This is a genomic window from Pseudoponticoccus marisrubri (assembly GCF_001482405.1).
Lineage (GTDB): Bacteria > Pseudomonadota > Alphaproteobacteria > Rhodobacterales > Rhodobacteraceae > Pseudoponticoccus > Pseudoponticoccus marisrubri.
In genome coordinates, this window is sequence record NZ_LPXO01000001.1 from 108683 (window position 1) to 163314 (window position 54632).

The 54632-nt window shown below is 62.2% G+C and carries 60 protein-coding genes, 2 tRNA genes and 1 pseudogene (2 of these 63 running past the window's edge); 17 read left to right on the forward strand and 46 right to left on the reverse strand.

The window, feature by feature from the left end:
- A protein-coding gene (gene cobT / locus AVJ23_RS00545) for a cobaltochelatase subunit CobT (RefSeq protein WP_058860209.1) crosses the window boundary here: on the forward strand, positions 1–1478 show its 3' portion. 400 nt of this gene lie to the left of the window's left edge; only the last 1478 of its 1878 coding nucleotides appear in the window; the start codon falls outside the window, past its left edge; it ends in the stop codon at positions 1476–1478.
- A gap of 185 nt (positions 1479–1663) precedes the next feature.
- Here cobT and AVJ23_RS00550 read toward each other — a convergent pair.
- Positions 1664–1740 (reverse strand) — tRNA-His (locus AVJ23_RS00550).
- 55 nt (positions 1741–1795) lie between these two features.
- Positions 1796–2275: a GNAT family N-acetyltransferase gene (locus tag AVJ23_RS00555; protein ID WP_058860210.1), complete on the reverse strand. Its 480-nt coding sequence runs from the start codon at positions 2273–2275 to the stop codon at positions 1796–1798.
- 91 nt (positions 2276–2366) lie between these two features.
- Between AVJ23_RS00555 and AVJ23_RS00560 the strand changes: the two genes are divergently transcribed.
- Positions 2367–2561 carry a DUF6324 family protein gene (locus AVJ23_RS00560; protein WP_058860211.1) on the forward strand — a complete coding sequence of 65 codons (195 nt, stop codon included), beginning with the start codon at positions 2367–2369 and terminating at the stop codon, positions 2559–2561.
- A gap of 108 nt (positions 2562–2669) precedes the next feature.
- Here AVJ23_RS00560 and AVJ23_RS00565 read toward each other — a convergent pair whose 3' ends face one another.
- Complete coding sequence (locus AVJ23_RS00565; RefSeq protein WP_058860212.1) at positions 2670–3131, reverse strand: MmcB family DNA repair protein; 462 nt, start codon at positions 3129–3131, stop codon at positions 2670–2672.
- Between the two features lie 112 nt (positions 3132–3243).
- Between AVJ23_RS00565 and AVJ23_RS00570 the strand changes: the two genes are divergently transcribed.
- Both AVJ23_RS00570 and AVJ23_RS00575 read left to right on the forward strand, forming a co-directional pair.
- Positions 3244–4581: a hypothetical protein gene (locus AVJ23_RS00570; protein ID WP_058860213.1), complete on the forward strand. Its 1338-nt coding sequence runs from the start codon at positions 3244–3246 to the stop codon at positions 4579–4581.
- Positions 4578–5318, forward strand: a complete 741-nt coding sequence (locus tag AVJ23_RS00575) for a COG3904 family protein (protein WP_058860214.1) — start codon at positions 4578–4580, stop codon at positions 5316–5318. Before AVJ23_RS00570 ends, AVJ23_RS00575 begins: the two co-directional genes overlap by 4 nt.
- A gap of 328 nt (positions 5319–5646) precedes the next feature.
- On the opposite strand, the gene AVJ23_RS00580 is transcribed toward AVJ23_RS00575, so the two are convergent.
- From AVJ23_RS00580 to ribB, 6 genes are all read right to left on the reverse strand, one after another.
- Positions 5647–5952 carry a hypothetical protein gene (locus AVJ23_RS00580; RefSeq protein ID WP_058860215.1) on the reverse strand — a complete coding sequence of 102 codons (306 nt, stop codon included), beginning with the start codon at positions 5950–5952 and terminating at the stop codon, positions 5647–5649.
- Between the two features lie 88 nt (positions 5953–6040).
- Positions 6041–6373: a hypothetical protein gene (locus AVJ23_RS00585; protein WP_058860216.1), complete on the reverse strand. Its 333-nt coding sequence runs from the start codon at positions 6371–6373 to the stop codon at positions 6041–6043.
- Positions 6374–6446: 73 nt separating this feature from the next.
- Complete coding sequence (locus tag AVJ23_RS00590) at positions 6447–7343, reverse strand: mechanosensitive ion channel family protein (protein ID WP_058860217.1); 897 nt, start codon at positions 7341–7343, stop codon at positions 6447–6449.
- Positions 7344–7403: 60 nt separating this feature from the next.
- Positions 7404–7877 carry a transcription antitermination factor NusB gene (gene nusB, locus AVJ23_RS00595; RefSeq protein ID WP_058860218.1) on the reverse strand — a complete coding sequence of 158 codons (474 nt, stop codon included), beginning with the start codon at positions 7875–7877 and terminating at the stop codon, positions 7404–7406.
- On the reverse strand, positions 7874–8425 hold the full coding sequence (locus tag AVJ23_RS00600) for a 6,7-dimethyl-8-ribityllumazine synthase (protein ID WP_058860219.1): 552 nt from the start codon (positions 8423–8425) through the stop codon (positions 7874–7876). The genes nusB and AVJ23_RS00600 overlap by 4 nt, the downstream gene beginning before the upstream one ends.
- The gene (gene ribB / locus AVJ23_RS00605; RefSeq protein WP_058860220.1) at positions 8425–9552 is read right to left on the reverse strand and encodes a 3,4-dihydroxy-2-butanone-4-phosphate synthase; all 1128 of its coding nucleotides are present in this window, start codon (positions 9550–9552) and stop codon (positions 8425–8427) included. The genes AVJ23_RS00600 and ribB overlap by 1 nt, the downstream gene beginning before the upstream one ends.
- 281 nt (positions 9553–9833) lie before the next feature.
- Between ribB and AVJ23_RS00610 the strand changes: the two genes are divergently transcribed.
- A complete protein-coding gene (locus tag AVJ23_RS00610) occupies positions 9834–10058 on the forward strand; it encodes a hypothetical protein (RefSeq protein WP_058860221.1) in 225 nt (74 codons plus the stop codon).
- A gap of 42 nt (positions 10059–10100) precedes the next feature.
- Here the strand turns inward: AVJ23_RS00610 and AVJ23_RS00615 are convergent, their stop codons facing one another.
- From AVJ23_RS00615 to rlmB, 3 genes are all read right to left on the reverse strand, one after another.
- Entirely contained in the window at positions 10101–10418 is a 318-nt protein-coding gene (locus AVJ23_RS00615; RefSeq protein WP_058860222.1) for a hypothetical protein, read from the reverse strand.
- A gap of 127 nt (positions 10419–10545) precedes the next feature.
- Positions 10546–10800, reverse strand: a complete 255-nt coding sequence (locus tag AVJ23_RS00620; RefSeq protein WP_058860223.1) for a hypothetical protein — start codon at positions 10798–10800, stop codon at positions 10546–10548.
- An 89-nt stretch (positions 10801–10889) separates the two neighbouring features.
- On the reverse strand, positions 10890–11669 hold the full coding sequence (gene rlmB, locus AVJ23_RS00625) for a 23S rRNA (guanosine(2251)-2'-O)-methyltransferase RlmB (RefSeq protein WP_058860224.1): 780 nt from the start codon (positions 11667–11669) through the stop codon (positions 10890–10892).
- A 129-nt stretch (positions 11670–11798) separates the two neighbouring features.
- Here rlmB and AVJ23_RS22695 point away from each other — a divergent pair.
- Positions 11799–11882: transfer RNA gene (locus tag AVJ23_RS22695), tRNA-Tyr, on the forward strand.
- A 511-nt stretch (positions 11883–12393) separates the two neighbouring features.
- Here the strand turns inward: AVJ23_RS22695 and AVJ23_RS23545 are convergent.
- The 4 genes and pseudogenes from AVJ23_RS23545 to AVJ23_RS22705 form a co-directional block, all read right to left on the reverse strand.
- Positions 12394–12957, reverse strand: a pseudogene (locus tag AVJ23_RS23545) (recombinase zinc beta ribbon domain-containing protein); the annotation flags it as partial.
- Positions 12958–13053: 96 nt separating this feature from the next.
- Positions 13054–13419 (reverse strand): recombinase family protein, encoded by a 366-nt coding sequence (locus tag AVJ23_RS23275; protein ID WP_240484470.1) that lies wholly within the window; start codon positions 13417–13419, stop codon positions 13054–13056.
- Positions 13420–13444: 25 nt separating this feature from the next.
- Complete coding sequence (locus tag AVJ23_RS22700) at positions 13445–14038, reverse strand: hypothetical protein (protein ID WP_157772586.1); 594 nt, start codon at positions 14036–14038, stop codon at positions 13445–13447.
- A gap of 118 nt (positions 14039–14156) precedes the next feature.
- Positions 14157–14813 (reverse strand): sigma factor-like helix-turn-helix DNA-binding protein, encoded by a 657-nt coding sequence (locus AVJ23_RS22705; RefSeq protein ID WP_157772587.1) that lies wholly within the window; start codon positions 14811–14813, stop codon positions 14157–14159.
- 242 nt (positions 14814–15055) lie between these two features.
- Between AVJ23_RS22705 and AVJ23_RS00635 the strand changes: the two genes are divergently transcribed.
- On the forward strand, positions 15056–15445 hold the full coding sequence (locus tag AVJ23_RS00635; protein ID WP_058860226.1) for a hypothetical protein: 390 nt from the start codon (positions 15056–15058) through the stop codon (positions 15443–15445).
- A 70-nt stretch (positions 15446–15515) separates the two neighbouring features.
- Here AVJ23_RS00635 and AVJ23_RS00640 read toward each other — a convergent pair whose 3' ends face one another.
- From AVJ23_RS00640 to AVJ23_RS23550, 12 genes are all read right to left on the reverse strand, one after another.
- Positions 15516–15941: a hypothetical protein gene (locus AVJ23_RS00640; protein ID WP_058860227.1), complete on the reverse strand. Its 426-nt coding sequence runs from the start codon at positions 15939–15941 to the stop codon at positions 15516–15518.
- A gap of 3 nt (positions 15942–15944) precedes the next feature.
- Positions 15945–17492 (reverse strand): type IV secretory system conjugative DNA transfer family protein, encoded by a 1548-nt coding sequence (locus tag AVJ23_RS00645; protein WP_058860228.1) that lies wholly within the window; start codon positions 17490–17492, stop codon positions 15945–15947.
- Positions 17489–17803, reverse strand: coding sequence for a hypothetical protein (locus AVJ23_RS00650; protein ID WP_058860229.1), 315 nt, complete (start codon positions 17801–17803; stop codon positions 17489–17491). Before AVJ23_RS00650 ends, AVJ23_RS00645 begins: the two co-directional genes overlap by 4 nt.
- Positions 17804–18673: a hypothetical protein gene (locus tag AVJ23_RS00655; protein WP_058860230.1), complete on the reverse strand. Its 870-nt coding sequence runs from the start codon at positions 18671–18673 to the stop codon at positions 17804–17806. It lies immediately after the preceding gene.
- A gap of 3 nt (positions 18674–18676) precedes the next feature.
- Entirely contained in the window at positions 18677–19354 is a 678-nt protein-coding gene (locus AVJ23_RS00660) for a hypothetical protein (RefSeq protein WP_157772588.1), read from the reverse strand.
- An 18-nt stretch (positions 19355–19372) separates the two neighbouring features.
- Positions 19373–20200, reverse strand: coding sequence for a hypothetical protein (locus AVJ23_RS00665; protein ID WP_157772589.1), 828 nt, complete (start codon positions 20198–20200; stop codon positions 19373–19375).
- A 146-nt stretch (positions 20201–20346) separates the two neighbouring features.
- Complete coding sequence (locus tag AVJ23_RS22710; protein WP_157772590.1) at positions 20347–21159, reverse strand: hypothetical protein; 813 nt, start codon at positions 21157–21159, stop codon at positions 20347–20349.
- 38 nt (positions 21160–21197) lie between these two features.
- Positions 21198–21536, reverse strand: coding sequence for a hypothetical protein (locus tag AVJ23_RS22715; RefSeq protein WP_169795920.1), 339 nt, complete (start codon positions 21534–21536; stop codon positions 21198–21200).
- A gap of 856 nt (positions 21537–22392) precedes the next feature.
- On the reverse strand, positions 22393–25026 hold the full coding sequence (locus AVJ23_RS00670) for an AAA family ATPase (protein WP_058860233.1): 2634 nt from the start codon (positions 25024–25026) through the stop codon (positions 22393–22395).
- 34 nt (positions 25027–25060) lie between these two features.
- Positions 25061–28171 carry an Eco57I restriction-modification methylase domain-containing protein gene (locus AVJ23_RS00675; protein WP_058860234.1) on the reverse strand — a complete coding sequence of 1037 codons (3111 nt, stop codon included), beginning with the start codon at positions 28169–28171 and terminating at the stop codon, positions 25061–25063.
- 12 nt (positions 28172–28183) lie between these two features.
- Complete coding sequence (locus tag AVJ23_RS00680) at positions 28184–29929, reverse strand: Eco57I restriction-modification methylase domain-containing protein (protein ID WP_058860235.1); 1746 nt, start codon at positions 29927–29929, stop codon at positions 28184–28186.
- The gene (locus tag AVJ23_RS23550) at positions 29926–30123 is read right to left on the reverse strand and encodes a ribbon-helix-helix domain-containing protein (protein ID WP_084794173.1); all 198 of its coding nucleotides are present in this window, start codon (positions 30121–30123) and stop codon (positions 29926–29928) included. The genes AVJ23_RS00680 and AVJ23_RS23550 overlap by 4 nt, the downstream gene beginning before the upstream one ends.
- 518 nt (positions 30124–30641) lie before the next feature.
- Between AVJ23_RS23550 and AVJ23_RS00685 the strand changes: the two genes are divergently transcribed.
- From AVJ23_RS00685 to AVJ23_RS22720, 3 genes are all read left to right on the forward strand, one after another.
- Entirely contained in the window at positions 30642–31553 is a 912-nt protein-coding gene (locus tag AVJ23_RS00685; RefSeq protein WP_058860236.1) for an ArdC family protein, read from the forward strand.
- A 139-nt stretch (positions 31554–31692) separates the two neighbouring features.
- Positions 31693–31884 (forward strand): YjzC family protein, encoded by a 192-nt coding sequence (locus AVJ23_RS22120; RefSeq protein WP_084794175.1) that lies wholly within the window; start codon positions 31693–31695, stop codon positions 31882–31884.
- A gap of 10 nt (positions 31885–31894) precedes the next feature.
- On the forward strand, positions 31895–33001 hold the full coding sequence (locus AVJ23_RS22720; protein ID WP_157772592.1) for a hypothetical protein: 1107 nt from the start codon (positions 31895–31897) through the stop codon (positions 32999–33001).
- 11 nt (positions 33002–33012) lie between these two features.
- On the opposite strand, the gene AVJ23_RS00695 is transcribed toward AVJ23_RS22720, so the two are convergent.
- Positions 33013–33192 (reverse strand): hypothetical protein, encoded by a 180-nt coding sequence (locus AVJ23_RS00695; RefSeq protein ID WP_043846432.1) that lies wholly within the window; start codon positions 33190–33192, stop codon positions 33013–33015.
- Positions 33193–33739: 547 nt separating this feature from the next.
- On the opposite strand from AVJ23_RS00695, the gene AVJ23_RS00700 reads away from it, so the two are divergent.
- The 4 genes from AVJ23_RS00700 (at position 33740) to AVJ23_RS00715 (ending at position 35981) form a co-directional block, all read left to right on the forward strand.
- On the forward strand, positions 33740–33976 hold the full coding sequence (locus tag AVJ23_RS00700; protein WP_058860237.1) for a hypothetical protein: 237 nt from the start codon (positions 33740–33742) through the stop codon (positions 33974–33976).
- A complete protein-coding gene (locus AVJ23_RS00705) occupies positions 33973–34392 on the forward strand; it encodes a hypothetical protein (RefSeq protein WP_058860238.1) in 420 nt (139 codons plus the stop codon). Before AVJ23_RS00700 ends, AVJ23_RS00705 begins: the two co-directional genes overlap by 4 nt.
- Positions 34393–34490: 98 nt before the next feature.
- Positions 34491–35369, forward strand: coding sequence for a GIY-YIG nuclease family protein (locus AVJ23_RS00710; RefSeq protein WP_157772593.1), 879 nt, complete (start codon positions 34491–34493; stop codon positions 35367–35369).
- Between the two features lie 243 nt (positions 35370–35612).
- Positions 35613–35981 carry a hypothetical protein gene (locus AVJ23_RS00715; RefSeq protein WP_058860240.1) on the forward strand — a complete coding sequence of 123 codons (369 nt, stop codon included), beginning with the start codon at positions 35613–35615 and terminating at the stop codon, positions 35979–35981.
- Between the two features lie 32 nt (positions 35982–36013).
- Here the strand turns inward: AVJ23_RS00715 and AVJ23_RS00720 are convergent, their stop codons facing one another.
- The 12 genes from AVJ23_RS00720 to AVJ23_RS00780 form a co-directional block, all read right to left on the reverse strand.
- Complete coding sequence (locus tag AVJ23_RS00720) at positions 36014–36217, reverse strand: hypothetical protein (RefSeq protein ID WP_043846442.1); 204 nt, start codon at positions 36215–36217, stop codon at positions 36014–36016.
- Between the two features lie 33 nt (positions 36218–36250).
- Complete coding sequence (locus AVJ23_RS00725) at positions 36251–37585, reverse strand: relaxase/mobilization nuclease domain-containing protein (protein WP_084794178.1); 1335 nt, start codon at positions 37583–37585, stop codon at positions 36251–36253.
- A complete protein-coding gene (locus tag AVJ23_RS00735; RefSeq protein WP_058860243.1) occupies positions 37582–38001 on the reverse strand; it encodes a hypothetical protein in 420 nt (139 codons plus the stop codon). The genes AVJ23_RS00725 and AVJ23_RS00735 overlap by 4 nt, the downstream gene beginning before the upstream one ends.
- Before the next feature lie 18 nt (positions 38002–38019).
- Positions 38020–38517: a carbohydrate kinase family protein gene (locus AVJ23_RS00740; RefSeq protein ID WP_058860244.1), complete on the reverse strand. Its 498-nt coding sequence runs from the start codon at positions 38515–38517 to the stop codon at positions 38020–38022.
- Between the two features lie 227 nt (positions 38518–38744).
- Positions 38745–39491: an SDR family NAD(P)-dependent oxidoreductase gene (locus AVJ23_RS00745; protein ID WP_058860245.1), complete on the reverse strand. Its 747-nt coding sequence runs from the start codon at positions 39489–39491 to the stop codon at positions 38745–38747.
- A 69-nt stretch (positions 39492–39560) separates the two neighbouring features.
- Positions 39561–40442: an NAD(P)-dependent oxidoreductase gene (locus tag AVJ23_RS00750; protein WP_058860246.1), complete on the reverse strand. Its 882-nt coding sequence runs from the start codon at positions 40440–40442 to the stop codon at positions 39561–39563.
- Positions 40443–40481: 39 nt separating this feature from the next.
- Positions 40482–40814 carry a cupin domain-containing protein gene (locus AVJ23_RS00755; RefSeq protein ID WP_058860247.1) on the reverse strand — a complete coding sequence of 111 codons (333 nt, stop codon included), beginning with the start codon at positions 40812–40814 and terminating at the stop codon, positions 40482–40484.
- 12 nt (positions 40815–40826) lie between these two features.
- The gene (locus AVJ23_RS00760) at positions 40827–43148 is read right to left on the reverse strand and encodes a heparinase II/III domain-containing protein (RefSeq protein ID WP_058860248.1); all 2322 of its coding nucleotides are present in this window, start codon (positions 43146–43148) and stop codon (positions 40827–40829) included.
- Positions 43149–43236: 88 nt separating this feature from the next.
- On the reverse strand, positions 43237–44808 hold the full coding sequence (locus AVJ23_RS00765; protein ID WP_058860249.1) for an extracellular solute-binding protein: 1572 nt from the start codon (positions 44806–44808) through the stop codon (positions 43237–43239).
- Between the two features lie 113 nt (positions 44809–44921).
- Positions 44922–45803, reverse strand: a complete 882-nt coding sequence (locus AVJ23_RS00770; protein ID WP_058860250.1) for a carbohydrate ABC transporter permease — start codon at positions 45801–45803, stop codon at positions 44922–44924.
- 13 nt (positions 45804–45816) lie between these two features.
- Positions 45817–46821 carry an ABC transporter permease gene (locus tag AVJ23_RS00775; RefSeq protein ID WP_084794180.1) on the reverse strand — a complete coding sequence of 335 codons (1005 nt, stop codon included), beginning with the start codon at positions 46819–46821 and terminating at the stop codon, positions 45817–45819.
- Positions 46818–47921, reverse strand: coding sequence for an ABC transporter ATP-binding protein (locus AVJ23_RS00780; protein ID WP_058860251.1), 1104 nt, complete (start codon positions 47919–47921; stop codon positions 46818–46820). The genes AVJ23_RS00775 and AVJ23_RS00780 overlap by 4 nt, the downstream gene beginning before the upstream one ends.
- 372 nt (positions 47922–48293) lie before the next feature.
- Between AVJ23_RS00780 and AVJ23_RS00785 the strand changes: the two genes are divergently transcribed.
- A complete protein-coding gene (locus tag AVJ23_RS00785; RefSeq protein WP_058860252.1) occupies positions 48294–48983 on the forward strand; it encodes a GntR family transcriptional regulator in 690 nt (229 codons plus the stop codon).
- A 132-nt stretch (positions 48984–49115) separates the two neighbouring features.
- Positions 49116–50486, forward strand: a complete 1371-nt coding sequence (locus tag AVJ23_RS00790; RefSeq protein ID WP_058860253.1) for an MATE family efflux transporter — start codon at positions 49116–49118, stop codon at positions 50484–50486.
- Between the two features lie 55 nt (positions 50487–50541).
- Here the strand turns inward: AVJ23_RS00790 and AVJ23_RS23145 are convergent, their stop codons facing one another.
- The 5 genes from AVJ23_RS23145 to AVJ23_RS00810 all read right to left on the reverse strand — a co-directional run bounded on the left by AVJ23_RS23145 (position 50542) and on the right by AVJ23_RS00810 (position 53924).
- Positions 50542–50766, reverse strand: a complete 225-nt coding sequence (locus AVJ23_RS23145; RefSeq protein WP_302467031.1) for a GNAT family N-acetyltransferase — start codon at positions 50764–50766, stop codon at positions 50542–50544.
- Positions 50767–50826: 60 nt separating this feature from the next.
- On the reverse strand, positions 50827–51006 hold the full coding sequence (locus AVJ23_RS23150; RefSeq protein WP_205626825.1) for a hypothetical protein: 180 nt from the start codon (positions 51004–51006) through the stop codon (positions 50827–50829).
- A 49-nt stretch (positions 51007–51055) separates the two neighbouring features.
- A complete protein-coding gene (locus tag AVJ23_RS00800) occupies positions 51056–52339 on the reverse strand; it encodes a TRAP transporter large permease (protein ID WP_058860254.1) in 1284 nt (427 codons plus the stop codon).
- A gap of 9 nt (positions 52340–52348) precedes the next feature.
- On the reverse strand, positions 52349–52876 hold the full coding sequence (locus AVJ23_RS00805; RefSeq protein ID WP_058860255.1) for a TRAP transporter small permease: 528 nt from the start codon (positions 52874–52876) through the stop codon (positions 52349–52351).
- 64 nt (positions 52877–52940) lie between these two features.
- Positions 52941–53924 (reverse strand): TRAP transporter substrate-binding protein, encoded by a 984-nt coding sequence (locus AVJ23_RS00810; RefSeq protein ID WP_058860256.1) that lies wholly within the window; start codon positions 53922–53924, stop codon positions 52941–52943.
- Positions 53925–54303: 379 nt separating this feature from the next.
- Here AVJ23_RS00810 and AVJ23_RS00815 point away from each other — a divergent pair, with 379 nt between their 5' ends.
- Positions 54304–54632 carry the beginning of a GntR family transcriptional regulator gene (locus AVJ23_RS00815; RefSeq protein ID WP_058860257.1) on the forward strand. The gene runs 352 nt beyond the window's last position, so 329 of the gene's 681 nt are visible here — the first part of the coding sequence; the start codon lies at positions 54304–54306; its stop codon lies off the right edge, out of view.

Consider the following 54632-nt stretch of genomic DNA (forward strand, 5'->3'; position numbering starts at 1 on the left):
TCCGCGAGGCCTCGGAAGCGCCCCTGCCCGTCGCCGCCAGCTACCTGATCCGGCACCTGGCAACCGGGCGCGACCTGCCGCCCGAGGCCGCCAATGTCATGGAGCTGTGGCGCGGCTTCATGGAGGAACAGGCCGGCGGCACGTTCGAAGGGCTCGAGGACACGCTGGCCGACCAGGCCGCCTTTGCCCGTTTCGCGCGGCAGGTGATCTCGGATTTCGGCTATGGCGACCAGCTGGGCGAGGATCCCGACAGCCAGGACGAGGACTCCGAGGAAGAGGGCCAGGACGACGGCCAGGACGAGCAGGAACAGCCCGATTCCACCGGTCAGGACGATGACGGCGAAGAGGCCGACGCCACGCCCGAGAGCAGCCAGGAAGAGACGCAGGATCCCAGCCAGGCGCAGGTCTCGATGGACGAGATGGCCGACCAGGAGATGGGCGAGGAGGCCGAGCTGCCCGAGGGCGAGGCCCCGCAGGAGCCCCCCCTGCCCCAGCCGGTCTCGGATGCCGATCCCGACTACCGCGTCTATGACGGCACCTTCGACGAGGAGATCGCCGCCGAGGAGCTGGCCGAGCCGGTCGAGCTGGAACGCCTGCGCGCCTATCTCGACCAGCAGCTCGAACCGCTCAAGGGCGCGGTCTCGCGGCTGGCCAACAAGCTGCAGCGCCGGCTGCAGGCGCAGCAGAACCGCAGCTGGGAATTCGACAAGGAAGAGGGCGTGCTGGATGCCGGCCGCCTCGCCCGGGTCGTGGCCAACCCCACCACGCCGCTGTCCTTCAAGGTCGAGAAGGACATGGAGTTCCGCGACACGGTGGTGACGCTGCTGCTGGACAATTCCGGCTCGATGCGCGGCCGGCCGATCTCGATCGCGGCGATCTGCGCCGACGTGCTGGCCCGCACGCTGGAGCGCTGCTCGGTCAAGGTCGAGATCCTGGGCTTCACCACGCGGGCGTGGAAGGGCGGACAGGCGCGCGAGAAATGGCTGAACGAGGGGCGCGAACAGCAGCCCGGGCGGCTGAACGACCTGCGCCACATCGTCTACAAGCATGCCGACGCCCCCTGGCGCCGTACCCGCGCCAACCTGGGCCTGATGATGAAAGAGGGGCTGCTGAAGGAAAACATCGACGGCGAGGCGCTGGAATGGGCGCATCGGCGCATGGCCGCCCGCCCCGAGGCGCGCAAGATCCTGATGGTGATCTCGGACGGCGCGCCGGTCGATGACAGCACGCTCTCGGTCAACCCGGCCAACTACCTCGAAAAGCACCTGCGCGACGTGATCGCCTTTGTCGAGCGCAAGCGGCAGGTCGAGCTGCTGGCCATCGGCATCGGCCATGACGTGACCCGCTACTACGACCGCGCGGTGACGATCACCGATGTCGACCAGCTGGCCGGCGCGATGACCGAACAGCTGGCCTCGCTCTTCGACACCGACCCCCGCGCCCGCGCCCGCATCATGGGCATCCGAAAGGCGGGCTGAGCGGCTCTTTCACCCACGCGCCAAGTCACAGCAGACACGCCGCGACTTGGCAGTGGAGTTGTTGTGTCTTTCAATACGTTGCTGCGTCCGGCAAGCGACCAGTCGGGCGGTCGCGACACAGCTGCATCGAACCGCAACACTGCGTCTACCACGCAGTTACAACAGAATTTTGGATGTCTTGGAGATGGTACCGCCTCCCCGGCTCGAACGGGGGACCTCTAGATCCACAATCTAGCGCTCTAACCAACTGAGCTAAGGCGGCACTGGCAGGCGGGATACAAAGGGATGGCGGTGATTGCAAGACCGAATTTGCACGCTCAGAGCGCTGTTTCCCAGGCCTGCTCGACCACGTCGACCCCGAAGCTGTGCCTGGGCTCGGAGCGTGTCATGCGCCATCCCGCGTGCCTGTAGAGGGCGCAGGCGGCGGCGTGACTCTCATGGGTCCAGAGCACCATTCGGCGGTAGCCGCAGGCGCGGGCGAAGCCCATGCATTCGGACAGCATCCGCTTGCCAAGGCCCCGTCCGCGCGCTTCCGGCACGAGGAAGAAGAGCCGCAGCTTGGCGGTCTGGGCGTCCTGTGCGACGCAGAAGATGCTGCCCAGGCGCTCCGTCCCGTCCCAGGCGATAAAGGCCCGCTCGCGCGCCGGGTCATGATCCCGCGCGAAGGCCTCGAGGATCTGGCGCACGAGCCGTCCGAAGGAGGCATCGAACCCCTCGTCACGGGCGTAGAGGCGGCTGTGTTCGGCGACAAGCCAGTCGATATCGCCGGGACCGAGATCCTTGAGGATGATGCTCATGCGGTCATCAGACCCTGTGCATGGTTGCAAATCAAGAGGCGGGCGGCTACGTCCCTAGGCTTTCAATCGGGACACCAGGGGGTCGGACGGCATGGGAATCAATGACGAGCGGGATATCGAGGCCAACCTGCAGATCGGGCCGACCGAGCTGGGGATGGTGCGGCTGTTCATCGCGGGGGGCGGAATCGAGATCCCGATGGATTTCGAGCCCGACGAGGCCGAGGAGATCGCCGACGAGATCCGGGCTGCCGCACAGACCGCCCGCCGGATGAAGACCCGCCGCTGATCCCGGGCGGCAAGCCGCTTCGAAGCGGCTTGGATCAAGCGGTTTCGAAACCGCTTGGAACGCGTTTGCAAACGCGTTCCACCAAGGCCCTTCGAAGGGCCTTGCCCCCTAGCCCCAGCCGGACAGCCCCGCCTCGGGGTCGCGCAGGGCCTGCAGGCGGCGCGCCGCATGGGCAGCGAACTTGCGCGTCAGCTTGGCCCGGCGCGGCGCGGCCAGCTTGTCCTCGGGGGCCATGCGCAGGATCTCGGCATCATAGCCATCGGCCAGGATCAGCCCGGTCCCGTCGGGCAGAAGCTCGGTCGGGAACGCCGCATCCACCGCCCAGAAATAGCGGTCGCACCAGTCCAGATAGCCCTGCCACTTGGCATCCGAGGTGAAATCGGCGCGGCTGGACTTGCATTCCACCACCCAGAGCTCGCCCTTGGGGCCCAGCGCCATCACGTCGACGCGCAGGCCGCGATCCGGCACGAATTCCTCGATCACCGCAAAGCCGTGGCTGGCCAGGTGACGGCACACGCCGCGCGCCAGCACCTGCCCCGGCATCATCTTCGTCTCGCTCAGCAATTCCATGCGCAATGATATGAACATTCCGTGAACATATGCAAGGCCTGCGCGGCATCGACTTACAATTCCGGCCCCGATCACTACTCTCCGGAACGACCCCGTCGTTCAGGAGCCCCACATGTCCCCACCGGAACTCAGCCGCGCCGAGGCGCGCGGCGTGCGCCATGCGCGCGAACTCGAAGGCCACCTGTCCTGGCTCGAGACGTTCTCCGGCACGGCCCTTGGCGTCCTGGCGGTGGCCTCGGGGATCTACACCTATCTCGGCGTCTCCTCGCTGCTGGACGAAAACGGCGCCATGTCGGTCTTTGCCGCCATCGCCTACTCGGTCGCGGTCTCGGTGGGGATCTTCGTCTTTTGGTCCTACCTGATGCGGCTCTTCCCGGCGGTGCGCACCACCCGCGCCCGGGCGGGGCTGATGGCAGCCATGGGGCTGGGCAGCCTGGCCATCGTGGCCATGTCGTCCTGGCTGAATGCCGCGGCGCTGGCGGGCTCGGCCGCGGTCGAGCAGCACCTGGCGGAGACGGTGCAGGACTACCAGGGCGCGCTGGAGCGCGCGCACGAGATCGCCCTGTCGGCGCAGGCGCTGGAGCGCGACGTGGCGCGCGTGCGGCAGAGCTTCGAGGATCTCTCCGAGCAGGAGGCGCAGGGCACCCTGTCGGGCCTCGCGGGCCGGGGCGCGGTGTTCCGCGTGCTGCGCCAGAAATCGGCCGAACTGGCCGCGCTCGAGACGCAGATCGCCGCGCAGACCCCGCTGGTCGACACCGCCTTCACAGAGGGCAACACGATCCTGTCGCGGATGCGCGCCCTGACGGTCGAGCCGGGCGCGGTCGAGGCGCGCAGCGTCGAGTTCTCGGAGGCCGCGGTGCGGCTGCAGGGCATCATCACGCGGCTGCGGCAGCTCTCCGTCGCGCCGCTGGTGGAGCGCGCGGCGCGCGACCTCTCGGCCTCGGTGGTGCTGCCCGAACTGGACGGGCGCACCGCCGAGACCCGCGCCGACCAGTCCGCGACGATCACCTCGGTGCTGGAGGTGCTGGGCGCCCGTGCCGACACGCTCGAGAAGGCCGCGCAGGCGGTGGTGGCGCTGCAGGCGCCCACGGATGTCACCTATACGCCGCTCTCGGCCGCCGACGCGGTGATCCTTTACGCGGGCAATTTCGTCCCGTCCTGGGCGGGGGCGATCGCGATCGACCTGCTGCCCGCCGTGCTGGTCTTCATCCTGGCGATCACGCAATCGGCGATCCGGCAGGGGCGCGAAGGCGCCGGGGTCGAGGACACGCTGACCCTGGCCGAGCTGCGCGCCGCCGTCACGGCCCTGCGCGATGTCGAGGGGGTGATGGCGCCGCCCGCAACCCGGCAGGAGGCCAAGGCAAAGACCGATCCCGAGGCCGAACGGGAGCCGGGCCACGCGGAGGATGAGAGCCACCGCGTGGCCGAGCTGAAGGACAAGCGCGCATGAGGGCCCGGACCGTCTCGCGCACCCTGTCGGCCGTGCTGGTCTTTCAACTGGGGATCGGCGTGCTGCTGGTGCTGGGCGACATGCGCGACGGCGCGCTCCGCCTGCCCGGCCTGCGCACCGATGCGCCGCGCCTGACCGAGCCGGTGCGCCCGGGTGACCAGCGCCGCACCTACACGCCCAGCCGCGATCGCCCCGCCACCGCACCCGCGCGCGACCCCGGCACCCTGCCCGACCGGCTGACCCTGACCTTCGACGACGGTACATGGCGGCTGGAAGGCGCGATCGCCGAGGGCGACGCGGCCCGGCTCATCCCGCAGATCGAGGCCGCCGACCCGCCCGTCGAGACGCTGGTCCTGCAATCGCCCGGCGGGTCGGTGCGCGACGCGCTGGACCTGGGCCGGCACCTGCGCGCGGCCGGCATCGGCACCACCATGCTGCCGGGCGAGTTCTGCTATTCCGCCTGCCCTTACCTGCTGGCCGGCGGCACCCCGCGCGAGATCGCGCCTTCGGCCTCGGTCGGGGTGCACCAGCATTATTTCGGGGAAAGCACCATCCTGCCCGCCTTCGTCGCGGTCGAGGACATCCAGCGCGGCCAGGGTGAGGTGATGACCTATCTCGACGAGATGGGGATCGACCCGCTGGTCATGCGCCACGCGCTGACCACGCCGGCCGACGAGATCTACATCCTGCTGCCCGAAGAGCTGCGCCGCTATGGCTTCCTGCCCGAAGAGGGCTGAGCGCATCCGGGCGGGACGGCGCGGACGATCCGAAACATTTCCGCGGCGCGGCCTTGTCATGCGCCCGCCCCCGACTTAGGTGAGGCGCTGGTGGGTTCTGCCCTTCACGTCAGACGGGTACATTCCGGTGGCCTTAAGCAAATCCGAGGGAGCTGGCTCTGACGGGATCGTGGTCTCGTTACCTGGCGCCCACCTGTAGATACAGGTCCTCGGGAATGCGCTACCCAGACGGTTGCGTGCGGTTCCCGCCGCTTTGCCCCTTATGGGCATCACATGAAAAAGCCCGCCGGAGATCCCGGCGGGCTTTCTCATTTCATCCATGTCGCGGTCACAGGCGCAACGTGCGGGGCGCCGCGGCCTCGGCCGGCACGGGCACGGGCTGGGCATGGCCGCCGCCCGGGCGCGAATCTTCGTCATCCCCCAGCCGCATCACGGCGATCCCGAACTGCACGCTGGCAAAAACGATGCCGTTCAGCACCCACAGGATAAGGGTCGCGAAGACGCCATAGGTGGAATGGGTGACGAGATACCAGAGATTGGCGACGTTCATGGCGTAGAGCAGCGCGATGAACAGGGCCGACAGCACGAAGCCGATGATCGTCTGTCGGATCAGCAAACGCATGATGCGGGGCATGGGGCCTCCTCCCGTTGATGTCGGGAAGGGTAAGGCCCCCTGCCCCCACGGCAAGCCTGCCTGTCCTGACAGGCCCGTGAGCGCGCGTTCAGCGGCGGCCGAGAAAGCGCAGGGGCCCGGGCCGCTCGGTGGCCTCGACCGGGATGGTCGCCTCGGCGCGGACGGGCTCGGGCTGGCGCGTGCCGCCATCGCCGCCCTCATCCGCGCCCATGCGCATGATCGAGATGCCGAACTGCACGCCGGCAAAGACGATGCCGTTGAAGATCCACAGCATCAAGAGCGCGATCAGCCCCGCCTCGCTGCCGCTGACGAGATGCCAGAGATTGGCCACGTTGAACCACATCAGCGCGCCCACGAAGACGGCCGAAAGGCCGAAGCCGGTCGCGACCTGCAGGATATAGAGACGGATGAGCTTGGGCATGAAAACCTCCTTGCATTCGGAACAGAGAATATAACCTGCGCGGGCGAAGACAAGGGGACGGCATGCCGCAAGCCTAGCCCTGCCCGTCCACCGAGCGGATCGGCACCGGCGCGTTGACCGTCAGGGTGCGATAGGGGAACGGGATCTCGATGCCCGCCTCGTCCAGCGCGCGCTTGACCGCGGCGACCACCTGGTCGCGGCTGGCGCGGATGTCGACAGGCAGCGAGCCGGTCCACCACGTCACCTCGAAATCGATCGAGGAGGCACCGAAGGCATGGGCGAAGACCTGGATGTCGCGCACGTCGTCACGCACCAGATCCACGGCGCGCACCGCCTTCTCGATCACGGCGCGGGCCTCGTCCACGTCCTCGCCATAGGCCACGCCGCAGATGATCGAGGCGCGGCGGAACTGCTGGTCGGTGCGTACCGTGACCGGGTTGTGGAACAGCTGCGCATTGGGCACCACGACCAGCTGGCCGTCGGTCTGGCGGATATGGGTGTCGCGGATGGTGATCGCCTCGACCCTCCCCTCGGCGCCCTCGCATTCGATCGTGTCGTCGATGCGGAAGGGCTCGCGCAGCAGGATCAGGATGCCGGCCAGGAAATTCTCGAACGTGTCTTTGAAGGCAAAGCCGATCGCCACCGAGCCCAGCCCCAGCGTTGTCAGCGCCCGGCCCGGCGTGATCGTGGGAAACACCACGGTGACCGCGATCAGCAGCCCGGTCAGCCAGATGGCGGTGTTGGAGACCAGCCGCAGCACGTCGACGAGGTTGCGGCGCAGCCGGGTGCGGCGGCCCAGCCGCGTCAGGACCTGCCCGGCCATCCAGGCGACCAGCGCGGTCAGTCCCAGCAGCACCAGTGCCACGCCGATCCGCGGCGCCAGCGTCACGGCCCCGTCCGCCCAGCCGGCCAGCTGCTCGGTCAGAGTGGCGGTGACCTCGGGCGGCAGCACCTCGTCCAGTTCATCCATGGATCAGCAACGCCGCCGCGCCCGGCGGGTTCCCGCGCAGGCGCGTGCGCTATCTCGCGGTCAGAACGCCTCGGGACGGGCCTCGCGCGCCATGTGGTCCAGCACCGCGTTCACGAAGCGCGCCTCGCGCCCCTCGGGAAAGAAGGCGGCGGCCACGTCGACATATTCCACGATCACCACGCGCGGCGGCGTCTGGGTGGCCACCAGCTCGGCGCCGGCGGCGCGGAACAGCGCGCGCAGCGTCGGGTCGATCCGGGCGATCGGCCACTTGGCGACCAGCGCGCGGTCGGTCATCTGGTCGATCCGCGCCTGCCAGTTCACCGCCTCGTCGAGGATCTGGCCGAACAGCGTGATGTCGCCGTCCAGCATCTCCTCGCCCTCGGGCGTGACCGCGCCGAACCGGTGCTCAAGGAATTCCCGCCGCACCTTGTCGACCATCTGGCCGGACTGTTCCATCTGGAACAGCGCCTGCACGGCATAGAGCCGCGAGGCGCTCTTCATCTTGCGTTTCAAATTGCCCGAAAGCTCTTTCATGCGGTGGTCGGTCCCTTGGCGCCGCCTGCGATCTGGTACTCGTCGCGGGCGGGCACGAATCCGACGCCCTGCCGCGAAGCGCCCCAGTTACGGGCCAGCGCCACCAGATGCAAGGCCGCCGCGGCCGCGCCGCCGCCCTTGTCCTGCCCGTCGGTGGCCGCGCGCACGCGGGCCTGCTCGTAGGTCTCGACCGTCAGGATGCCGTTGCCGATGCACAGGCCCTGCAGCCCCAGCAGCGTGATCCCGCGCGAGCTGTCATTGCAGACCGTCTCGTAATGCGTCGTCTCGCCCCGGATCACGCAGCCCAACGCCACGTAGCCGTCGAAATTGGCCATCCGCCCGGCGATGCCGATGGCGGTGGGCACTTCCAGCGCGCCGGGCACCTCGATCAGCTCCCATGTGCCGCCGCAGGCCTCGATCTCGGCCTTGGCGCCGGCGATCAGGTCATCGGCGATGGCCCGGTAATAGGGGGCGACCACGATCAGGATCTTGACCGGCTTGTCGAATTCCGGCCGTGCCAGCGTGTAATGCTCTTCGTTGGATGCCATCAGCCCAGCTCCGATATCTTGCGCGTGCCGACGATCTCGAGCCCGTAGGCCTCGAGCCCCACCACCTTGGGGGTCGGCGAATTTGTCAGAAGGACCAGCCGCGACAGGCCCAGCGAGGACAGGATCTGCGCGCCCAGCCCGTATTGCCGCAGCGTCCGGGGCGAGACCTCGTCCTGCACGTCGAGCTTCATCGAGGTGTCGCGCAGCAGCACGACCACGCCGCGCCCCTCGGCGGCGACGGCCTCCATCGCGTGCTGGAACTCGTGCGCGCGGTTGGCGGGCCCGGTGCCCACGATGTCCAGCATCGGGTCCAGCGCATGCATGCGCACCAGCACCGGATCGTCGCCCGACAGGTCGCCCTTGACCAGCACGATATGCTCGTCGCCATGGGTCTCGTCGGTATAGATCCGCATCTGCCAGTCGCCGCCGAATTCCGAGGTCACGGTCTCCTCGGTACGGACGCGGACGAGGTTGTCGTTGCGCCGGCGGTAGGCGATCAGGTCCGAGATCGTGCCGATCTTGAGCCCGTGCCGTTGGGCGAAAGCCACCAGCTCGGGCAGGCGCGACATGGTGCCGTCCTCGTTCATGATCTCGCAGATCACGCCCGCCGGGTTCAGCCCGGCCAGCCGCGCCACGTCGACCGCGGCCTCGGTATGACCGGCCCGCACCAGCACGCCGCCCTTGCGCGCGCGCAGCGGGAAAACATGGCCCGGCGTGGCGATGTCGGCCTCGCCCTTCGAGGCGTCGATCGCCACCGCCACGGTGCGCGCCCGGTCGGCCGCCGAGATGCCCGTGGTCACGCCCTCGCGCGCCTCGATCGAGGTGGTGAAGGCGGTTTCGTGGCGCGAGGAATTGTTGGTCGACATCAGCTGCAAGCCCAGCTGCTCGATGCGCTCGCCTGTCATCGCCAGGCAGATCAGCCCGCGCCCGTAGAGCGCCATGAAGTTGATCGCATCCGGCGTCGCCCATTGGGCCGGGATCACGAGGTCGCCCTCGTTCTCGCGGTCCTCGTGGTCGACAAGGATGAACATGCGCCCGTTGCGCGCGTCCTCGATGATCTCCTCGACCGAAGAGATCGCGTCCGACCAGTCCTCTTCCACCGGTCCGGGCGTCTCGTAATCCTGCATGTCGCCTCCGAGCTTGCGTCGCGTCCCAGCAGATAAGCCAGCCCTGCCCCGATGGCCAGAGGATAGCGGGCGCGCAGCGCCTGTGCAGCCGCGTCGGTTCGGACATGGGCGGGGTCCGCGGCTCCGGATCGGCGGGGGCAAGCCCCCGTGGGCCGGTCCGGACCGCTGTGCGCCGGGACCTCCGGAATACCCGACCGTCGGGAATCCACGACCTGACGCGGCCCCGCCCCGGCAGGTATCACAGATCCAGATCGCAACAACCGCCACGGGGAACCGGAACAATGTTCGAAGACAGCTTCATCTTCTCGCCCATCGCCGTCACCATCAACCACAACCACCTCACCGATCCCACCGAGGAAGCCGGCATCGGCGTGACCAATGACCACTTCACCAACCCGACCGAAGAGGCCGGGGTGGGCGTCACGAATGATCACATGACCGATCCGACCAGCGAATACGGGATCGGCGTGACAAATGATCACCTGACCGACGATTTCCTGTTCTGATCGCTCCGGACGCCCGGGCCCGGCACCGATGCCGGGCCGGTCTCAGTCGAAGATATCCTCGATCAGGTCGAAGGCCTCGCCGAACAGCTTCCGGGCGGGGCTTTTCTTCTTCTTGCCCTTCTTCGCCTTCTTGCCTTTCAGCGCCCGCCGGTCCAGCGCGCTCTCGACGCGGCGGGCGACATGCGAGACCGTGTCGTGATGCCGCGCCTCGCGATCGACCGCATCCGAGCGCAGGTGCTTCATCTCGTGCAGCGGCGCCCCGCAGGAGGCGCAGGACAGCTCATGCCGCTCGCGCCCCTTCAGGACCAGCGCGGCGCGGGTGCCGCAATAGCAGCAGGTGGCGATTTTCGTCTTCGGCATGGGAAGGTAAATGGGGCACGGCCGCGGCGATCACAAGCCCGGAACCAATGGCATCCCGCCGCTGCTGCCCGGTGGTAGTGGACGCCTGGCATGCAAACCCGTCCGACCGACGCGGCCTCTCGCCGGGTCAGTCAAAGAAATCGTCCAACGCCTCCACCGCGCCGCGCAGCAGGCGCTGCGGCAGGCGCGCGACCGGGCGCTGCCTGTGCGGACGTGGACCCGGTCCGGCATAGGCGCGGGCATGGGCCGTCTGGGTGACCGAGCGCAGGTCCCGTATCGCAGCACCGCATCCCGCGCAGGAGAGGCTTTCGGTGACGTCGCTCAAACAGATCGTGGTCTGCGTGCCGCAATAGGCGCAGGTGGCAAGCTTGGTATGTCTCATGGCCCTCGACCGATTCCCGTTCGGCCCGAGCAGACATGGGCATTGTGTCGCGCGTCGGGAAAAGGCGGGGCAATCCCGGCCTCGCCCCCTCAGGCGCGGGCCGCGTAGAGGGCGACGGCGGCGGCGTTCGAGACGTTGAGCGATCCGAAATCGCGCGCGAAGGGGATCTTGACCAGCGCATCCACCGTCTCGCGCGTCTTGGGGCGCAGGCCGGGCCCCTCGGCGCCCAGCACCAGCGCGACGGGCGCGTCGCGGCGCCCGTCCAGCGCCTCCTCGATCGTCTGCGCGGCCGTCCCGTCCAGCCCCAGCACCAGGTAGCCCATCTGGCGCAACGTCACGATCGTCTCGGCCAGGTTGCGCTCGCGCAGATAGGGCTGGCGTTCCAGCGCGCCCGAGGCGGTCTTGGCCAGCGCTCCGGTCTCGGGCGCGGCGTGGTGGCGCGTGCCGATCACGGCACGGGCGCCGAACACCTCGGCCGAGCGCAGGATGGCGCCCACGTTATGCGGGTCGGTCACCCGGTCGAGCAGCACCAGCCGCAGCGGCCCCGGCCCCTCGGCCAGCGCCACGTCCTCCAGCCGGCCCCAGTCCAGCGGCTTGACCTCGAGCGCGGCGCCCTGGTGGACCGAGTTGGGATCGAGCGGCGCGGAGAAGCGGCGCGGGTCCGAGATCTCGGGCGCCATCCCGCTCTGCGCCACCGCATCGGCCAGCTTGTCCGCGGCATTGGGCGTCAGGATCAGCCTCAGACGCTCACGCCGCGGGTTCATCAACGCATCGCGCACCGCATGCAGGCCGAAAAGCCACACGGTCTCGGCCGCCGCGGCCCGCCGCGCCTGCTCCTTCTCGACCACCCATTTCGGTTTCCTGGCCATCTGCCCTGCCTGTCCTGTCGGGTCTTTCCCATGACACCGAAGTCGGTCGCTTGCCAAGGGATTTTCCTGTTGACGGGGAAATTCGGCAGATGTAATCAGCCCCCCACGTCGGGGGTGCCCGACGACGGTGGGCGACAGGCCGCAAGGTGTGGCAGGGGACTGTAACTCCCTCGCGGAGACGCACGCTTGGTTCGATTCCAAGGTCGCCCACCATCCCGCACTCAAGGGATGAAAAATCCGCTAACACCTTGAAAGGAAAGGTGGTTTCAGCGGTTCGATAACCTTCATTCCGGCTATACCTCAGAGGCTCCGCGAAGGCCAATTTGAGCACTGTTCTCTTGAGGGAGAAGTTGCCGTTTTTGTAGATATTCCAAGGACTTGCCAGAAATGTCAGGGCCGGTTCGATAAAATCAGACAGGCGTCCCTGATCCGGCACTGCCGAGTCGGCTTGTTCAGCCAGTTTGATCTTCTTGCGCTCTAGCTCACCGATGCGTTTTTCATACGCCGTGATGACGGACGGGCTGGACGCATTCATGATCCGGTCCAGCAGGGCCTCGATCTGCTTTTCAGTGTCCTTAAGTTGCGACTCTAGTGTGCTGCGAGCGGACATGGCGTCAGCGCGGCGCATCTCCCAGATATCGGTGAAGATTGCCTTGGCCAGCTTCAAGAGCTGGCCAGCCGGTTGCAGCTCACGCAGTAGGCGCTCTGCCCCATCTTCGATATCGGCACGCCGGATGGACTTGCGCTTTGACGCGCAATCAGGGGTATCACACAGGTAATAGGGGTAGAGCTTATTGCGCCCTTTGGACCAGCAAGACGTCATAGGCTCACCGCAGTCGTCACACAGGACGAAGCCCCGCAGCGGGAAGTCCTCATTGATATCCTTGCGCGCAGGAGCGTTGAGCGTGCCCTTCAAGCGCGCTTGCACGCGCTCATGCGTAGCAAAGCTGATAAGCGGCTGGTGATGGCCCCTACGAAGGCCGACGCCCCAGTTAGGCGCTTCGACGCATCCGGCGTACACGGCACGCTCTAGCATGTCCTTCACACGGCTTGGATGGACGTAGCCGCTTGGCCCGCTCTTCGGGAAGTCGGGCTTTCCTTCCAGAAAGCGCTTCACTTCTACCTGGGAGCGGAAACGTCCATCAGCGAAGCCTTCAAGGGCTTCCGTGATGATCGATGCCACGGGCTCATCAGGCACGAGAAGCTTGCCGTGGCCGGAGACGCGCTCGTAACGGTATCCGACAGGTGGATGGAAAACGTAATATCCGTTCTCCACGCGGGCGGTCATCTTCTGGATGACCTGACGGCGGTTCTGTTCGCGCTCAAGCTGGCCTTGGGCCGCGAAGACCGTCTCAACAAACTTTCCTTCGGGTGTATCTTCAAATTAAAAATTCAGACACTCAATAGATGCGCCGCGCGCTGCCAGTTCATCGCGCAGCTTCCAATAGAATTGCGTATCGCGCGCAAACCGCTTCAGGTCATCAAATATAACGACATAGGGCTTGCCTTCTTGCGCTTCGAGATAGGCAAGCATGGCGCGCATGCCGGGGCGCTTCATGTAGTCGCCGCCGCCGCTGTAATCGTCCGGGAAGACCATCTCGACAGCAAGCCCACGCTCTTCCGCATACTGACGGCAGCGATGCTCCTGGCTCTCAAGCCCGTGGCCGTGCGTCTTCTGCTTCTTGTCAGAGACGCGGCAATAGATGAGCGCGTTGCTCGTCACATCGCTTTGTTTTACTTCATCTTTCATGACTCCTCCTTGTCTTCGCGGGTGGCTACTCAGCCGCGCACGCATTAAAAACTGTTGTCAGGGTAACTCCGTCTGAGCCTACCATACCGCCGCGCTCACCGGGAGCGATTTCCTCATTGTCGCTGGGTTTTCCACAAGTTGAACCAGCCCATTCATAGGCAAAAGTGGCATCGTAGAAGGCATTGCCGAAGACAAATAGCAGTTTGATGATCTCGTCTTTTCGCTCATCACTGATATCTGGATCATCAAATAGTCCGCGATATTTCTCATATACGATCTTGCCCTTTGGCTCACCGACTTCACCGAGGACCAAATAAAGCGCCTTGCTCAAATTCGGCGCATTTTGAAAACCGTTCTTAGTCATCACACACACCTGCCCATCTGCGCTGGTTTCTCGCGCATTGGAGCGCACAAGGGCGCCAGTTAAACTTTGCCCCTGTGCTTGGTTTTCATCCATATCGGTGAAGTGCTGGCCCTGAGCGTTATTCTGCTCCGGTGCCAAATTCAAAGAGCCGCGCTCTTGAATTCTCTTATCTTCTTTAATGTTAGCATAATTTATGCGCGGCCCGCAAATTTGCGTTGCGCCTTGCGCATGAGCACTTCTTCGTTTCCCTGGCATTTACTTTCTCCATCATCACATACTGATGATGGAAAGGTGGCCATTTCTCACTTCGATTTTTGATGCTGAGGCCGAAGGCTATTGGCACTCAATCGGAAACGATTGGGAAGTGAACGTGTCACATCATATCGTGATTGGGGAGATAATACTCTGGCCCTTGACCAACAACATACCAGTGAGGCCTCAAGCCCCGATGTTCCACGTAGCGATCAGCAATTTGACTTTTGCTTCCTGACGTGCCAAGCGGCCTCGCTCTCAAAGTTGTAATAAATCTGTTCGCCTGTCGGCGTCGGCGCTCGGTTGGTCCATAAATCAGGCATTCTTGGGCAAAAAAGTAGGCGGCCCGGTTAACGAAGCTAAATGATGTCAATGGCGCAAGGGATCGGCGCGCAAAATACATTGTCTGAACGGATTCGTCGTGATCCGGAAAGGCGAGAAACCTATTAGCAAACGGACAGCCGTCGCAAATTTCGCGGTCGCTGGGGCTATCGTAGTGCAAGTCACCAGGGCACTGCCAAAGACAACGCTTCAAGGCTTCAACACGGTGCCCCCCCGTTTCAAAACAATCAGCCAAGAGATCGCGGTAGAATTCGAAGACCGGGAAGTCATCGATCAAGCGATAGGTGAGCCGCCTGTAAAGGTTCTTCACTGCTCCTTGTGAGACCTTGAGCGCCCGAGCGGCATCCTCGGTCGTCTTGCCCATGAAGTACGCCCGCACAAGAGCCCGAAATGTGGGTTCGGGCAGCTTCGAGCCTATGCAGTAGCGGTTCTTCACTCCGAAATGGCCTCATAAATTGCAGCATAAGCAACTGATATTTATATATATACTACGGATTTGCCGATCCCGTTTCGCTATCCCGAATCTGCAAATTCCGGGAAGCCTCCCACATTCTCAGCAGCGCGGACAAGAACATCCATCCCCCGCGCCTTCAGAAAAGAGGACCCATGTAGCGACCATGACCAACAACAGCACCTAAGGACCACAAACCATGCCCCTGTAGAACAGAAAGCCCAACCATGCTCACAGCCATCAGCACAAAGGATGAAAAGATCACCGTTCTGGCCGATCACCACATCGCCAACCGCAAGCTCTATCGCGAACGCATCTGGAAACCCGCCCGCGCCATGCACAAGGAGGTCGGCTCCTTCGCCGCCTGGCGACGGGTCCTGGTCGAGATCGAGGACTATGACGGTCGGCTCTTCTTCCCTGACCAGCGTCCCTTCCGGCACGAGGAAATCTGCGAGATGTTCCCCGATGTCGGGAACCGTTGGATGGGACTATTCCTTGAAGCCGCGCCCTGCGGCACAGCCCCCAAGCGCTATGCCAGCCCGATTACATACAATCGTGTGCGTGTGATCGAGCTCTATAGCCGCCTTCATGGTGCCGCCAACAGCTTCGCCGCCTGAACCAAACCCGCCAAGTGACCAAAGCCCCGAAACGGATTACCCGTTTCGGGGCTTTCTTTTTTGGAAAGTGTTAGAGCGACCATCTCAGCACGGCCCAGAGTCCGTAGAGCATGGCTGGCCAGAGCAAGGGCAATGGCCAGCCGAGCCATACCGGCAACGCAGAGAGCGCTGTCCAGACGAGGCCGCGCGCGACCAGCTCTGGCCAAGCCGGACCAACGGCAGACATCCGCGCCGGTTCATGGTCCCCGCGCGCCAGAGCTTGAGAGACATCAGGATTGTCGGTGGTCCGGAAGTTCGAGACTTGCCGGGCCTGCCAGAGCGCGGCTGCGCTCCAAAGGCCGGTGACGAGCAAGGGGAGCGGCCCGGCGAAACCAATCATCAAGGCAAGCCATTGGTGGAACACCGGCAGGAATATCCCCGCCGCTCGCGCCAGGATGACAAGCGCTGCGTAGCCAAAGATGATATTGGCAAGCGTAAGGAGTATGAATTTTGCCATGAATCACCCCACGCTCAGGTAATCGCCAAGAAGCGCGCCGAGAGCCAAGCCGGGCTTTGTGAAGTCTACAGCCGCTGTCACAGGCAGTCCGGCGCGCGACGGATGAATGTCATAGAGAGGGCGGCCAGCGCGGTCCCGGAAACGCTTCTCCAGAAAATAGACTGGACGATAGCCGATCATGGGCCGGGCCGCCGCGAGAGCGACAACCTGCACCGACGGGTGCAAGCTCATCAGCTCATCGGATGTGATCAGGCGGCGGGATTGGCTGGTATCTCCGCTTGAGCGAAACTGCGGATCGCCCAGCAGCCGCCCGCGCTCTTGCGCGCTGTCCAGGCTGAGCTGATGGGCGCTGGTCTGGCCGCAAAGCGCCGAGATGTAATCGGCTGTGAAGCGGTCATTGGTGCCAAAGCATTGGATCGAGGCGCTATTGGCCAGAAAGGACTCCCAGCGGCTGCGATAGAGTTCTTTGAGCTGCGTAAAATCCTGAACGACCATGACAAGCTGCATGCCAAAGCCCGCCATGAGGCCGACCGCTTGCTCGATAATCGCCATCCGCTCTAGCGTCGCCATCTCTTCGAGCAAGAACATTACCGGCATCGAGGGGCGCTCAGGCAGCGCCGTGACGCTCGCGATAAGCGCCCCGATCAGCACCCGCAGGAAGCGCCGCGCGGTCGCAATCCGGCGCGCGGGCAGAATGATGTAGATCGAGGTATTTTCGCCAATGCTTTGCGGGTCGAAATCTGAAGACGCCAGCGCATCCGCCAGCTTGGCGCTTTCGAGGAAATGGGTGTTGCGCTGCGCGGTCGAGATGACCCCGGAGAGTTCGCGCTCTTCCTTGTTGTCAATTCGCCCGCCAGCGGCCCTGACCAGCTCGAAGGGGGAGTCCAGCATCTGATCCACAACGGCGCGGAAGTCCTCACGGCTGGCGTTCAACGCGCGCCGAACATCCTTCAAGCTGGCCGTGCCGTGCTCGCCAGCATGCAGGAGCAGTCCTGCAATCATGCTGGCGGCTTCACCGGACCAGTGGCTCTCTGCCCCGCCATCGGGGATGACCAGGCTATCAGCGGCCAGCATAGCCTCATCAAAGGCATCATCACCGAAGGGCTCGATGCGAGCACAAGGGTTGAAAGACGAGCGGAGCATGCCAAGCTTGCTCGCAGCCACGTCGAACGGATCGATCATGATGACGGTCTGACCCAGCACGTCGCGGCGGTAGCGCGCGGTGATGAAGGCCAGCTCGCCATCTTTGATATCCAGCACAATGGCGCTGCCCGGGTGCTCAAGAAGGCGCGGGATTGCGCCCGAGACCCCCTTACCGCCGCGCGTCGGGGCAACGATCAGCTCGTGCCTGTCCCCGCCATAGGTAACGGGAAGCGCGGGCTGCCGGGCATCCTTAGCAGGTAGGTAGCCAAGCGTATGGCGACCGGCGAGGCCGTAACCCCGCGCTGCCAAGTGGGCAGCGTCCGCCCACTTGGCCGAACCATGGCTGTCTGGATCAAAGCTCCAGAGCCGCCGCCGCGCTTGCTCCTGCTTGGTTTCGCGCGGCATCATTGCAGCGCGCCTTCGTCCGTTTCTTCATCAGCACAGGCCGTCTGACGCAGCACAGTCTGGCTTGTGTAGGCGTCCCGCACCACGTTGAAGAAGCGGGGGAGTTCTTGACGAAGCGCTCCGTCATGGCCGAGATAGCTATCTGCAAGGTCTTGCAGGAAGCGCTCTTCATTGCTGCCCAGAAAATAGACGAAGGTCACAACGTCGCCTTTGGCGGCGATGACTGAGGCCTGCCTTTCCAGGTTCCGGTTGGCTTGGCCGTCCGTGATGATGATGACGGCGCGCTGATGGTTGCTCAAGGCATCCTGGTTCATTTAGTCATAGAGATGTTCCAGCGAGCCGTAGAGATCGGTTGCCCCGTCTGCCCGCAGGCCATGCATCGGGAAGTTAGACGCGCGGCACTGCTCATAGCCAAAACCTTCACGCGGCTCAAAACTGGCTTCACCTTCGGAAAACGCCCCGATCAGACATCCTGCGCGGTCCGGCAGTGCATCGATAAATCCGCCCGCAGCGACGCGCATTTCGTCCATGTGGTTCATCATCGAGCCCGAGCGGTCCATCAGAACGGCGAAGGTCATCGGGATGCCCTCTGCCTGGCCCGGCGCGAGGATATCGACAGGAACCTGCGTTTCTTGGGTTATCACCTCTTCGGCAAAGCAGAGCTTCTCACCGCCGGTCCGGTAGAGCGCCAGCGTGCCCAGGGGCGGATCGATCACTTCACCGGTCTCGTTTCGGGTCAGCGCAGAGATGATCAGCCCGTTCTCGTCTTCGGCAATGTGAGTGATTTCTACCGATCCGCCGGAGAAGGCGAGCACGATGTTATGTTCGGCATTGATGTCGTAGCCGCTGACAATCTCCGCTCCAAACTCATCGCGCATATCGATAGAGGCCACCATTTCCATAAGTCGTGGGCTCGGAACGCGCGCCGGATCGGTGCGAATGCCAAGTAGCACTTCCCCTTCAAAGTCACGCCAGCGCTGAACGGTCAGGTCTGCGGTTTCGCCTTCACCGACGCGCGGCACGATCTGAAACCGCGCCGTGCCGCCGCTGCCTTGTTCCTGAACCGTGATGTTCGGGAGGTCACCGACATGCGGTTCAGCGATCTGCACGAGGCTTTCAGACAGAGCCGCACTGGAGAGCGTTGCCGCCAGAGCGCTCGTGGAGAGAAAAGTCCGCCAAGGCATAGCTTACTCCCTCCCCAGAATATTGCCGAGATTGCTGCGCGTGCGCGCCCGGTCCATCAGGTCAAGATCAAGCTCACCAGCGTTTGCGCGCGCCAGCGCGCCAGCGGCTTCCAGATGCTCCAGAACCATTTCTTCCTGATCGGCATGGAGGTTCATGAGCCGCGTGAAGCTTGCTTCCAGAGCAAGGTTTCCGAGCTGCACCTCCGCCGGAACGTCTTGAGGAAGCGTGATCAGCCCGTCGCCCTCATCACAGGGATAGCCCGCGTGAATGAACGGACCGATACCGATGAGGCGCAGATCATCCGGCCTTGTGATCCGCACGGTCGTCCGCACCTGATCCCAGGCGAGTTCCAAGTCCGAGCAGGTTGGAATGATGGTCAATGCCTCAAGCACAGAAGCGCCTTGCTCGTAGAGTTGTTCAGGCGTGCCGGACCAGGTGATCTCGGTCGGATTGGCCGAGGTGATGATGTGGATATTGCTATCCCGAGTGGCCCGCCTGCGGCGAAGCTCACTCAGTTCGCCCAAGGTGAGCCGAATTGCTTCGGCTTGCGCTTCGGGGTCGGTGACGACGCCGCCGTTTTCAACGACGATGAAGAAAGTAGGGGGCTCGTTGTTGCCCTCCGCACGGACGGCGGGCGTGGAGTGCAGGGCGAGCGCCCCGGCGAGGATCGTTGATTTCATGAATTGCGAGAGCATGGGTTAGCCTTTCTGGACAAGGGCACGGGTGGCGCGCACGGTCAGCAGCGCCAGCACGGTGTTGACGAGAGCGATCAGCAGGGCGACGAAGACACCAAGCCCTTGGTTCTGGGCGAGGAAATCCATCATCGGCGCTTGATCGTGGGAGACGCCGAACGGATTGGGCGCTGCTTGCTGGGCGATCAGCGTGTAGAGATTGACCACTTCCAGCGCGATAACAGCGGCGTAGACGATGCCCGCCATTCCCGCCTTGACGCGGTTCATGGGGCTCGCCAGCCAGCTACGCGGGTCCTCGTGGATGTTTTCATCCAGCACCGCCGACCAGATCATGATCGGCACGGCGACCGAGAACACCGCCAGCAAGAAGGCCAGCAGGTGAGAGACGGTCATGTCCTCATCGATGGCGCAGAACAGACCGCCCGCGCCGGGCAGATCACAAAGATACTGGTTCGAGGCCAGCCCCATGGTTTCTGTGTAGGTTGAGGCCAGCAGGACCAGCATGGCCAGTTCGAGAAGGAGCGCGAGAGCGAACCCGGCGATTGTCTTGGGGCCGGGACCGCCGCCGGGCATATAGGCCTGCGGGGGTAGATTTTGTCTTGGAGTTTTCATGAGTGACATCCTCATCAGATTGCGTTGAGGGCAGCGGTCTTTGCTGCCGTGTTTCGCATCTAATCTGAGGAAATCTTTGGTGCCGGAGCTGGGTAACAGCCGGATCGGAAACGGAATGGAAGCCAGCCAGCCTCTCAGTAAGAACTGATGCGGAAATCTCTTGGTTGTCGTCGTGATAGACAGAAGTAAGTCATTTGCTCGCTCATAGACCGAAAAGCGCATGTATTACGCCACAGCGCCAGTTGCTCGATTTTGGTGATGCCGACCTCTAGAACTCAAGATACACTATTAGCTGAATGAGTGAGCATCTCCGGATGCGGTTGCGAACGCCAAGCAGGGACACAATTGACCATGGGCAAGAGATCGCTCTAAAAACCTGAGCAAGCACAGGCTATTCTTAGATTGTTAGCATTAACCGCACCCGTCGTCTCTGGGGATGAATAACGGTATCTGATAATACCTGATATTTCGACACAGCCAGCGGCTGAACCAGTGGTCGTATTAGTAGAAGACCCCCCGGCGCCGAGTGCGTTTAAAACAAAGTTACAATGCGAGGTTGTGCCGTCGCTCCCAACATAATCTCTCGTCGCGGTATCATAAGATCCGCCTGCATTGCTACAAGTGGTGTTGCAGGATTCATTGTCCGCGCTGAGGAACCAGCAATGCCCCCCAACTTCAGTGCCGGGACAAGAGCCACCCGAAACCGTCGTTACATCCCATTGGTCGCTCACACCGTTTATTGTCACCGTGGCGCTGTGCAGCGTACTGTCACTGGCGCTACTGCTGAGTTGAAGCTGTAGATATTGGTTATTGCTGATCTCCTGATCGGCAGAGCCCCATGTCTCGACTTCGGTTGAGCAATCACTGGCGCTACATGTACGAAACTCCGGCGAACCATCACCTGTAATCGAAACCGCCGCCGGTCCAGACAGTCCCGTGATCTGCACAATATTGGACTGGATGGGCGTCGATGTCGCAACGCCGGTTTGGTCTGTGAATGAAAAAGCATCAGCCGGGTCGCACGCATCGCCTGCCGGACAGCCGGGATCATGAAACGCTTGCCAGCCTGATTCAGTGCAACCTACAAAGACATCAAACGAATAATTGTAAGCGACTTTTCCGCGTTCCCCAACTGGGTCGGTGCAAGCCTGCGCGTTTGCGTAGCCGGGTTTCGCCACCATTAACGCGAGTAACAATAAACAATTTTTTATTCTCAACCTCACTCTTGATCACCATTTCCTTTCTCGCCAAATGCCTCTTCCTTCTGCTTACGGTCGCTACCAGTCTTACCGCCGAAATCGCACTTTCCGCCTGTATCGGCGCAATATACGTCGCCTAATCCAGGTTCGCGCTTCATAACGAACGGCATTGCCTTGACCTCTCCGGGCTTTAAGAGAATCCGCTTTTCCTCTTCAGCGTGCTCAATGTTGGGAAGTGTGGCGACAGAGTCGTTTGACGGAGTCTCGGCGATTGATGACGACGGGACGAATGCAAATAGAGCAAAGAAGGCAAGAAACAAAAGTCTCAAATAACTATCCTTAAATTCGTTAATATTCAAAATTCAATTATGCACTATCAGGCCTAATAATTCCTTAACGATCCATTAGCTGATGGTTTTTTCCACAAGAAATCTTCCCCCAGACCATGGCTAAACCGGATAGAGAAGTGGTTCGATCATAATCCAATATGGTGATTTTGCCGCTTTGCAGACCATGTACTACAGGTCAGCCCCCGATGGAGAGCGGCTGAGTTGGAAGCGAACGCAAGCTGTGTTTTGTAGTACAAAACAGCTTGGCAAGGGGTCCCGCTGCGCGCCCCCGTTGCATCCCCCCGGCCAGTGGCTCTTCCAGGGCATTGAACCCGTTCCAGAGCCATCAGATCGTATCGCCGATCAATCACTCGCAGGGCTAGGAGAAGTCCCTCTCCACCTGCACCGAACCATGGATCAAAGGGCGTATCGCCGCCCCTTGAAACCCACTCGCGGGAGACTTCGCTCTCCCTGCACCCATCGATCCTTTCAGGAAGACCATGGGGCTATCGCGCCCCTTGGAACCACTCGCAGGGCTTGGAGACTTGCCTCTCCACCTGCGCCGAACCATGCACGAACGTCTGGCCGTCCGATCACCAATCAGGGGAGCGTTCCTGCTCCCACCGATCCCCCCATGACCACTTCATGGAGACCAACCTTTCTCAGATTGGATGCGCGCCATGTCATGGAGACGAGTTTCACCCGAGACCAGGAAGGGAGCATTTCATAGCGCCCTTACCTTGGAACCATCCCCTCGACCACGGAGCCTTCGCGCCCCATTGGAACCCTGACCAACCCTCACGCGGATTGGATGCCGCCTGCGCATCGGCGCTGAACCCAATCATGGAGCCCCCGAGCTGGTGAGCTGTTTAGCTTGTCCGTCGGACTAAGACACCTTGTTCATCTTGCTGCGTAACGCTTCCGACCAATCCTTCAAGGTCTGAATATCGCCCAGCATCTCTGTTGGTTCCGGCGGCTCAGGATCATGGCCCCGAGACGGATCATGGGCATCTACGAAGTCACAACACTTCTTAAACCCGCTCTGAAAGCTCTGCACATCCGCCTCATCCAAGGCCGTCACCTGCTTCAGGCGCTTAGTGTCGATATAATCGCGGTGACGTATTACAACGTTGGCAAAAACGATATCCTCCAACGCTCTCTCCCAAGTCGCGCGCAAGCGGCTATATAGCGATGATACCTCTCTCTTGTAGCCTTCGTCGTCGTGGGCCTCGAACAATTTCTTTGCCGCTCTCGCATCCTTTTCGAGCTTGTCAATCCGATCCCGAATGCTCGATGCCGTCCAGGGCAAGTCCTTGTGGACGAAACCAACGGAATCTTGCGCACGCGTCAAATGAGAAAGCGCAACCGCCGTATTTCGTTCCGATGCCAGTTTCACCAAATCGTTTACGAAAATCATGTCATGCGTAAATACGATAACCTGCCGGACACCAGCTTCCTTTGCCAGACGTTTGGCAACCTTGGAGCGCCACCGGTGATCCAAAGAGGAAACCGGATCATCAAAGACGAGCGCTGAAGTATGCGAAGCATTGGCAAGTTCAGTAAGGTAGGAAGCCAAGGCGACACAAGTCTGCTCCCCCTCACTTAAAACATCGTGGACCTTGGCTTTAGGATTGGCATAAAGCTTCACCTCATACTGCGGAGAACCGAATTTACCCCCTGAGCGCACAACTTCGACGCGCACCCGGTTTCCAGCAAGCGCGACAATCTCCTGCTGAAACCGGTCACGCATGCGCGGCGTAATCAGGTTGTCAGCAATCTCATTTCCGAGACGTGTGATTGCGGTCGTCGCGGTATCACGAAGGCAGTCATCTACAAGTTTAAGGTCAGCAAGCCGCGCGATTTCGATTTTCGCTATGTCCAGTAACTTTTGACTCTGTTTGCGATCCTGCAACTCCGCATGTTCGTTGAGAATAGCTTCTCGCGCTTCGCCACCGGATGCGCCATCAAGAGATTTGGCGTACTCGCGCGCCTGGTTGGCTCCTGCCCTTACATCATCTGTGACAGAGGGCAGCAGCGTTAGCGTGTTCGGAAATTCTTCACCGGAAAGCTGTAATAGAGTCTGAATCTGGACACGACGCGCAACCGCAAGGAATCTCAATACTTTCCGACCGAGCGTCAAATCTTGGGTCTTTAAGCCCCTATAGGCGACAGAAACTTTATTAATGTGAACAACGAAAGCACGAAAACCATCCTCAGCCTCCTTAAAGACCCTCTCGGCCTCAGTGGCTTTTGTTTCCGTATCCTTCTTGATGAATTCCTCAAAACCTAGCATCCGCGTGGCAGTCGCGCCATCAATCTCCTGGTGACATAATACGCAGATGTCACCCGAAGACGGCGGAAACGGAGCCTCTTCCTCCTTTGCCACTTTCGAGTAGGCTCGGGCCGACTCCCAGAGCGTTCGCCAAACATTTTCTCCGACGCCTTGAAGCTCCAGACCTGAGAACGCATTGTTGGCCGCCGCGTTCGCGGCGGCGCGCATGTCGTCCGCAGTCTTCTTTTTATCCCGAAGTGCCTGAATAGACTCGTTGCAGAGTGTTTGCTCGACCCGTTTCAAATAGGAATTCAGTTGCTCTAGTTGATCGGCGTAGTCGCGTTGAGCTTTCGCTGCGACAGCAGGGTCCTGAGCGAGATCGGCTTGCAGCTTAGCCAACCGAGCTTCATCATCATCCGAGAAAGCGGACGCGGGCGTTATCGCCGTGACATCGGTATCGTGCCGTAGTGAGGTCAGAGCTTTACCAAGCGTTGAGCGCGCTGACCAGATTGGATTATCAAATACAGAATTGCGCTTTTGCTCTAGCGTTTCCTTTTCACTCGTCAGGCGAGTTTTGATCTCTTGGCAGACACCGGCCAGATCATCCGGGATATCAAGGCCAAACGGACGAAACCAAACCTCGTTCTTTTTCTGAACATGGACTGAAGCCGCATCACGATCAAAGACGGTAATTGCCGAAAGCATATCGGCCGGATCATCATGGTCTTCCCAGTTTATAGTTTCTGTCGCTCCGCCGGTTCGCGATATCACGAGATCAGCCTTCGCAGGGCCTGGACTCGAAGAGCTATAAACGTCAGGCATAATTTCTCCGGCATGCCTAGAGCGGCATGCCTTCTTCAAGATTCGTGTATATCCGGATTTTCCTGTTCCATTCTGCCCGTAGACAATCGTCAGGCCGGCTTCCTCAAAGTTTAGTTCTTGACCTTTTGCGAGCTGGTTGACGCCGGAAACATTCTCAATCTTGGATAGAGAAACTGACTCACCAGCACCTGGATCAACCGGCAAATGATCCTTACTAAGCGGTTTTGCGCTCTGCTTAACGGACTGGTCGCCATGCTCCTTCTTACAGAGCGCCAATAATTCCTTAAGTGCCTCTTCGTCTGGAAAGCCATTCACGACAATTCGGCGCAAAGCATCACGTTGCCACAGGGGTCGATTTTCCGACCAATTGAGTATTCGATTCGGAACCGTGTCCTCTCTTTTTTCCCTGTCCGCAACGTCTGTCATCAATCAACTCCCAACCAATACAATCTCAACATAATCACTCCGGGACAGCTACAGACGCGAGCACGTCGAGGTCTTCCTCATCAAGTGCGAACATGCCCGTAACCTGCCGCTCCAATCGCGCCCGCGCTTCTCTCAATGTCCGTTCGTGTCGTTTGCGCTCGTGCGGCGTGCGTGCCGAGCGCAGGTCATCGGAGGCGAACAGAACTCTTTCTGCCTGCTGTTCCACAGCTTCCTGCACCGCTTCGTCGTCGGGGACCGGGATAGGCAAGTCTTTGATAAACTGCTTCCCATGCGAGTAATAACCACCTCTGAATACACTCGTATTCGTTCGGATCATTGCTTCGCACAGCGGGTGGTTCAGTACTGCCAGCAAGTAGAGCGTCGAGACCGGCGCATCATCCTTGGCTCGGATCATGTAGTACGGGCCGTTGCCGCCGCCGGTGATGATCGTGTTGGACTCGTCATAGGCATACCGCGCTTCTCGCGAGAGCACCGGCAAGATAATTTTCGGCCTGTCAAACTTTGTCAGACTTTGCGAGCGGCCATATTGGTACCACTGCCGCTCATCTGCTGCCCCACCTGCCACTTTGCGGCCTTCCAGAGCTTCGCGTCGCGCAGTCAGATATGCCAGGCATTGCGGATATTGCGCTGCCATCTCGTCAGGCTGAAGCAGCCGCGCGCGCAAGGTGCCCTTGGGTGTGGTCACAAGCTCATAGGGGAAGATCATCCAGGCATTTGCCTCTGGTCGCCCAAACGCTTCGAGCGGCGCGTCATGTAAACACGGACGCAGGATGCCTCGCTCTATCTGCCACTCGCGCCCATCCCACTGTATGGTTATGCTGTTCGCGTCGCTACGGACCTCACGCAAAAGGTAGATTTCGTCTGCACTGGTTTGAACGCCAACCTCGATATTCGCCAACGCCTCAAGCCTGCCCTCGACAGCATCCCTGATCCTGCCGAACAAAGCCCGGACATCATTCTGCCCGAACATCCAGGGCTCTTCGGTCAGCTCTGCAGTCGGCACTCGGGACGTGTCGCCCGACCGCCCGTAGCGCCACTCCTCCAAAGCGCAGGCTTGCTCTACGAGCACGTTTTCCGTGCCGCCGCGATCAGCCACCAGTATGCAGGTGTAGTTCGCTGTTCTGCGTCCGAAAACCGGCTTGACCCCAAAATGCACGATCTCGTCAAGCACCGGTCTCTCAGTCAGAAGGCCGCGCAGAGCGCGCCCTGATCTGATCGTCATGAACTTGTTCGGCACGATCACACCGAGACGTCCGGTGTCCTTTATCAAGCCAAGGGACCGCTCGATGAAGAGTGCATATTTGTCGAAATTATCTTGTCTGCCGGTGGTGTAGGGCGCTTGAGGCGAATGATAAAACTCAGCCTCTTCTGGTGAATAGGCAACCATGTTCTGGATGCGGATATAGGGCGGGTTCCCAACAATAATGTCGAAGCCTCCCGCCGCCATCTCGTTAGGAAATTCGTCTTCCCAGCTGAAAGGGTTGACGCGGTCCCGAAGCCTCTGATCAAGCGTGCCGAAGACTTCCTCCCATTCTTGCGTGCTGACCAGCGAATTTCCGCAAAGAATAGTCTCATCCAGGGCAGGCAGGGCCGCGTGCCGATGACGCCGCACATAGTCTCTAAGCACAGCCTCGCTTTCGTCCTCGATCAACTTGAGGAGCAAGCTAAATTGCGCGACCTCAACAGCATTTGGATCGATATCCACACCGCGTAGGTGTTCAAGCAAGATGCGACGCTTTTCGTCAAAGGTCAGCCGCCAGAGACTTTCTGTAACCTGATAGATCGTCTGGCCTTCGTATCTTTCGGGGCCTTCAGCAACGTACCAGTCCAGATAGTGGCCAAGTATGAAATCGAACGACGAAAGAAGGAAAATGCCGGAGCCGCAGCAGGTGTCAGCCACGGTGAAACCGGCCAGCTCATCCGGCGATTTTCCGGCAAGACGAGGACCCAGGGTACGGGCAACGATGACATCCGCCACGAAGCCAGGTGTCGGCACGACGCCGCCGATGTCGCGGACTTCGGGCTTGTTCTCGATTTTGACCTGACCATCCTCGATGACGATGACCTCACCAAGGAACTGCTCATAGATTTCCCCGAGCACTTCAGTTTCCACAACTGCGAAGGTGTAGGGGCTGAGCGGGTAGTAAAGCTCCGCGATGATGCCTTGTAGAACGTCATCACTTATCCGAACGCCTAACGGGTCATCGTCGATCAGCCGAAAAAGCCCGGAGTTGTAGAAGTCGTCCGCGCGCCGGAGCAAATCCTTCAACGCGTCGAACGTCGCCCTTTCATCGAGGTTCTTAAGGGTTTCGTATCGCTCGATCTCCCTGTCTTCGCAAATCCGAAGGAAAACGATGCGTGAAAGAAAAAGCTGTACGGCGTAGGTTAGCTCTTCCGAGCTCAGCCCGCCAACATTGGCGTGAATATCTACCGCTAGGCGCGATCTCCAATCACGCACTTGGTTCAGGAAGAAATCATCAAACTGCTCTGCGCCGTGCCGGGTTGTATCGATTTCGAAATGTCGGTCGAAAGCGCCTGAGAGCATGCTGTCGCGTGATAGGAGCAGCCACAGCTCATCAAACCGCGCATCAAAATCACCATAGTTGAACAAATGCAACCGAGCGACATGCGCCTCATGCGTTTCATCCGGGACAGGGTTGCAGTCGTATATTGCGAGCTGGTGAAAGTTCGTGACGACCGCTATCGGCATGCTTGCCGAATACCCATACCGGCGCGTTTGGAAAGCGGGGGCGCGGTCACGGTCTAAGCGAACACTGGGTTTCTTGGCTTCGATGAAGAGTTTGCGCTGGCGGGCCAGCCGCAACTCGTAGTCCGGGCGCTTGGACAAACGCTCTTCGCCTACTTCGACCGTCGCTTCTTCAATCACCTCGCGATAAATTCGAGGCTTGCCCCCGATGTTGTGAACGTCCCAGCCAAACGCTTCCAGAAGCGGTGTGATGAACTCTGTTCTGGCTTGGGTCTCGTTATAACCGGCGTCGCGGTAGTCGTTCTCGTTGCGCCGGAATCGTTCGACGAGCTCAGCAACGCGCTCTCGTGCTGCTTCCTTGGCCTCTTCGTTGGCTGGCGCAGCGGCGGCGTGTTCGGTTTGGTCCTGATCTGTCATGCTGCCCTTGCCTTACGCGGTCTTGCCTGAGCGTCGCCGCGATAGCCTGCGGTTGCGCATCTTTTCCCAGATGCTTCGAAGCATGCTGCAATCAGCTTTAGACAGCCCCATCTGGTCCATCAGTATGCGCCGGTTGTTTTCTTCAAGCACCGTCTCAAGCTTTCCGGCACGGATAAGCTCGTCACTCTCTTCGAGAGACATTGCGTCTCCCAGGGCGGCCGGCATGAGCAACTTCTCAGCTTCGGTGGGCTCCAGCTCTAGAACGCCGCCGCCATAGCTCCGCCCCTCGATTTCGGCTGACGCTGCCGTCAGGTAGCTGTAGCTGTTGGCAACGATGGTGCGGGGATCGCCGCCCTTGCATCGCATCCGGTGAATAGTATCGGTCGCCGTGGCTTCGGCTTCATTGAGCACAATCCGGGGGAAGTCATAGATTTGGCGGAACACAAACGCGTCTGGCACGTAAACCGATGGCACTGCATACCAGGGCGTGCGTACCGAGCATTTATAGCCCTTATGCACATTCTCCGCTTCGCCATGTCGAATATAGCTTGCCAAAGCACCTCTTGGCTTCGTTCCGTTAATCGGTGCCAGATGCAGTAAATGCACACGCTGGTCTTCGTTTGCCAGCGTACGCCAACCAGCTTGGTCCACAATCGAACCCTCAAGGTGAGCGGACCTCGCTATTAGCGGCATTGTATATTTCTGTAGTTTTAGGTCTTTTACTTCGCTCTCTCGCAAAACGAAGAATTGGTTTTTGCCCGTGACGACACCAACATTGACCGAGGCATATGATCCAAGCTCAACCGTTTCTTCGCTCGCGCGAAGCGCGCGCATGAAAGCAATTTCATCCGCATTCAGGAAATACTTCAACCATTTCTCACTGTCATGACAAACGGTCTTTGGTGAGGCTCCGCGCAGTACAGCCGGGGGGGAGCGTCTTACGATATCGGCGACCGAGTCGCTTTCAGTGAGATTGACCTTGCAGGGGTTGCTCGCCGAAGGCGCAGGGCGCGCTTCATCAGCGAGCAGAAGCAATACTTCCTGTTCTGCTTTTTCGAAGAACAGCTCGTTGCAGGCGATCAAATCGACACGGCCAAACCGGTCGGTCAGGAAGGAACGAAGCTGCGCGGCGTAGCTTACCTGCAAGAGTTCCGCAGGCAGAACCAGCGCCATGCGCCCGCCTTCCTTAAGCGCTGCCGCAGCTGCAACGACAAAAGGTACCCAGATATTGGTAAGGCGGTTTGGCGATAGCCCCTGTTCCTTCATAATGTCCATCGCACGGGTGCGGTGCGGTTCGGGGAAACTCTGATACCGAATAAATGGCGGGTTGCCGACTACCGCGTCGTATTGCGGCCGATCTGGTCTGCTCCACCAAGCAAAAAAATCGCTATTCTCAACGACATCGGCGGCTCGATAGCCCAGGCCGTTTCTTAGTCGCGCTCTCGCCTTGTCGGCTTCATCCGGTATGATCTCGACGCCGCGTAGTTGGTTCGCGCGCGAGGGGCCGTGCGCTCCCAACTCTTCCAGTCGCCAGCTTGCTGCCTCAAGGAAGGAACCGTCGCCACAGCTTGGCTCAAGGACCTGTTCCTGCGCATCGCGGATGGCCCATGTACACAGCCATCGTGCGAGTTCGGCTGATGTGTAGTATCCGCCGCGCAGCTTATCGGCATCGAGCGAGGTGAAGCGCCCGCTATGCGTCCGCTCGCTCGAAGCCTTCAAGTCTGTGTAGTCGGCAACATCCGTTGCATGCTTGTTCATCGCTCTTGCCTCACATGAAAAAGCGGCTGTTCGTCGCGAAGCAGTCGCTCGATGGCCTCTCGCACTACCCAGGCGACGGAGACCTTGTTTTGTTCTGCTATTTCAAGGAGTTCAGCGTGCTGCTCCTCGGTCAGGCTGACCGACAAACGGTGTGACGCTTTGGGCGTGGTCTTCTTTCCTGCGGCATGGGGCATAGCGTACGAATCCTTGTTTGCACCATGCTACACCACTCTGGTGCACGCGAGAAATGGACCTTGCTGTCAGTGACCCAATAATTTGTGGATAAGCTATATCAGTGACATACAGGTAGACCTGATACAAGAACAAAGTATGAACTTTCTGGCGCACCGCTGACGCGGCCGGGCTCTCGTGAACGGAGCCTGATTGGTCAGTCTCCGCCCTCGGGCTTCCATCCCTTGCGCGTGCGGGCGCGCGTCGTAGCGCACCCTCCGGCAGTGCGCGGCTCCATGAGAGCCGCGCCAGGTTCTGCTTCGTTTCCGGGGGCCTTCCGGCCCCATCCTCCGTCAAGACCAAGTCCTTCGCTATGGCTTCGGACACGGACCGGCGGTCTCCCCATCCTTCCTCGCTGACGCTCGTGCAGGACGGGTGATCCCCCTCCGCCGCCCGTGATCTTGACGGCCTCCCCCCGCTCATTGGCGCGGGCCTAGTCCGGTTGCATGCGCAACCGACTATCCAAAGGAGGAAAAAGGACATGAAAACCGATGTTTATCAGAAAGTAACAAACAAGATTATTGCCGATCTGGAAAAGGGCGAACTGTCTTGGATGAAGCCGTGGAGCAGCGGCAACCTTGAGGGCAAGATCACCAAGCCCCTGCGGCACAACGGGCTGCCCTACAACGGTATCAATGTGCTCATGCTCTGGGGCGCGAGCGTCGAGGCGGGATATCTCTCTCCGTACTGGATGACATTCCGGCAAGCGAAAGAGATGGGCGCACATGTGCGCAAGGGCGAGCGCGGCAATCTGGTCGTATACGCCAACACCATCACCAAGAAGGAAGAGCAGGACGACGGCAGCGAGGAAGAGCGCAAAATCCCGTTCATGAAGGGATACAGCGTTTTCAACGTCGATCAGATCGAAGGCCTGCCCGAGCACTACTACGCCAAGCCCGAGGCGATTATTGATCCCGCCTTGCGCATTGAGCACGCGGAACAGTTTTTCGGAAACATGGGCGCAGACATCCGCCATGGCGGGAACAGCGCCCACTATGCGAACGGCAGCGATCATGTGCAGATGCCAGCATTCGAGACGTTCCGCAGCCCCGAGGCCTACTATGCCACGCTTGCCCACGAACTGACCCACTGGACGAAGCACAAGAGCCGCCTTGACCGTGACTTTGGGCGCAAGCGCTGGGGCGATGAAGGCTACGCCCGCGAGGAACTGGTCGCAGAACTTGGCGCGGCGTTCCTTTGCGCCGATCTGGAGCTGACCCCCAAACCTGGCACCGACCATGCCGCCTATATCCAGAGCTGGTTGAAAGTCTTGAAGGACGACAAGCGCGCGATCTTTGCCGCCGCCGCCCATGCGCAGCGCGCCGCAGATTTCCTGCACGGTCTGCAACCCGTGATCGAGGGCGAGCAGCAGAAGGAAGGAGTTGCCGCATAAGCGGTGACTTCACCTAGCTGGAAAATTTTCACGGCTGGCCATCAGGCCAGCCGCTTAAAGAGTGTTCTCTTTGTGTTCGCGCTCTCTCATGCTATGTTGGGATTCTCTAACAGCCTCATACACGATGTAGGGAAAGGCGATGAGCAAGACATTCAAGCCCGGTCAAAAAGCCCCGCGTAGCGGACAGTACGAGATCACTGGTCCGCGCGGCGGCAGCACAGGCATCGAGCGCACAGTGACGAAGGGCGAGCCGCTGCCCCCGCCGCTAAAATCTGGCCAGCAGTACAAGCTGACTGATCCCACCAAGCACGGCGGCAAACGCGGGAAATAGGCGGTGTAGCATGCGGGACATACGCCTTCGAAGCCTCGAAAAATATCGCGTCGGCGGAACGCGCGACAAGATGGAGCTCGCGCTACCAGTACCGACGAGCCCATCCGGCAAGGTTTACAAGTACTCGCCCAGTCCTGACGCTCAGCCCCGCCTCTTCCTCATCGGCAATGCACCCGATGAGCGAAACATCGGCGAAGACGAAAGAGGGCGGATGCGGCGGGAGCCCGGGCCGGGACAAACAGTATGCCCGTACTCGGGTTACATCGGGGATGACGACGACTTCGTGCATGCCGATGACATCGAAGCCATCAAGAAGCACGCCTTATGGCTCGCAGAGAACGATTTGAGTGATTTCGTCGGCGAGTTGGCGAAGGATTTCAATCGCCGACAACCGCGTGGCGGGTTTATTTCCATGAAGATGGAGCACAAGCCTCGCCGCCGTCCCAAGCCTTTGGCAATCCGGGAAGACTTGCTGCGATCACTTGAGTGCGAAATCTGTGAACGGCAATACGGCGTTTATGCCCTTGCTCTGTTCTGCCCCGATTGCGGCGCGCCGAACGTCGCCCTGCATTTCCGGCGCGAGGTCGCACTAATCGGGGAGCAGATAGCCCTTGCGGATGAGCTGGACCAGCAAGGCAAAAGCGAAATCGCTTATCGGCTCATGGGCAACGCTCATGAGGATGTCCTCACCGCGTTTGAAGCAACCCTGAAATCCGTGCACGCTCAGCTAGTCAGGACCCATTTACCGGATCAGGTGGAAAAAATCCTTGGAAAGAAGGCAGTAGGTAATGCCTTCCAGAATGTCGAACGAGGGCGAAAACTCTTTGCCAAGCTCGGGATCGATCCATTTGATGGTCTGGATGAGGCCGGGATCAAACACATTCAGCTTAATGCCGAAAAACGCCACGTTCTCGGGCACAATCTCGGCATAGCAGACGATCACTATGTCAGCTTCGCCGAAGACCTTGAGCCAGGAGAAACTGTCACACTGATTGGTGATGACATCCGGCGCTTTGCCGATCTTTGCTTGAGCGTCGTTGCGCGTCTGGAGGACAGCCTGCTTCCAGCGCCACCAAATGATGAATCAAAGGAAAATAGCGGCCAGCCTGACGGCTGACCGCTGGTCGGTTATAGACCTGGCGCGCGCGCTGCCAGCTCATCTTCGATATTGCGCATCGACGCCAGCGCGTTGCGGCGCTCCTGGCTGCTACGCGGGGCACTCGCAAAGGCGTTGAATGCCTCCGCCAGTAGGCCGTGCAGTTCTGCCGTGCTGCGGGATGCCGCTTCAAAGCGTGAGACGAGTTTCATCGCATCCTCCTTTTGCTTCAAGGAGGCCCCGAACCACTCAGGGCCTTTCGGCCCCGTTCGCACCATCATCGGCCCATGGAAGGCCTGATGGTTCGGGAGGTGAACTTGATCCTGCATACAGGTGGATGCGTAGATGAAGCGTCGATATCGATTTTGGGCGGTGGATACCGGCAGCGCTGGCTGGATGGGCGGCCCACAGGGTGAGGTCTGGTATCAGCGTTTTTGCGAAGGGCGCTCCCGTGCATCACCGCGAGCGGCGCGGCTCCTGTTCCAGATGCTCTATCTCGAATGTCGGATGGCGAGCGCTTGCTAGTCCGGCTAGCGGCTGGAGGTCAGGCTGGCGGGTTTTCTTCTCCCGTGCAGATCGCCCCCCTTCGTCTTCCCGTGCCCGCTTGCAACTGATTGCACAATTCCCTGGCCGAAGCGGCTCAGCCTTCAATGTTCTGCCCGCCCCATAAATCCGTGTTGAACATGAAGCCTGATCCTTCGCTCCGGCCTGTCGGGAGGGCGTTAGCAAGTAGGCCCGAAAGACAAGGAGATTAAGATCATGGCACGCGAAAACACCAACCAGAACCACCCCCAGAACGCGCCGGACTATCTGGCCTGGCACGTCACCCAGAAAGGCGAGAAAGCCTATTGGAACAAGGTCGGAGCAGCATGGAAGCACAAGGACGGGCGCGGCTACACGCTTCAGCTTGAAACCTGCCCGATCAATGGCCGCATCGCCCTGCGCTTGCCGCTAGAGGACGCGCCCGGAACCGATAACGAAGCGGGGCGCTCATGAGCGCCCCCGACACGCGCGGCTACCGTCCTGGCCATCCATGGTACTACCTTCTGGGCGGTGAGGTCCTGCCTCCAAAAGTCATCCGCCTTGAGGCACGTCTCGCCGAGTACAAGGGATACCGTCAGGAAGAAATCCTGAGCGCCGCCCGCAGGCCAGAGCCACAACGAACGAGGTTGCTCAACAAAATCCGCGATGAAGTTAGCCAGTCCTTGAAGGCCAACATCTCGCGCTATCGCGAAGTCGCAAGAGAGCTTCATGCCTATCGCAATGCTCATGCAGGGGAGCCGATCCTGAATTGCAGCGAAGCGGTCCACACGGCAATGAGCCTGAAATACGCTCATATCTACAATGACTTCGGACATCTTGAACTGCTGGACAGCTTGCCTCAACAAATTGATTTGTTCGATCTGCTCTAACGATCAGCGCTGCCCCACCGGGCGGCGTTTCATGTTCTTGGCAGTGGGAAACGACGCACGTAGCATTGTGAAAACGGTTTGAACTTCGAGGCGTAATGATGAGCGGCATATTCTTCACCTATGTCTGGGGCAGCCACGGCGAGCGTGGCAGCCCGTTGACCTTCACCAGCAAGCAGAACCGAACGGCTGCCATCCGCAGCACCCAAGAAGGTGATCTGGTCTTCGGTGTTGTGAGCCGCAGCCCCGGCGATCCTGATGTGCAAATCCCCGACGCGATAAAGGGGCGCGTCATCAATGTCTGGCAGATCAGCCACTCGACTGCCGATACGGCGGAATTCGGGATCGAGGCCAGAAATGTGTGGGACAAGCTGGAGGATGGCAGCTATCGTTGGCCGTTCGCCCTCCAGCCGATCCGCACTTGGATCATTCGCGATGCCCCCGAGTTTCGGGAGCTTTCTGGCTATACGCCTGCGACCCACACGCAGCGGGCGATCACGACCGTGCAGGAAGTAGGCGAAGAGCTGGCTACCACGCTCAAAGACCTGATCGTGACCAACGGCAAAGAGCTGGAAGTGATGACACCGCGCTATCAGACAATGGCAAGCCGCGTTGAACAGCTTCGCCAGAAACATCCCTTTGCGCTCAATGGCTACACGGTTCAGCCCAATACCCAAGCTACGAACAGCATCTATATCGCCACTCTCGGCAAGGGTGGACGCAGCTTGAAAATCGGTCACGCGCAGGACGCAGCTCAGCGCGTTTCGGAGTTCAACAAATATCGGCTCTCCAGCGAGCCGCAATGGACGCTGCACACCAACCAGCTCATCGGCTCCGTTCAGGATGCCATTGAGGTCGAGAAGTATCTCGGCGAGATGTTTGCCAAATTCCGCACCGAACCCAACAATAACGAAGTCTATCTCGGTCTCGACGCTATCGATGTGGCGACCAAGCTGGCCACCGCCCAGATCAAGAAATAGCGCCGCGCATCAAGAGCATCCGACCAGCCGCAAACACCTTCTTCCCCTACATCTTCCTTTCGTTCCGGCTTCGTCTTTGAAGCAAGATTTCCGCATTCCCTGGCAGAGCCCACTTGCCGGTCAATCGGGCTGCCCGCGCCAGCAGCTTCGCCGCCCGTGTTGCCCATGACCGTCTGCGTTTTCGTCCCTGCCGTTTCGGGAGCGTCCATCAGGACGAAACCCAAGAAACGAAAGGAAAAAGCAATGGGACTAGATATGTATGCGATGATTTCAGATGAGAGTTTCGAGCGCGAGGTCGATTTCAAACCCGGCCAGGATGTCGGAGAGCTGCACTACTGGCGCAAGCATCCCAACCTCCACGGTTGGATGAAAACGCTCTACTTTGAAAAGGGCGGCGAGCAGCAGGACTTCAACTGCACACCAGTCACCTTGACCGAAACCGATCTGGCAAGGCTGGAAGCCGACATCAATGCAGGAAACCTGCCGCCAACCGACGGCTTTTTCTTCGGCGCGTCCGATGGATCAGAATCCGAGGATGATCTGGCCTTCGTCGCCAAAGCCCGCGAAGCCATCGCCGATGGCGATACCGTCTTCTATTACGCTTGGTGGTAAGCCAGCGCTAGCGCCGCCCAAGCTGGGCGGCGCTATTCAGGCATGTGATCTTCATCATCGTACCAGTCATCGCGCTTCGCGCGCGGCTTGAACTCCAGCGCGAGCACGTCCGGCTTTTGCTTGTGCCGAGCGTGCGTCAGGCGGATGGCGAGGCGCACCGTGTCGTCTGCCGCCAGATGAAAATGCTGGCGCAGCTCATCGAGCTGGCGCGCGTGCGCTTCGTCCAGATGAAGCATAAGTATGTGTCGCATGAATTTTCCTTTCAAACGCTAGAGGTTAAAATCAGGGCCAGGCCCGCGTGAGCGGTCACGCTCGCGGCTCTTATCTTTCTTCGGTGTCTCAGGTTGTTTCGCGATATCGGCTTTCACCTTGGCCGTTGCCGCATGCCCGCGCTGCATCGAGAGATAAGCGCTCAGCTCAAGGTGCAAATCGGCGATATCCTTGCTTCGCTGATCGCGCACTCGCTTGACGGCACGCTGGAGTTGCTGGCGCTCATCAAGCTGGCGGGACACCAGCCCATCGCGCTCAGCCTGATCCCGGCAATAGCACTGCCATGCATCCAGCTCGTTCTGGGTTCTGATCCGTGAATATTTTCCCGTGATCCGGCTCCACAGCCCGCCCATGCCTCTGGGCAGGCGCGCTGCTCGCACCGCCGTTTCCTGTTCCCAGCGGGCGCGCTGCCGATCGTCCAGCGCTTTGCGCTCATCGCGGTGGCGCTCTACGAGCTGGGTTCGCTTGAACTCAATGGAGGGGTGTTTCCGGTGGTACGCCTTATTGATTTCAACGGCGTATTTCTGAAGCTGCGCACTCATCCGCTTGGCTATCTCTTCGCGGCGCTCCTGCACACTTGGCAATTTATTCACGTCCGGCAGCCGGTCTTTGACGTCCTTCGCCTTGACGCCAGACCAGCGGGCCAGCGCGTAGACCTCGCCCTGATAATCGAGCGCGACCACGCCGCGCCGATCACCACGAGCGAGGAAGAAGCCCTTTTCTTCCAGAGCGGCTTTCAGGGTTTCGGCATTGTCAGAAGACTGCCAAGCCTGCTTGAACATCGCCTTGACGAGCTGCGGATCGGCCATGGCCCGCTTGGCCTGCTGCCATTCGGCCCGGCTGAAATTCAGCGGGTTGCGCAAGGCCTGATTGACAATGCCCTTGGGCACGTCCCAGCCATGCTGGAGATAGAGCTCTTTCGAGACCTCCATCAGGCGGCGCTTGAAGAACGGCAGGTTCTTTGCCGTCATGGTTTCGGAATCGATCCGCGACCAGACCGCATGCGCGTGCCGTCTCCCTTCCTTCTCATGGAAGACGATGGCGCGGGGATGCCCGTCCAGGCCAAGCTGCTGCTCGACCATTTCGATGGCCGTTTCGAAGTGCTCGACATCGACCCGCTCATCTGTCGGCGGGTTCAGACTGAGCGAGAAAAGATGCTGCTGGCAGCGCGTGCCTTTGGCCACGGCCTGCGCTTCGAGCAAGGCGTCCAAGAGCTGCTCATCGGATACAAATCCTCGCAGCTCGTGCAGCTCGACATGCTCATTGTCCCGCTCGTTCATAAGATGGCGGGCGAGCTTGGCAGCGTTCCCGCGCTGTGAACCTTTCAGGATCATGGCTCACCCCCGTCGCTTATGCTGCCGAGCGCCCGCAGCAGTTCCTGCCGCATGGCCTTCACATCTTCGCAGGCCTGACGAAGGTCAGCTTCTGTCTCGGGCGAGACGGGCAGCGAGCCACTGTTGGAAGCGCGCGCGAGCTGGTTCAGGTTGGACGACAAGCGCGACGAGCCAAGCGCGCCCAAGACACGCCCGAGGGATTCATGATCCTTGACCGGATAACGCCCACGCTTCTTGCGCGGCGCAGCATCATCCCCGAGCACTTGCTCACGGATATACCGCCCCAGCGGCATGCTGCCCCGCAATAAATCCAGTTTGGCGCGCTCATCGAAGGTGAGGCGCAGCGAAAACGGCGGCGGATACTTGGGCCGCTGATCCTTGGCTAACTTATTGAAACGTCTATCTAAGGTGCTCATCGCCGCACCTCAGATCGCTTAGATCATAAGGTGCGAGATGGTGTTCCCATTCTTGGAGGACTTCGAACAGGCGGTTCGATTCCCCTCCAGTTGGGTCCACCATTTTTCCCGACAGGATTGTGATCGAGGTTCGGGTTGGGCAACCGACCGTGCGCCGCAGGCCCGAGAGGATTTGCCCCTCATAACCACATCCCCATCCACGGGAACCATCGCGGCGGCGTGGTGGACGCGATCGGCCATCGGGATGTACTTGCCCCACCCCGCCAAGATCTGCGCGTTGAAGCTGTCGCCGAGGGAGGTCGTGTCGAGCACGCGGCTCACGGGCGAAGCTGCGACCGAGTTGGACAAGCCCGCGTGCAGGACATGCATCCGGGCGGGGCCGTTCCTGCCCACGACGGTCGTAGCCCCCTGCCCTGCATGACGGTCACGCGTCGCGGGCGGTGCGGCATCGTCGAGATGCACGCCCTCGTCGTCAAAGGACGGCATGACGATGTCGCTGACTGCGGCGTCCGGCACGACCCGATGCCGAGGCTGGTCATGCAATGCGCGCCGCCCGGATCGATGCAGAAACGGGCGCCCCCCTCGAAGGGGTTTTGACCTGAGCGTGATGAGGCACGGCGCGGGTGGCGCCGGGCCCGTCATGGCGGCAGGCGACCATCATCGGGGCGGGAGGATCGCCAAGATCTTGCGGGTGAGGCCGTCCTCCGCCGCCATCATGGGACAGCCGCTCATGCCCCCTTTGCTCAGCTGAACAGCATGCCGCCATTGATGTCGATATTGGCGCCGGTGATGAAGCCCGAGGCGGTGTCGCTGGCGAGGAAGCAGACCAGCTCGGCCACGTCGTCGGGCGTGCCCTGTCGCCGCGCTGGGGCCGAGGCCTCGAGCGCGCGGCGCGCCTCGTCCTTGGTGTGGATGTTGTGGAAGTCGGTGTCGATCATGCCCGGGCAGATCGCGTTGACGCGGATGGCCGGGCCGAGCTCCTTGGCAAGCCCGCGCGTCATGGTCATGATCGCGCCCTTGGCCGCGGCATAGGCCACCGCCCCGGCGCCGCCCCCGTCGCGCCCGGCCTGGCTGGCCAGGTTCACGATGGCGCCCTCTGAGATATGCGGCAGGCAGGCCCGGATCATCAGGAAGGTGCTGGTCAGGTTGAGATCCATCACCGCCTGCCAATGCTCGGTCGTCATCTCGGCAACGGTTTTGCGCGCGATCAGGCCGCCGGCATTGTTCACGAGGATGTCGAGCGATCCGAATTCCGCGATCGTGCGGGCCACCAACGCGTCGATATTGGCCTGCGCGGTCAGGTCACCGCGCAGCGCGAAGGCCTTGCCACCCTCGGCGGTGATCCGGTCCACCACTTCCTGCGCGCCGGCATCGCTGGAATGGTAGTTGATCGCCACGCTGGCCCCCTCGCGGGCGAGGTGCACAGCGCATGCGCCGCCGATGTCACGGCCGCCGCCGGTGACGATGGCGGTCTTTCCCTTGAATTTCATGGTCGTTCTGTCCTGTTCTTCGGTCTGTGTCGTGGCGGAAGGGGTGCGCAGCGCGCGCACCCGCCTGTGCTATTTCTGAAGCGTCAGGAAATAGTCGAAGATTTCCGGCACGTTGCCCTTGCCCATCCCGGCAGCCACGGCGGCCTGCAGGTTGTGCGAAGTGCCCTCGGCGATCTCGGCCCGGGTGTCGAGATCGGCGGCCATCTCGAGGAAATAGCCAAGGTCCTTGTTGGCATTGTCGATCGAGAAGCCGAGGTCGCTGACCCCGTCCACCGCGTAGTTCTTGCAGAACCCCATGAAGGGCGAGTTGGAGGGCCCGGTGGACATGATCTCGTAGAGCTGTGCGCGGTCGACCCCGGCGCGATCGGCCACGGCAAAGGCCTGGGACATGGTGCAGACGGTGGTCATGCCCATGAAGTTGTTGATCAGCTTGGTGGTGTGCCCTGCCCCCAGCGCACCAAGGTAGAAGACATTCTCGCCCTGTTCGTCGAGCACCGGCTTGACCTTGTCGAAGGTCATCTTGTCGCCCGCCGCCATGATGTTGAGCAGCCCGTCCTTGGCATGGGCGGGTGTCCGGCCGAGGGGCGCGTCGATCATGCCCGCGCCTTTCTCGGCAAGGTCGGCGCCGATCCTGCGGGTCGAGGCCGGGATCGAGGTGCCGAAGTCGATCAGCACGGCGCCGGGCCGGATGCCGGCAAGGATGCCGTCATCGCCATAGACCACGGCCTCGACCACCTCCGAGGTGGTCAGGCAGAGCATCACGATGTCCGAGGCCGCGGCCAGCTCTTTCGGCGAGGTCGCTTCCCTGGCGTTGCCGCGGTCGAGCACGGTCTGCACGGCGTCCTTGTTGAGATCCATGACGACCAGGTCGAAGCCCTTCTTCTGAAGGTTCTCCACCATGTTGCCGCCCATGAGGCCGAGGCCGATGAAACCGATGACAGGCTTGGTCATGCCGTTTTCTCCCTATGATTCCGGATGGTTATTGTTGGCTCACAGGAAGTCTTCACGATGCGGCGTGAAGACATCCAGAAGCGTGCCCGCCTCGAGGCAGGTGGCGCCGTGCACGATGTCGGGCTGCTTGTAGAGCGAGTCCCCGGCGCCGACGATGTAGGTCTCGTCGCCCACGGTGAACTCGAACCGGCCCGAGATCACGTAGGTGATCTGTTCATGCGGGTGGTGATGGCGCGCGGCCACGGTGCCGGTCTCGAAATGCACCTCGACCACCATGAGATTGTCGTTGAAGGCGCCGACCTTGCGGGTCAGCCCGCCACCCGCGTCGAACAGGCTGTTCTCGGTGGCGGGGAAATGGTTCTTCACACTCATCTGCGTGTCCCTTCAGGTATTGGCGAGCTTCTTCATCACCACCTTGAACGTGTTCTCGTCCGCGTCGGTGAAGTAGAGGTCGGCGTCGTAGCCCTGGTCGTCCATGAAGTTGAAAATCCGCTTGGGCGCCTCCAGCCGGTAGGGCACCAGCAGCGTGGCGATGCGGTGGCGCGTGGCCGCCGGATAGGTCGCGTGCAGGCAGGTCGAGACCGGCAGCCCTTCGTAATCGGCCGGGTCGACATCGGGGAAACCGGTGACCTGCGTCATCTCGGGCTTGCCCGCCTCGGACCAGACAACCTGCCCGTAGAAGCCCGCGCGCTGGCCGGTGTTGCGGAACGAGGTGCGGCCCAGGTCATAGGGCTGGTTGGCATGCAGCAGCCAGTCCACCGTGACCGGCTCGGTCGCATCCACCTTGTCGACGATCACGAAATAGCTGTTGCGCACGAAATAGACCTCGCGCTCGGCCAACGTCACCTCGGGCGAGAGGCTCTGGTAGGCCGCCGTCGCGTCGCCGCGGATGTAGTAGTGGTCGTCACGCTCTTCCGCGGCGAGGATCCGGCCCGTCGCGGCCATCGCCTTGGCCTTGTCCTTCTCGGCATACTGACCCTTGCCATTGATCAGGATGGCGTTCTTCGACCGGGTCTGGCGCCGCCAGTTGCGGTGCATCGACGAGTTGAAGGCCACGTAATAGCCCGACTGGATCGCCAGGTCCTCGCCATGGGCGGCCATGCAGAAGGCGTTCTGGTCACCATGGCTGTGGCTGATCGAGCCGAAGCGCGAGGATTTGAAGACGAACTGGATATGCTCGTCGGGCTCTGCCATGGCGTGCTGGATGCCGACCCAGCCGATGCCGCGGAAATGGCGCATGCCGGTGGGCGGATCGCTGGGCTCGACGACGGGGAAATCGGTCAGATAGGTCAGCTCGTCGAAATGGGTGTCCCACCAGCCCCAGTTGTAGAAGGCGCCCTCGGTCCCCGGGTTCAGGCGCATCAGCTCTTCGTGGTACCACTGGTAGGCGCCGTTGCCGGTGACGCCCGCGTATTGGCGCAGGTTGATGCCGGTCTTGATGCAGGGCAGATCGCCCTGCGTGCTGTCATCGCCGAAGGTGGCGCGGCGCGTGTTGGGCGCCTTGCAGAACAGGGGGAAATCGCCGGTGTTGCGGAAGAACGGCCGCTGGTAGAGGTCGATGCCGGCAAAGCTTTTCAGCCGGTTGGCCGCCTCGATCAGGTAGGCCATCCCCATCATCCAGTAGTTGGTGCCCTCGGCCCAGCCGCCATCGCTGTCGCCCCAGGGCGAGTAGACGGTGGCCAGGAACTCGATGCAGTAGTTCAGCCAGTCGCGTGCCTCGTCGTCCTCTTCATCGCCCAGAAGCGCGATGCAGGCCGGGATCAGCGTCAGCGAGACCGAGCGCACCGCGTGGCTGTCATAGGGAAACAGGTGGATCTTGGCGTTCAGGATCGCGTGTTCGGCGATGTCGCGGGTGCGCGCCAGGAGGGCAACGCGCACCCGCGCACGCTCGTCCTCGGAGAGCTGGTCGTGCAGCCAGTCATACCCCCAGGCAAGCGCATTGGTGACGCGGTAGGCCCATTCGTCGGTATAGGCCCGGCTGGTCACGCCCATCGGGTCCCAGCTCGCCGCCTCCAGCAGCCAGGCCTTGGCGCGGTCCAGCATCGCCTGGTCGCCGGTGACCTGCCCGCCGATGGCCAGGTGGCGCACGGCGTACATGTGTTCCTGCAGGTCGATATAGGTCTGGCGCCAGACCGGCGCGACGCGCTTGTGGTTCGGGTAGCCCGCGGGCTCGGTCATCACCTCGCGGTCCATCCAGGGCAGCACGGATTCGCGGTAGAACGTGTCCCATGTGCAATGGGTCGGGTCGGCGGCCACGGCGCTGCGGAACGCCTCCAGCCGCGCGGGGTCCAGCCAGAGCCGCGGATGCGCGGCGGTGGTGCCGGCAAAGCGTGCCCGGCGCGAGGGCAGCGGCGATTCCGGCAGGCCCTGTGCCACGGTGAAGCTGCGCGTGCGGCTCCAGCCGGTGACGGGCTTGCCGGTCTCGGGGTCGCAGACCGCGTAGGACCAGTGCCACTGCCCGGGCTCGAGCACGATGTCGGGGGTGAAGAAATTCACCGGCAGGCGGCAGTAGAAATGCGTGGCCCCGGTCGGGAAATCCGGGTCGGTCGAGATCCGCAGCACGTATTGCGCCTCGTCCTCGATCACGGGCAGCCAGGTGAAGCGCGGCGGGTTCTCGGTGATCTCGGTGGTCGCGTCGGGCGCGTACTGGATCGTCAGGCGGCCTGTCTGGGGTTCGTCGAGCGTGGGGATGGCAAGGCCGTGCATGGCGGGGTCTTTCTGTGAATGGGCAAGAGCGGGGGGTGACGGCGGCCCCGAAGGGCCGCCATCCTTTGTCGTCATCACGTGTCGGAGATCAGTTGCTGTACTGGCGCTCGTAGGCCGAGTTCATGACCTCGAGGACGTCCTGGTAGCCCATGTTGTTGAGCGCCGCGATGTAGTCGTCCCAGTCTTCCTTGACGTCGCCCGAGCCCAGGATCCACGCCTGCTGGCGCTCCAGCATGTAGGTCTGGATCGAGGGGAAGTAGCGGTCATAGACCTCCTGCTCGTCCTTGTTGAAGGACACGCCCAGGAACTGCTCGACCAGCAGGTCCTCGGAATCGTAGAGCTCGATCCCCTTGCGCGCGCTGTCGCGGGTCCACTGCCATTCATAGCGGTAGTCCTGCGGGTAGCCGCGATAGACCTGCGCCCCCTCGAGATACATCTGGCTGTTGACCGGACGGCCCGAGTTCAGCACCTCGTCCTTGTAGACCGGCTCGCCGTCGATCATGTCCCAGGTCTTGCCCTCGACACCGAAATTGGCCAGCAGCGCGCCCTCTTCCGAGAACCAGAAGTCGAAATACTTGATCGTCTCGACGACATGGTCGTTGGAATAGCTGATCGCCCAGCCGTCCGGCTTCATCGGGATGCGGCGGTTCTCCTCGATCCGGTTGCCGCTCACCGATTTCGGCGGCAGGAACGGGATGAAGTTGAAACCCTCGATCTTGTCGGCCAGCGCGATGTTGTAGCCCGAGGTCGAGGCGAACCAGTCATGGGTCATGCCGCCCAGGTTCTCGCCCAGCAGGTAGTCCCGCGCCGAGGAGCCGCGGGTGAAGAGCTCGGGGTCGATCAGCCCTTCTTCGTACCATTGCGCGATATTGGCCAGCCCGTCGCGATAGGCCTCCTGCGCGTAGGGGTGCACGACCTCGCCATCCTTGACGTAGAACTGGTGATAGACATCCGCCCCGGTGGAGCGCGCATCCCACAGCGTCAGCAGGCGCAGCACCTCTTCCCAGTCGCGCACGAAGAACGGGATCTCGTCCTGTTCACCATTGCCGTTGGGGTCCTGGTCGCGGAAAGCCACCAGCACGTCGTAGAGTTCCTCGACGGTGTCGGGACGCTCCAGCCCCAGCGCGTCAAGCCAGTCCTGGCGCACGAACCAGGCGCGGGCATATTTGCCGTCGGGCAGGTAGGGGATGTAGTAGACATTGCCGTCATAGGCCTTGATCGCGTCCCAGATGTCCGGGTGCTCGTCGAACCACGCCTTGATGTTGGGGGCATGCTCGTCGACCAGGTCGTTCAGCGGCACGAAGGCGCCTTCGGGGCCGTACTGGTTGACCGGCTGCTTGATCAGGTTGCCGCCGACGATGTCGGGCAGATCGCCGGTGGCCAGCAGCAGGTTCATCGCCTCGTTGTTGTCGGTCGTGTTGCGGCCCGAGGTCTTGTCGACGAGGTGGATGTTGGTGCGCTCGCGGGCCACTTCCTCGACCGGGTAGATCTTGGAGGTGTCGCCGCCGGGGCCATAGCCCTGCGCGCGCGGCCAGTGCATGTGGATGGTCAGCTCCAGCGGCTCGTCGACGATCGGCAGGTCGATGTCCTGCGCCAGGGCCGGTGCCGTCAGGGCCGTGGTTCCGAGGATGGCAGCGGCTGCCAGCTTGAAGGTTCGCATCTTGGTGTCCTCCCTATTGCGAATCCGGGATCTGGTGATGTGCCCCGGCCCCCTCCCGGGGCCGCGGGCCTGGTGTCGGACGGCGCCCCGCCGGGGCCCCGTCCGGTCGGTGCTCACTCCTTCACGCCGCCCAAGAGGATGCCCTTGGAGAAGTATTTCTGGAGGAAGGGGTAGATGAGCAGGATCGGGATGATCGAACAGACGATGATCGCGGCGGTCACGGTCTCGACCGAGTAGGCCGCGGTCAGCAGCGAGGTCGAGAATTCCTCGTCATCCGACAGCTCGACGATGACCTGGCGCAGGTAGACCTGAAGCGGGATCTTGTCCTCGTCCTGCAAAAGCACCATGGCCCAGAAGAAGCCGTTCCAGCGCGACACGATGCAGAACAGTGCGACCGTCGCGATGGCGGGCTTCGACAGCGGGATGTAGACCTTCCAGAGCACCTGGAACTCGTTGGCCCCGTCCATCCGCGCCGCCTCTTCGAAGGACTGCGGGATACCCTCGAAGAAGTTGCGCAGCAGGATGATGTTGAAGCCGTTGACCGCGAAGCCGATGATGATGCCGAAATAGCTGTCCAGCAGGCCCAGGTCGCGCATGTTCAGGAAGAACGGGATGAGGCCCGCGTTGAACCACATGGTGAAGGCCACCACCAGGTTCCAGAACCGCCGCCCGTAGAGCTGGGGCTTGGACAGCGCATAGGCGCCCGGGATGATGAAGGCGAGGCTCGCGAGCGTCCCGAAGATCGTGTAGATGAACGTGTTCATGTACGATTTCCAGAACAGCGGCTCGGCCAGGACCTGCTTGTAGGCCTCCAGCGTGAAGCCCACCGGGGTCAGCACCACGTTGCCGGCCCGGGCCTCGAACCCCGTGCTCATCGACAGCGAGGCGATGTAGATGAACGGGTAGAGCGTCGAGATCGTGAACAGCCCGATCAGGATCATGTTCAGGATGACGAACATCCGGTCGCCGCGGGAATAGAGATTCATGTTGGTCATTGCCCGGTCCCCCTCACCACAGCGACGTGCGCGAGTAGCGCTTGGAAATCGTGTTCGCGGTCATCACGAGGATGAAGGCGACCACGGCGTTGAAGAGACCGGCGGCGGCGGCAAAGTCGTACTGTCCGCCCTGCAGGCCCTGGCGATAGATGAAGGTGTTGACCACGTCGGCGGTCTGGTAGGTCGCCGGCTGGTACAGCAGGATGATCATCTCGAAGCTGATCTCGAGGATGTTGCCGATGCGGATGATCAGCATGATGATGATCGTGGGCAGGATCGACGGGATGGTGATCTTCCACATCATCTGCCAGCGCGAGGCGCCGTCGACGACCGCGGATTCATAGAGCGTGGGCGACACGCCCGCGATGGCGGCCAGGTAGACGATCGACTGGAAGCCGGCCTCCTGCCAGATGCCCGTGCCGATGAAGATCGGCCGGAACCATTCCGGCTTGGTCAGGAAATAGACCGCGTCCACCCCGAACCAGCCCAGGATCGTGTTCACGATCCCCGCCGAGGGCGAGAAGGCCGTGATGACGATGCCCGCGATGATCACCGAGCTGATGAAATGCGGCAGGTAGACGATGGTCTGCGCGGTCTTCTTGAACTTCTGGTTCAGGATCTCGTTGAACATCAGCGCCAGGAAGATCGGCACCGGGAAGCCGAAGAGCAGGCCGTAGGCGCTCATGATCAGCGTGTTGCGCAGCGCGCGCAGGAACTGGTCGTTGTTGAACAGGGTCTCGAAATGCTCGAACCCGATCCAGGGGCTGGCGGCCACGCCGCGGAAGATCGAGTAGTCCTTGAAGGCGATCTGCAGCCCGTACATGGGCTTGTAGAGAAAGATCACCAGCCAAAGGATGGTGGGGATCAGCATCGCATACAGCTGCCATTCCCGCTTGAGGTGGTCACCCACCCGTTGCATGCGGCTGGCCCGGCGGCGGCGCTGCGCCTCCTTTGCGTCGAAGACGAGCTCCTCGGTCTTGGGACCGGCGGAGGAGATGAAATCGGGATCGCTGCTCATTGCTCGAGCACCTGCCCGGGCAGCGTCTGGCCGGTTTCGGCGTCGAACACCTTGACCAGGTGCGGCTGGATCGTGAAGCCCGAGATCCCGTCCAGCACATGCATCTGACCGACCGTGTCGGTGCGGATCACGAAGGGATCGCCCATCAGGCTGGCATGGATCAGCGCCTCCGAGCCCAGCGTCTCGACAAGGTCGACCTCCAGCCGGACCTTGGCCGGGTCGGACTGATCGGCGACCGAGACGAATTCGGGCCGGATGCCCAGCGTCACCGGCCGGCCCACCCCGTTCTGCAGCGACGGGATCTGCTGCAGCTGGATGCGCTGGCCGCCGAACTCGGCCACCGGGCCCGCGTCGCCGGCCACCACCTGCGCCGAGATCATGTTCATCGGCGGCGAGCCGAGGAAGCCGGCCACGAAGGTATTGGCCGGGTTCAGGAACAGCTCCATCGGGGTGCCGATCTGCTCGATATGGCCGTCATGCATGACCACGATCCGGTCGGCCAGGGTCATCGCCTCGATCTGGTCGTGGGTGACGTAGATCGAGGTCACGCCCAGCCGCTTGTGCAGCCGCTTGATCTCGGCCCGCATCTGGGTGCGCAGCTTGGCATCGAGGTTGGACAGCGGCTCGTCGAAGAGGAAGACCTTGGGCCGGCGCACGATGGCGCGGCCCATGGCGACGCGCTGGCGCTGCCCGCCCGACAGGTCGGCGGGGCGGCGCTCCAGATAGGGCGTGAGGCCCAGGATCTCGCCCACCTCCTCGACCGAGGAGGCGATGGCGTCCTTGCTTTCCTTGCGGATGCGCAAGCCGAAGGCGATGTTGTCGGCGACGTTCAGATGCGGGTAGAGCGCGTAGTTCTGGAACACCATGGCCACGTCGCGATCCTTGGGCGCGACGCGGTTCACGTGCCGCCCGTCGATGGTCAGATCGCCGTCGCTGATCTCCTCCAGACCCGCGATCATGCGCAGCGTCGTGGACTTGCCGCAGCCCGACGGGCCGACCAGCACGACGAATTCCTTCTCCTGCACTTCAAGGTCGATGCCGTGCACGACCTGCACGGCGCCATACGCCTTGACGATGCCCTCCAATTGAACCCCTGACATGAGCCCTCCTCCGGTTTGACCTGACGTGCCGCGGGCCGCTCCTGCGATCCGGCCCGGGATCTGCCGGTCCGGAGGCGATACGATTCGCCCGAAATTTCATCTGGTATACTAGTCGCAAATCTGGAATACTAGTCTTAATTCTAGAATACCAGACTGGTGACGACTCGCCCGGACCGGCGCCGCGGCGCCCGTGGACGGGTCGGACCGAATGAAAGGATCAGGAGAAAACCCGCCGCCCTTGGGGCCCGCCCGCCTGCGTGGCGGACGGCCCGACACCAGCGGCGCGGACCATGGCATTTGCGCAAGATGCGCCCCGCATTGGCCTTTCACGGCGACGCGGCTATAACAGAACGACAACAAGGAACCCGACCCATGCAACCCACCCTGGCCCCGGAACGCCGCACCACCGTCGACGAGATCTTCAACCACCTCTATGGCGAGATCAGCGCGATGCGGCTGCGCCCCGGCGACCGCATCTCCGAGGCCGAGATCGCGGCGCAGTTCAGCGTATCGCGCCAGCCCGTTCGGGACGCCTTCACCCGGCTGGCCAATCTGGACCTGCTGCTGATCCGCCCGCAGCGCGCCACCGAGGTGAAGCGCTTCTCGGCGCGCGAGATCGAGAAGTCCCGCTTCGTGCGCGCCGCGGTCGAATCCGAGGTGCTGCGCCGCGCCACCCGCAATTTCCGCAAGAGCGACCGCGAGGTTCTGGGCGCCTGCCTCGACCGGCAGCGCGCCGCCATCGCGGACGGGGATTACGAGCGGTTCGGCAAGCTGGATTACGAGTTCCACCGGACCCTGTGCGAGATCGCCGGGGTGGATTTCGCCTTCGAGGTGATCTCGTCCGAGAAGGCCAAGGTCGACCGGCTCTGCATGCTCGGGCTGGCCAAGGAAGACCGGATGCCGCAGCTGCTGCAGGATCACGAGGCGATCACCGAGGCCATCGCCGACGGGGACGAGGCCCGCGCGGTCGAGGCGGGCATGCTGCACCTGTCGCGGCTGGATGCCACGATCGAGACGATCACGGCCACCAACGCCAACTATTTCGAGCCCGACCGCGCCTGAGCCGCGCCCGCCCGTCGCGGCGGGCGGCGCACGACCCTTGCACCGGCCGGGCACGCGGCCGCCGCAACACGCGGCGGAGATGGCAGCGGCGCGCTTGGCGCCCCGCCCCGGCCGCATCCGGAAAGACATCCCTTGGCCATTTCACAGACTTCCCGCGCGCAGGACATCCCGTCCGTCCGCGCGATCTTCGACCTTGCCTGGCCGCTGACGCTCAAGGCCATCATGCTGCATGGCATTGTGGTGATCGACGGCTACCTCGTCTCGTCGCTGGGCGAATCCGCCGTCGCCGTGCTGGGCCTCTCGGCCTCGATCGCGGGGCTGCTGCTGGGCCTGATCGTGGCCTTTTCGAACGCGACGCAGATCCGCATCGCGCAGGCCTTCGGCAGCGCCGACGCGGTGTTCCTCAAATCCGCCCTGCTGGCGGGGCTGGTCATCAATGTCGGGGTGGTGCTGATCGGCCTTGCCCTGCTGGCATTCTTTGCCGGCGACGTGATCGACACGCTGGCCCATGATGCCTGGATCGCCGACGAGGCGCGGCGCTACCTGTCGGTCTTCGCGCTGGTGGTGCTGGCGGAATCCGTCGGCCATTGCCTGACGAGCTTCTTCAACGGCTGCGGCCAGACCCGGCTGCCGGCGCTCAGCTACCTTGTCGCGGTGCCGGTCAACGTGGTGGCCAGCGTCGTGCTGATCCACGGCCATTTCGGCGCGCCGCAGTTGGGCGTGGTGGGCGCGGCCTGGGGCAGCGTCCTCGCCTCGGTGCTGCAGGTCGGCTTTCTTGCCGTGGTGCTGCTGTGGCGGCGGCGCGACCTCTTGCGCGTGGCGGGCTGGCGCAATGGCAGCTTTGCCGCATCGCTGCGCCGGCATCTCGTCTTTGCCCTGCCGATCGCCGCCACCTTCGGCAGCGCCACCGTCGCGCTGCATGTCTGCGGGCTGATCTATGCCGATCTCCCGGTGAACCAGTTCGCGGCGATGACCATCATCATGCCCTGGGTACAGGTCGCCGGGACCTTCGGGATGAGCTGGGCGCAATCGACCGGCATCATCGTGGCGCAGCTTCTGGGACGCGGCACCTCCGGGCCCGATCTCGACCGTTTCCTGGCCGGGGCGTGGCGGGCGGCCATCGTCGCAGCAGGTGTGGTGGCGGCCTTCTATGCCGGCATCTGTCTTTCCACGCCCTGGATCTATGCCGAGCTGCATGCCGAGACACAGCGCACCCTGCTGAGTTTCCTGCCCATCCTCGTGCTGCTGCCCTTCCCCAAGGGCTCGAACGCGATCTGCGGCAACACGCTGCGCGCCGGGGGCGAGACGGTCTATGTCATGCACATCTTCGTCTGGTCGCAATGGCTGTTCCGCGTACCCGCAACGGCACTGATGGTGCTCTATCTGGAACTGCCGGTGTTCTGGGTCTTTTCGCTGCTGCTGGCCGAGGAGCTGGTCAAGTTCCCGCCTTTCCACCTGCGCCTGCTGCGCGGCCGCTGGAAGCGCGGCGGCGTGATGGAGTAGCTGCCGGGCCAGGCCGGCGCGGTGCGCCCCTCCGAAAGCGCACCGCGGCCAGCGCTCATCCCCCGGGCGGGCCGGGGCTTCGCCACGCCATGAGCATATCCGGCATCTTTTCCGCGTTGCTCGACCCGTCCGTTTTCCGAACCTCGTGAAAGCCGTTGCGGCGGTAGAAGCTGATCGCGCGGTGATTGCGCTGGAACACCCAAAGCTGAAGGACGTCATGCCGCGCCTTCGCCTTGTCGAGCAGGGTCTTGCCCAACGCCTGTCCGACATGGCCCGGCAGAAGTTAAAGATGATCGACCCAGCCCGGCTTGAACGCGCAGAAGCCGACCAGACGGCCTGTCTACTCGGCGACCCAGACCTCGCAGGTGGGAAAAACCTTGTTGCGGTAGAAGGCCCTATCCCCGTCGAGCGTGTGCAGCACGGGCAGGAAGGGCAGGAAATGCGACCGCGATTTCCGGGCGATGGCCGCGACGGTATCGGACTCCGCCGGGACTGCCGGCCTGACGATCGCCTTTTCCATCGCGCCCCGGCCCCTGACCAACGCTCTTACCGATCATACCACCTGCCGCTTACGGGTCCACCAGTCCCGGCAGGGTCAGAGAGATCGCCGGCACGAAGGTGATGAGCATCAACGCCAGGAAGATCGCGAAGTAGAAGGGCCAGATCGTGCGCACCGCCTTCTCCATCGGCAGCTTGCCCACCGCGCAGCCCACGAAGAGACAGGAGCCCACCGGCGGCGTGCACAGCCCCAGCCCCAGGTTGACCAGCAGTATCATTCCGAACTGGTAGGGATCGACGCCCAGACTGTTGGCCACCGGCAGGAAGATCGGCGTGCAGATCAGGATCAGCGCCGCCATGTCCATGATCATGCCCAGCACCAGCAGGACGAGGTTGATCAGCAGCAGGATCAGGATCGGGTTGTCGGTCAGCCCGGTCATCAGCTCGACCGTCCGCGACGGCACCCGGTAGAAGGTCAGCATATAGGCAAAGGCCCCCGCGCAGGCGATCAGGATCATCACCATGGCGGTGGTGCGCACCGATTGCCGGACGGCGATGCGGAAATTCTCCCACGTGATGTTGCGATAGACCAGCAGCGTCACGAGGAAGGCATAGATCGCGCCGAAGGCCCCGGATTCGGTCACGGTGAAGACGCCCGACAGCACGCCGCCCACGATGATGACCGCCGTCATCAGCCCCGGCAGCGCGCCCAGGAAGGCCAGCGCCAGCGCAACCCAGCCGGGGAAGGTCTCGGCCCGGTAGCCGCGCCGGACCGCCACGAGGTAGGCTGCCAGCGCGAGGCAGAGGCACATCAGCACCCCCGGCACCACCCCGGCGAGGAACAGCTTGGAGATCGAGATCCCGCCCCCCGCCGCGATGGCGAAGATGATCATGTTGTGGCTGGGCGGAATGATGATCCCCGCAATGGACGAGGTCACGGTCACGTTGACGGCGTAATCGGCATCATAGCCCTTCTCCTTCATCACCGGCACGAGGATCGAACCCAGCGCCGAGATGTCGGCCACGGCCGAGCCCGAGATGCCGCCGAACAGCATCGAGGAGAAGACATTGACGATGCCCAGCCCCCCGCGCACCGCGCCCACCGCGGCCGAGGCGAAGCGGACCAGCCGCATGGCGATGCCGCCATGGAACATCAGCTCGCCCGCGAAGATGAAGAAGGGAATCGCCATCAGCGAAAAGACGTTGATCCCCGAGATGATGCGCTGAAAGCCGATCATCAGCGGCAGGCCCTCGTACCAGAAGGCGGCGATGGCCGAGATGCCCAGCGCGAAGGCCACCGGCACGCCGATGAGCACGCAGACCCCGAACAGGCCCAGCAAGACAAGCAGTCCCATGAATGTTTCCTATTCGAACGTGTCGCGGCGCAGGTCGCGCCGCTGCGCGCGGCGCAGCAGGTGGCCCAGCGAGAACAGCAGGATCAGCCCGCCCCCCACGGTCAGCGGCAGCGAGCGCAGCCCCTCGGGCAGGCCGATCAGCGGGATCTGCGAGCCCCATTTGAACAGGGTCAGCCGCGCCCCGTAGAGCAGCATCAGCGCGCCGAACCCGGCCATGGCAAGATCCGTCGCGATCACCAGCACCGCCCGCACCCGCGCCGGCACGGCGCTGCGCAGCGCCGTCACCGCAAGATGCGTATGCTCGTGCACGCCCACGGCCGCGCCGAGAAAGGCGATGACCATCACCAGCAGGAAGGCCACCTGCTCGACCCAGGTGGGTGTGGCATTCAGCACGTAGCGGCCGAAGACCAGCCAGCCGAAGATCGCCGTCAGCGCCACCAGCGCCACGCCGGTGATGATCCGGCAGAGCGCGGCGATCGCGTCGAGCGTCCGGTCGATCGCGCCCAGGTGGCGCGGGCTGTCGTCAGGGTCAGTCATTCGATCCCCCGGGGGAAGGACGGCCCCGGACAGGTCTCTGCCGGGGCCGCGTGTCATCGTCGGATCAGTCGGTGGACTGGATCAGCTCGACCAGCGGGCGCAGATCGGCATTCTGCGACAGGTAGGCCTCGTAGACCGGGGCCATCGCCTCGGCGAAGGGGGTCTTGTCGGCGATCTCGTTGGTCTGCACGCCCGCGGCCTCGACCGTCTCGCGGCTCGACGCCTCACGCTCGGCCCAGAGATCGCGCTGCAACGCGGCGGATTCCTGTGCGGCCTCGGTCACCGCGTCCTGCATCTCCTCCGAGAGCCCGTTGAAGATATCGGCATTGATGCACAGGCATTCGGGGATGATCAGGTGCTGGCTGAGCGAGTAGTAGCCCGCCACCTCGTAATGCCCCGTGGATTCGTAAGAGGGCCAGTTGTTCTCGGCCCCGTCGACCACGCCGGTCTTGAGCGACTGGTAGACCTCGGCAAAGGCCATCGGCGAGGGGTTGCCGCCCAGCTCCGAGATCATGCCGGAATAGAGGTCGTTGTTCATCACGCGGACCTTCATGCCGGCCACGTCATCCGGCGCGTTGATCGGCTTGTCGCCATTGTAGAACGACCGCGCGCCGGCATCGTACCAGGCCAGCGGGATCAGGCCCTTGGCCTCCATCCCGTCCGAGATCATCTGCCCGCCTTCGCCGTTCAGCACGCGGAACATGTGATCCACGTCCTTGAAGATGAAGGGCAGCGACACGACGTTGGCCTCGGGCGCGATGGGGCCGATCGGGCCGAGGTTGAAATTGCCGATGGCCAGCCCGCCCAGGCGGACCTGCTCGATGGCGTCGGGCTGGCTGCCCAACGTGCCGCCATGGAACATCTGCAAGGTGATCTCGCCATCCGTCTTCTCGTCCAGCAGTTCGGCGAAACGGTCCATGGCGACGGTGTTGGGGTAGCCTTCGACATGGATGTTCCACCCCCGCCAGGTCTCGGCGCCGGCCGCGGTGGCGGCCAGTGTCAGGACGGCGAGCGCGCCGGTGAAAGAAGTGCTGAGCGTCTGGTACATGAGGTCCTCCCTTTCGTTTCGTGACCAGGTCCGGCCACAGGCCCGCCGCGCCCGACAGGTGTCGGCCTTGCGCGTGCGGACCCACGGCCCAGCCGGGGGACACAACCGCGCCCGCCCGGTGATCTGATTGTCGAAGCTGTCCCGCCCGCGGGCCGCCCTGCGCCTGCCTGCCCGTTTGGCGACAGACGAGACCGGGCCCGACCGTGCGGATCCATCTCCTCCCTGCACCAATTGGAGACTAGTATCCCAGATAAGTCAAGCGGCGAATTTGGTGCGATTTTGCACGACCGGTCTACCGGGCACGGCTCTGTCGAGCGCAGTGGCGAAAACCGCCGGCACGCGCTAAAGGCAGGGCATCTGACACCGGGAGGAGACGGGCATGGACAGCACCATCGGCCTGACGGCGCCGCGCACCACGACCGACATCGTGTTCGACACGCTGTATCACGAGATCCTGACGCTGAAGCTGCTGCCCCGCACGCGGATCTCCGAGGCCGAGGTGGCCAAGCGGCTGGACGTGTCGCGCCAGCCGGTGCGCGACGCGTTCAACCGGCTCAGCAATCTGGGCCTGCTGCTGGTGCGGCCGCAGCGCGCGACCGAGATCCGCGGCTTCTCGATGTCCGAGATCGACAATGCCCGCTTCGTCCGCATGGCGGTCGAGCTGGAGGTCGTCGAACGCGCCTGCGCGATCTGGGACGCGGCGCAGGC

Coding starts and splice junctions, on each gene's coding strand:
- AVJ23_RS00555 (WP_058860210.1), bottom strand. CDS start 2,275: ATGAGCATCATCCTCAAGGATCTCGGTCCCGGCGATATCGACTGGCTT.
- AVJ23_RS00560 (WP_058860211.1), top strand. CDS start 2,367: ATGGGAATCAATGACGAGCGGGATATCGAGGCCAACCTGCAGATCGGG.
- AVJ23_RS00565 (WP_058860212.1), bottom strand. CDS start 3,131: ATGGAATTGCTGAGCGAGACGAAGATGATGCCGGGGCAGGTGCTGGCG.
- AVJ23_RS00570 (WP_058860213.1), top strand. CDS start 3,244: ATGTCCCCACCGGAACTCAGCCGCGCCGAGGCGCGCGGCGTGCGCCAT.
- AVJ23_RS00575 (WP_058860214.1), top strand. CDS start 4,578: ATGAGGGCCCGGACCGTCTCGCGCACCCTGTCGGCCGTGCTGGTCTTT.
- AVJ23_RS00580 (WP_058860215.1), bottom strand. CDS start 5,952: ATGCCCCGCATCATGCGTTTGCTGATCCGACAGACGATCATCGGCTTC.
- AVJ23_RS00585 (WP_058860216.1), bottom strand. CDS start 6,373: ATGCCCAAGCTCATCCGTCTCTATATCCTGCAGGTCGCGACCGGCTTC.
- AVJ23_RS00590 (WP_058860217.1), bottom strand. CDS start 7,343: ATGGATGAACTGGACGAGGTGCTGCCGCCCGAGGTCACCGCCACTCTG.
- nusB (WP_058860218.1), bottom strand. CDS start 7,877: ATGAAAGAGCTTTCGGGCAATTTGAAACGCAAGATGAAGAGCGCCTCG.
- AVJ23_RS00600 (WP_058860219.1), bottom strand. CDS start 8,425: ATGGCATCCAACGAAGAGCATTACACGCTGGCACGGCCGGAATTCGAC.
- ribB (WP_058860220.1), bottom strand. CDS start 9,552: ATGCAGGATTACGAGACGCCCGGACCGGTGGAAGAGGACTGGTCGGAC.
- AVJ23_RS00610 (WP_058860221.1), top strand. CDS start 9,834: ATGTTCGAAGACAGCTTCATCTTCTCGCCCATCGCCGTCACCATCAAC.
- AVJ23_RS00615 (WP_058860222.1), bottom strand. CDS start 10,418: ATGCCGAAGACGAAAATCGCCACCTGCTGCTATTGCGGCACCCGCGCC.
- AVJ23_RS00620 (WP_058860223.1), bottom strand. CDS start 10,800: ATGAGACATACCAAGCTTGCCACCTGCGCCTATTGCGGCACGCAGACC.
- rlmB (WP_058860224.1), bottom strand. CDS start 11,669: ATGGCCAGGAAACCGAAATGGGTGGTCGAGAAGGAGCAGGCGCGGCGG.
- AVJ23_RS23275 (WP_240484470.1), bottom strand. CDS start 13,419: ATGAAAGATGAAGTAAAACAAAGCGATGTGACGAGCAACGCGCTCATC.
- AVJ23_RS22700 (WP_157772586.1), bottom strand. CDS start 14,038: ATGCCAGGGAAACGAAGAAGTGCTCATGCGCAAGGCGCAACGCAAATT.
- AVJ23_RS00635 (WP_058860226.1), top strand. CDS start 15,056: ATGCTCACAGCCATCAGCACAAAGGATGAAAAGATCACCGTTCTGGCC.
- AVJ23_RS00640 (WP_058860227.1), bottom strand. CDS start 15,941: ATGGCAAAATTCATACTCCTTACGCTTGCCAATATCATCTTTGGCTAC.
- AVJ23_RS00645 (WP_058860228.1), bottom strand. CDS start 17,492: ATGATGCCGCGCGAAACCAAGCAGGAGCAAGCGCGGCGGCGGCTCTGG.
- AVJ23_RS00650 (WP_058860229.1), bottom strand. CDS start 17,803: ATGAACCAGGATGCCTTGAGCAACCATCAGCGCGCCGTCATCATCATC.
- AVJ23_RS00655 (WP_058860230.1), bottom strand. CDS start 18,673: ATGCCTTGGCGGACTTTTCTCTCCACGAGCGCTCTGGCGGCAACGCTC.
- AVJ23_RS00660 (WP_157772588.1), bottom strand. CDS start 19,354: ATGAAATCAACGATCCTCGCCGGGGCGCTCGCCCTGCACTCCACGCCC.
- AVJ23_RS00665 (WP_157772589.1), bottom strand. CDS start 20,200: ATGCGCTTTTCGGTCTATGAGCGAGCAAATGACTTACTTCTGTCTATC.
- AVJ23_RS22710 (WP_157772590.1), bottom strand. CDS start 21,159: ATGGTGGCGAAACCCGGCTACGCAAACGCGCAGGCTTGCACCGACCCA.
- AVJ23_RS00670 (WP_058860233.1), bottom strand. CDS start 25,026: ATGACAGACGTTGCGGACAGGGAAAAAAGAGAGGACACGGTTCCGAAT.
- AVJ23_RS00675 (WP_058860234.1), bottom strand. CDS start 28,171: ATGACAGATCAGGACCAAACCGAACACGCCGCCGCTGCGCCAGCCAAC.
- AVJ23_RS00680 (WP_058860235.1), bottom strand. CDS start 29,929: ATGAACAAGCATGCAACGGATGTTGCCGACTACACAGACTTGAAGGCT.
- AVJ23_RS23550 (WP_084794173.1), bottom strand. CDS start 30,123: ATGCCCCATGCCGCAGGAAAGAAGACCACGCCCAAAGCGTCACACCGT.
- AVJ23_RS00685 (WP_058860236.1), top strand. CDS start 30,642: ATGAAAACCGATGTTTATCAGAAAGTAACAAACAAGATTATTGCCGAT.
- AVJ23_RS22120 (WP_084794175.1), top strand. CDS start 31,693: ATGAGCAAGACATTCAAGCCCGGTCAAAAAGCCCCGCGTAGCGGACAG.
- AVJ23_RS22720 (WP_157772592.1), top strand. CDS start 31,895: ATGCGGGACATACGCCTTCGAAGCCTCGAAAAATATCGCGTCGGCGGA.
- AVJ23_RS00695 (WP_043846432.1), bottom strand. CDS start 33,192: ATGAAACTCGTCTCACGCTTTGAAGCGGCATCCCGCAGCACGGCAGAA.
- AVJ23_RS00700 (WP_058860237.1), top strand. CDS start 33,740: ATGGCACGCGAAAACACCAACCAGAACCACCCCCAGAACGCGCCGGAC.
- AVJ23_RS00705 (WP_058860238.1), top strand. CDS start 33,973: ATGAGCGCCCCCGACACGCGCGGCTACCGTCCTGGCCATCCATGGTAC.
- AVJ23_RS00710 (WP_157772593.1), top strand. CDS start 34,491: ATGAGCGGCATATTCTTCACCTATGTCTGGGGCAGCCACGGCGAGCGT.
- AVJ23_RS00715 (WP_058860240.1), top strand. CDS start 35,613: ATGGGACTAGATATGTATGCGATGATTTCAGATGAGAGTTTCGAGCGC.
- AVJ23_RS00720 (WP_043846442.1), bottom strand. CDS start 36,217: ATGCTTCATCTGGACGAAGCGCACGCGCGCCAGCTCGATGAGCTGCGC.
- AVJ23_RS00725 (WP_084794178.1), bottom strand. CDS start 37,585: ATGATCCTGAAAGGTTCACAGCGCGGGAACGCTGCCAAGCTCGCCCGC.
- AVJ23_RS00735 (WP_058860243.1), bottom strand. CDS start 38,001: ATGAGCACCTTAGATAGACGTTTCAATAAGTTAGCCAAGGATCAGCGG.
- AVJ23_RS00745 (WP_058860245.1), bottom strand. CDS start 39,491: ATGAAATTCAAGGGAAAGACCGCCATCGTCACCGGCGGCGGCCGTGAC.
- AVJ23_RS00750 (WP_058860246.1), bottom strand. CDS start 40,442: ATGACCAAGCCTGTCATCGGTTTCATCGGCCTCGGCCTCATGGGCGGC.
- AVJ23_RS00755 (WP_058860247.1), bottom strand. CDS start 40,814: ATGAGTGTGAAGAACCATTTCCCCGCCACCGAGAACAGCCTGTTCGAC.
- AVJ23_RS00760 (WP_058860248.1), bottom strand. CDS start 43,148: ATGCACGGCCTTGCCATCCCCACGCTCGACGAACCCCAGACAGGCCGC.
- AVJ23_RS00765 (WP_058860249.1), bottom strand. CDS start 44,808: ATGCGAACCTTCAAGCTGGCAGCCGCTGCCATCCTCGGAACCACGGCC.
- AVJ23_RS00770 (WP_058860250.1), bottom strand. CDS start 45,803: ATGACCAACATGAATCTCTATTCCCGCGGCGACCGGATGTTCGTCATC.
- AVJ23_RS00775 (WP_084794180.1), bottom strand. CDS start 46,821: ATGAGCAGCGATCCCGATTTCATCTCCTCCGCCGGTCCCAAGACCGAG.
- AVJ23_RS00780 (WP_058860251.1), bottom strand. CDS start 47,921: ATGTCAGGGGTTCAATTGGAGGGCATCGTCAAGGCGTATGGCGCCGTG.
- AVJ23_RS00785 (WP_058860252.1), top strand. CDS start 48,294: ATGCAACCCACCCTGGCCCCGGAACGCCGCACCACCGTCGACGAGATC.
- AVJ23_RS23150 (WP_205626825.1), bottom strand. CDS start 51,006: ATGGAAAAGGCGATCGTCAGGCCGGCAGTCCCGGCGGAGTCCGATACC.
- AVJ23_RS00800 (WP_058860254.1), bottom strand. CDS start 52,339: ATGGGACTGCTTGTCTTGCTGGGCCTGTTCGGGGTCTGCGTGCTCATC.
- AVJ23_RS00805 (WP_058860255.1), bottom strand. CDS start 52,876: ATGACTGACCCTGACGACAGCCCGCGCCACCTGGGCGCGATCGACCGG.
- AVJ23_RS00810 (WP_058860256.1), bottom strand. CDS start 53,924: ATGTACCAGACGCTCAGCACTTCTTTCACCGGCGCGCTCGCCGTCCTG.